Here is a 56,273-nt window from a genome sequence, read left to right as displayed (position 1 = left end):
CCATGTTGGTGCGGGCCGTGGCGGTGGCGAGATTGCCGGTTTCCAGGCGTGCGGCCTCGAGATTGCGGTCGCGCTCGGCGAGTGCTGCCGCGATGCGCTGCTGGTAGATCTCCGGAAACAGCGTCGATAACGAATCCGGCGCGTCGAAGCGTGCGGCAATGTCGGCCGCTTCCTGTCCGGCAGCAACGGCCTTGGCCAGAAAACCAGCGCGCCGCATCTCGTGCAGCGCCTTTAGCTGCTCCTGAACCTCGACCAGTTTCTTCAGGCGATCCTTGCGGGTCGACATCGCCTCACCTTGCCAGCGTGGTTTCGACGAAGCCGTCGCCGAACAGCGACAGAAGCGTGGGAATGGCGAAGTAGAACAGGATCAGGCCGCCGGCGATGACGAAGGGCAGCGAGATGAAATAGATCGGGATCTGCGGGGTGAGCTTGTTGACGAAGCCGATCGCCAGATTGACCAGGATCGCATAGGCGACGAACGGACTGCCCAACCTCAACACCAGCAGGAAAGCTTCCGAAATCGTATCGGTGACATCGACGAGCGAGGCCTGCGCACTGAAGAAGACGTTCACCGGCGCCACATTGTAGGACGAGATCAGAGCGCGGATCACTTCGTGATGGAAGTTGAGCGCAAACAGCAGCAGAAGTGCCGAAAAGGAAATCAAGGCGGCAAGTGCAGCCTGCGGTTCGGGCTCCTCGATTGCCGGTCCGCCTGCGCCGCCATAGCCGATCAGCATGGCGATACCGGCGCCCATGAAACGAAGCGCTTCCATGTAGAGGCGGGTCATGGCGCCGATCAGCCCACCGACCAGAAGTTCGGACACGATCATTGGCACGAAGATGCTGGGACGAGTGTCCACAAAAGGATAGATCTTGTCCCACAGGAAAGCGAGCAAGCCGACGGTGACGGCTACGGCGGTGAACAGGCGGATCTGCAACGGCAGCCGGATCGAAGACAGACCCGGCATCAGCATGAAGCAGGCGCCGACACGGCAGAAGGCGAGAAATGCCGCCAGCACGAAACTCTGCGTGACCGCCGTAAGCCCCATGGTCACGAGATCGTCCCGAGTACCCTGATCTCGACGCCTTTGGCGATCTCGACATGGCTGAGTACTGGAAGCGTCGCGAACAGCCGCTCGATGATCATGCGCACATAGGGACGGGCATCGGGTGCGGTGACCAGCACGAAACGCTCGCCAGCCTCCATGTGCAGGCGGATCGCCTTCGAGGCCTCCAGGCCGAATTCCTCCAGCTGACGAGGGTCGATGTCGAACTCGCGGATCTCGCCCTTGGCGTCGCGCTTGAGGCTCTGGTGAAAAGCAAGGTCCCATCGATTGCCGAGTCTCAGCACCTTGAGCACGCCGCCCTCAGACAGGTCGCCGCAAATCTGCTGTGCCATACGAATGCGCACGTGCTCGACGATCTGTTCGGTGCGGCGTACATGCGGTGCGATCTCGGCTATCGCCTCGATGATGAGATGAAGGTTGCGGATCGATACACGCTCGGCGAGCAGCAATTTGAGCACCGCCTGCAGGCCCGGATAGGAGATGTGCGAGGAACAGACCTCATCGGCCAGCTTGCGGTATTCCGGGTCCTGGCTGTCCAGCAGCGTCTTCATGTCCTTGTAGGACAGCAGTTGCGGCAGGTTGTTGCGGATCACCTCGGAGAGGTGGGTGAGCAACACCGACATGTTGTCGGCGAAAGTATATTGCTCGCGCTTCAGATCCTCGGCGAAGGCTTCCATCACGGAATAGGCACGCATCCCGAAAGCGGGCTCGCGCACCTCTTCGCCTGGGATGTCCGGCAGATCGCGATTGCCGAGCAACACCATCAGTTCACCGACCCGCATCTGGTGTTCGGCCACCACCGTGCCGTGGATCTTGATCTGATAGCTCTTGGGCGGAATGCCGAAATCATCGGTCAGTTTCACCTCGGGCACCACGAAGCCATATTGTGTGGCGAACTTCTTGCGCATCTTGCCCATGCGGAAGGCCAGTTCCTGGTGCGAAGTGAGCAGCTTGGTCGACAGCTGCTTGCCTATCAGGAGTTCGATCTCGGCGGTGGCGAGCGAGGCCTTTACCGAGTTCTTTTCTTCCTCGACCTTGGCGGCGGCCTCGCGGCTGCGCACCTCTTCCTGCTCCGCCATGCGGCGATTGTGGCGTAGCGGGATGATGTAGCCCATACCAGCCATGGCCGCTCCCAGGGTCACGAACGGGAACATCGGCAGGCCAGGCATCAATGCCAGCAATCCGAGCAGAGCGGCAGCGACGTAGAGCGCGCGCGGATGAGCGCCGAGCTGGCCGAACACGGCCTGGTCGGCCGAGCCGCGCGTGCCGCCCTTGGAGACGAGCAGGCCGGCAGCAAGCGACACGATGAGGGCCGGGATCTGGGTGACAAGACCGTCGCCGACCGAGAGCTTGATGAAGACATCGGCGGCTTCACCCAGTCCCATGCCGTGGCGCAGATAGCCGATGGCGATGCCGCCGATGATGTTGATGGCGGTGATGATGAGGCCGGCGATGGCGTCGCCGCGCACGAATTTCGAGGCACCGTCCATCGAGCCGAAAAAGGAAGATTCCTCTTCCAGCTCGCGACGGCGCAGTTGCGCGGTCTTTTCGTCGATCATGCCTGCCGAGAGATCGGCGTCGATCGACATCTGCTTGCCGGGAATGGCGTCCAGGGTGAAACGGGCGCCGACTTCGGCGATACGGGTCGCACCTTTGGTGATGACGATGAAATTCACCACGATCAGGATCAGGAAGACGATCAGGCCGATGACGAAGTCGCTCGACATGACAAGCTTCGAGAAGCCGGAAATCACGTAACCGGCGGCGTGGGTGCCTTCATTGCCGTGCGACAGGATCATACGCGTCGTCGCGATGTTCAGCGACAGGCGCAGCATGGTGGCAATCAGCAGCACGGTCGGAAAGGATGAGAAGTCGAGCGGGCGTTGGATCCACAACGCCACCATCAGGATCAGCACCGAAAGCGCGATCGAGAAGGCGAGGCCGACGTCGATCAGGAAAGCGGGGATCGGCAGGAAGAGAACCGCCAGGATGACGACGATGCCCAGTGCGAAGAAGATATCGCGGCTGTTGCGCGGCATCGCGCCTGCCGAAATGCTCTCGCTGATGGCCATGTCTACCTCGCATGCACTGACAGCCGGACGGCGGTCCGGGCAGTGCACCCTAGTCGGTCAAGCTTGCGCGAGGGTGGGAGACATCGCGACTGGAACTGTGTTCCAGGCAACGGCACGGGGCAAGCGCACCGCGGTTGCCATGCCATAATGTCGAGCGTATCAGGCAAAGGGGCGTTGCCCTACTCAGACATCCGCGAGCTTACCGTTGTCTTCGAGCCATTCCCTGCCTGTCCACGCCCGTCGTCTGCGTGCCTTGCTGGTCCGCTCCGTACCCATGCTCGAAGCACGTGGCATCATCATCGTCCTGCTTGCGGCCGTGGTGGGAGCGTTTTCGGGTGCCGCGGTGACCGCGATGAGCGCTTTCGTCCAGGGCATGCACTGGCTGTTGTTCGACGTGCCGACGGGCGGACGGTTGTCGTCGATGTTCTCGCTCAGCCACCCTTTGCAGGCGGCGATGCCGGCAGTCGGCGGTTTGCTGCTCGGGCTCTCCATCATCTGGTTGCGCAAACGCAAGTTCCGCACGCCGATCGACCCGATCGAAGCGAACGCGCTCTATGGCGGTCGGATGTCCTTGACCGACACGTTCATCATTGCCGGGCAGACGATGCTGTCCTCGGGCTTCGGCGCATCGGTCGGGCTTGAAGCAGGCTATACCCAGGTCGGTGGCGGCTTCGGTTCGCGCCTGGCGCGTTTCTTCCGCATGAAACGCAATGATGTGCGCATCCTTGTCGGGGCGGGGGCGGCAGGCGCCATCGCCGCCGCCTTCGATGCGCCTTTGACAGGAGCCTTCTATGGCTTCGAATTGATCATTGGCATCTACTCCATTGCCAATGTCGCGCCGGTGATGACGGCGGCGATCTGCGCGACATTGGTGACCGGATGGTTGGGCGGCGCGCCGTTTCCGCTGGAGCTCGGCGCTGTACCGGAACTGACAGCCAGCCAGTACCTGCCGTTCCTTGCACTCGGTTTGATCGCAGGCGGCATCTCCATTGCCATCATGTACCTGGTCGCCGCCGTCGAACGCGGCCTGACCAGACTGTCGATCGACTCCTCGCTCAGGCCATTCCTGGGCGGCTGCGCCGTCGGCCTGCTCGGGCTCGTCACGCCGCAGGTTCTGTCCAGCGGGCATGGCGCGCTGCATCGTGAATTTGCGATGAACTATGGCCTTACGGTGATCGCCTCGGTGTTCCTGCTCAAGATCGCGGCATCGGTCATCTCGCTCGGTTCCGGGTTCCGCGGCGGCCTGTTCTTCGCCTCTCTGCTGCTCGGCGCGTTGCTGGGCAAGATCTTCGCGGCAGTCATATTGGCCATCGCGCCAGGTTCCGGCATCGATCCTGCAGTAGCGGCCGTGGTCGGCATGAGTTCGATGGCGGTCGGCATCATCGGCGGGCCGCTGACCATGGCTTTTCTGGCGCTGGAATCGACGGGTGACCTGACGCTGACGGGAGTGGTTCTCGCTGCCGCGATCATGACCTCGATCCTGGTGCGCGAGACCTTCGGTTATTCCTTCTCGACTTGGCGCTTCCATCTGCGGGGCGAAACCATCCGCTCGGCGCAGGACGTCGGCTGGATGCGCAGCCTGACCGTCGGCCTGATGATGCGCAAGGATGTCCGCACCATCACGGCCACGACAACCGTCGCAGAGTTCCGCCAGCAGGTGCCGCTCGGTTCGTCGCAGCGCGTTATCGCCGTGGATGGCGAGGGGCGTTATATCGGCATGATCATCGTTTCCGATGCCTATGGCGACCAGCCCGATTCCGCCAGCACCGTTTTGACCCTCGCACGCTTCGGCGATTCCGTTCTGGTGCCGTCGATGAATGTTCAGTCGGCGGCCGAAACGTTCCATCGTGCCGGTGCGGAGGAACTGGCGGTCGTCGATGACTTCGAGAACCGCAAGGTCGTCGGCCTGCTTACCGAGGGACATCTGTTGCGCCGCTATGCCGAGGAATTGGACAAGGCGCGGCGCGATCTTTCCGGCGAAGGGTGATCTCCGGATCCGATCAGTGCTCCTCGTGCGGCTTCGGCGTGCCGTAGTACCCGATCGGATTGGTCGGACGCTCGATCATGCGCCTCACCCTCGGCCGTTCGATGCCGGAATGCAGCGCACGGATGCGTTCGGTGATTTCGGCGTCGGCATGGGTGGCCCGCTTGTTGTGGCGGATGTAATCCAGCCATGTCGGCGTGTGGTAGCTCTCCATCCAGATTTCGGGATGTTCGAGGTCTCGTGCCAGAACCCAATTGCGTGCGCCGTCACGGCGGCGGATGCGCGCGCGCTCGGTCATCACTTTCAGGAACTCCGGCACGTCCTCTTCCTTGATGACGTATTCGATCGTGATCTCGATCGGTCCCGACCGCGGCTTCAGGTCGAGCGCCAGCATGGGCTCCCGCCAGCGGTCGAGCGGATCGAGATTGGGGGCAATGTGCTGCGGCAACGGCAGGAGAAAACCGATGGCGGCACCGGCTAGCATCGTAACCGCGGCGGCCAGGAGGGCAAAGCTGGCGCCGTGATTGTCGGCGGTCACGCCCCAGATCCAGCTGCCCAGGGCGATGCCGCCGAAGGTAGCCATCTGGTAGATGGAAAGCACGCGTCCTACGACCCAGCGCGGCGTCGACATCTGCACGGTGATGTTGAAGTGTGAAAGCGCTGTGACCCAGCAGGCGCCGCCGACCAGCAGGCCGAGCGCCACCTGCCAGGCTTCGGGGCTGAGGGCCGCAACGGTTGCGCAGAGCGCAAAGCCCAGGAACGCCGAGCGCACCATGGTCTCACTGGGGAGAACTTGTCTCAATCTCGCGCTGGTCAGTGCGCCGATGACGGCACCGATGCCGAAGGCACCCAACATGACACCGTAGGTGAGGGCGCCACCCTTGACGAGGTCGCGCGTCACCAATGGCAACAGGGCGAGCACGGCGCCCGCGCTGAAACCGAAGGTGAAGCCACGCACCAGAACCTTGCCGATATTCGGCGACATCGCGACATAGCGCAGGCCCGCGCCCATCGCTGCCCCCAGCGACTCGCGCGGCAGGTTGGAGATCGGCAGATCCGGCTTCCATCGTGCCATGACGATGATCAGGCCGACGTAGCTGAAAGCGTTGGCGGCGAAGGCCGCGGCGGCCCCCAGCGTCGCCACGATGATGCCGCCCAGCGCTGGCCCCACGCTGCGGGTCAGGTTGAAGCCCATCGAATTCAACGCCACGGCTGCCGGCACCTTGTTGCGCGGAACCATGTCGCCGACGGATGCCTGCCAGGACGGGCTGTTCAGTGCGGTGCCGCAGTCGATCAGGAAGGTGAAGGCCAGCAGCAGCCACGGCGTCAGAAGGTCGAGTTGCGTGAAAACCATCAGGAGCAGTGACACGACAAGCATGAAGCATTGCGCGATCAGCATCACCTTGCGCCGATTGTAGCTGTCGGCGATGGCGCCGGCGACGAGCGCGAACAGCATGATCGGTAAGGTGGTGGATGCCTGCACCAGTGCCACCTGGTAGGGAGAGGTGGCGATCTGCGTCATCATCCAGGCGGCGCCGACGCCCTGGATGAGGCCACCCAGGTTGGAGACCAGGCTGGCACTCCACACCGCGCGGAAGATACCGTGCTGGAAAGGCGCCAACGCAGAAACACGTTGGCTGTTCGGCTCGTCCTCGATAGCCGGACCGCTGTCTTGGGGCATGTCTCGTCTCGTGAATCGCTGCTCTCTCGGCGGCGTTTGCCGACAAAACTAGACGAGACTGCGAAAAAGGCGAACGAGTTTTCCTGATCCGACTGGTCCAGTGTCGAGATAGGACAATTCCAGGAAAAGCGTGCAACTCCGGGAAGAACCGGAAACGATCCAGACTCCGCTACCGGTTGAATTCGTGGACCAAGGTCGACGGTATCAGAATCCGTTCTGTATGCGCTCGAAGACGACGTTGGTGAAGGCTGAGATCTGACCGCCGACGAAAGGTCCCGTCAATGCCACCACGAGCATGATGGCGACGATCTTCGGTACGAAGGTCAGCGTGATTTCCTGGATCTGGGTAAGCGCCTGGACAAGGGCGATGCCAATGCCCACCACCATGGCGACCAAAACCACCGGAGCCGATGCCGTCAGCACCGTCCAGACGGCGAACTGGACAATATCGAGCGCATCCGCTTCATTCATCGTTCGGGCCTCAGGCGGCTGCCGGAGCCTGCTTGACGACGACGCCCGGCAACACCGGCACTTCCTTGCCGTCGTTCAGCACTGCGATCAGACCGTCGCTGGCCAGCCGCACTTCCTTGACCACACCCGTGATGCTGCCGTCCGCGGACGTCAGTTGACGTCCAATGAGGGAGTCCGCCTGGGACAGTGCCGAAGACTGCAGGATGTATTCCAGCTTGGTGTTCATCTGCACCGACTGTTCGACTTGCGAGAACTGGGCAAGCTGCGCCACGTACTCGGTGGAGTCCATCGGCTTGGTCGGATCCTGGTTCTTCATCTGGGCCATCAGAAGCTTCAGGAAGGACTGGTAGTCGACGGATGTCTTGGATTTCTGCTGCGTCTGCGGCGTGTTGCCGACATTGTTGTTGACGTTCATATCGACGGCCATGATCAGTGTGCTCCCACTGCCATTGGACGCTGAGCGTCCCGGTGTTCACTCTCGTCAGTTTCGAATGCCCGCTTCTCCAATGGATAAAGCGAGCGGATCGCCTTCAGTGCTTCATAGACATGGCCTTCCGAGACCATGCGGTCGACTTCCTTCAGTGTCGAGCGAATGCGCTCGTTCTGGAAGGAGGCAAGCAGGAGCGGCAGCGAATGGCGGAACATCTCGCGCGCCTCTTCGGCACCCTGCGGATTGATCAGCATGATCTGCGCCACGAAATAGAGCTGCCGAAGTGGCGTCGAGGCATCCTCGGCCTGCAAGACGTGGCCCTCTAACAGGAACTGCACGTCGTTCAACAATTCCAGCGTGACCTTGCGGTCGACGCGGATGACGGCTCCGTTCAGATAGATGCGCTCGCCGGGTTTCAGCGAGAGCTTCAAGGTACTCTTGGCCGATGTCATTGGATGCCGTCCCGTATGATCTGCGAGACTTCGATCAGCCCGTCGAAATTGTTCGAGCGGCCCTGACGGATTTCTTCGGTTTCACGCAGCAGCCACATGCCGATCGAGATCAGGTTGGCTCGCAATTCCTTCGGCAGGGCGTTTTCATTCGAGGAAAGGTCCTCGAGCAGGGCCGTCCACACGCGGTTCGTGAAGTGCAGCGCTTCCACCGCCTGCATGGACTCGCTGCCGGCATTGGCGGCATTGATCAAAAGATCGATCGAACGCGTCAGCAGGTGCCGCTCGCGTTCCCTGGCATCCGCCACGGAGTCCGTCTGGATATCGGCGTAGGAGAATTGATACATCGCGTGTCGATCGCCGTTATTTCAGGAAGTTGATCAGGCTGAGCTGCTGGATGCGGGCGGTGAGAGCGAACGAAGTCTGGATGTGCGACATCAGATCGTTGACACGGTTGGCGGCCTCGTACTCGTCGATGCCTTCCAAGTCGATCACATGCTTCTCGAACAGGTTGATCTGCGCCTTCATACGGTCGCTCGCATCGCTCACCCGCTGCTCGATGATACCAGCTTGCGACTGTGTTTGCGCGATGCTGCCGAGCGCTTCGCCAGTCAGCGTCAACGCCTTTTGCGCAACCGCCTTCTTGGCGTCGTTGCTGAGATTGCCGGAGAACAACGCCGTAACGACGGCTGCGGCCATGGCGAGCTTCTTGACGCCATCCGTATTGGCGCTGACAGACGACTCCGTCGTTTCGTTGAGCGAAATCCGGCTGACGATCTGCTGGTCGGTGGCGTTCGACCAGTTGCCTTTCCAGCCTGGCCCGAAGAACTGAGGCGTCACATCGGTGTTGATGAAATTCTCGATCTGGGTCGCCGTCAGGCCGGCGGCCGCGGGATCGGTCGAGGCAAAGCCGAAGCGCGCCACGAAGGCCGCCTCGAAGGCGGCGCTGGCCGGCGATCCTGCAGCGGTGAAGTCGTTGATCGGCTTCACATCCGTGTTGGTGCCCGAAAACAAATATTCGCCATTGATGCTGGAATTCAGGATCGAGGTCATCGACTGCAGAGCAGCGCGGCCGGCATCGCGTGTGACGTTGGACCCGGGATCTGTGCTGACGGCGGCGGTCACGGCGGTCAGGAGTTTCTGTGCGGCGTCGCCGAGCTTGCTGAGTGCATCCTGCGTGGTAGAGAGCCGCGAAGAGATCAGCTTGTTGGAATCGACAATGGTGTTCAGTCGCTCCAGGTCGCGCGCGAAAGTGACCGACTGCGACGTGCGGGCACCGAGCGCCAGGCCAAGGTCGGCCACGCGCAGCGTATCCAGTTCCTTCTGGCGCTTCACGAGTTCGACCTGCATGCGCGATTGCGAATAACGCATCGCGTTGGACATGGCGGAGGACGAAACGGAGGTGGTCTTCATGACTTATCTCACCGCTGCGAGGAGGGCATCAAGCATCTGGTTCACGGTGGTCAAGATGCGGGCGGACGCCTGGTAGGTGTGTTCGAGATCCAGCATCAGCGACATCTCGTTGTCGACATTGACGCCGGTGGCGTTGGAGAGAGCTTCGCCGGTACGCTGAGCGAGAGCTTCCTTGGTATCGGCGAGGTTCGAGGCTTGCTGACGAACGCCTTCGAACCAGCCGATGGAGTTGGCTGCATAAGAGACGACACTGGAATTTGCGGTTATGCCGGCATCGGGGTCGAACGCCATGGGCTGGGTGAGTTTTTCGCCATAGGCGATCAGCCTGTCGGCATAGGAAGCACCGCTGCCGACCGGATTGGGATTGGTACGGTAGGCCGCGCCGTTGATGCCGCCGTCACGCAGCAGCACCGGGTTGCCTCCGGCTGCCGGGTCGACCGCCGCGTTGATCTTGATCGTCCCGGCAAGTCCGTCGATCAGCGTGCCGGCAGCAGGGATGCCCGGGGCGCCGGGCCAGGTGAAGAGACCGACTGCGTCGGGTTGGCCGGGTGCCGTCTCGGCAAAGGCGGTGATCAGGCCGCGCGCAACCTCGTCGAGCTGTCGCTGCATGGTGACGGTGACATTGTCGCGCAACTGCAGCATACCTGCCAGCATGCCGGTCGCTTCAGTCGAGCCTGAAACCTTGATCGGTACTTTGTCGATATAGATCTGGCCACCGACCGCGCCCGGCGTGTAGCCAGACGAAGGCGTGAACGTCACCGACCGCGGAATGGTCTCGAACAGCGTGGTGCCATCACCGCTGGTGATGACCATGTCATTGTCGCCGCGGGTGTAGGTGGAGATCGGAACAAATTCCGAGAGCCGCTTCAGCACTGCATCGCGGTGGTCAAGCGCATCGGAGACGTCCTCACCGGAGCGTGTGCCATTGATGACGGCCTGGTTGGCGATCTCGAACTGTTTGAGGAGATCGTTGATGTCGTTGACGGCCGTCGTGATCTCGCCATCGGTCTTGGTGCGGAAGTCCTGGATGGCCTTGGTGCCGTCGTTCAGGGAACGGATCACCTGGCGCGCCGACTCGATCAGGCTGGTGCCAAGGTTCTGGTTCGACGGCGTGGTGGCATAGAGCTGGAGCGCCTTCTGGAGGCTGCCGATGGCGGTTGAAACCGACGAGGCGTTGTCGACGCCGTTCACTTGGAGCTCGAGCCGGTCCATGCCCTGGGCAAGTGTTGCCTGTCCGCTCCAGGCGGACAGGGCGCTCAGGTTTTGCCGAAACAGCAGGTCGTTGGCCGCGCGGTGGATTTTGACCGCACTGACGCCGGGATCTGTGTAGGAGAGCACCGCGGTGCGGCGCGAGTAGTCCGGATTGGAGGCATCCGCGACGTTGCGCGAGACGATGCTTGTCTGCCGCGACGTTGCCTTGAGCGATGACTGGGCGATGCTGAGTGCGGATGACAACGACATGCGGGTCTTTCAGGCGGTGATGCGGCCAAGGCCCGGTCGACCATCGACCGGGCCTCTCAGCCGCGCCTCATCTCTTCAGGTTGACGAGGATGTCCATCAGTTCGGAGCCTGTCTGGAACACCTTCGAATTGGCTGTGTAGCTGCGCTGCGAGGAGATCATGTTGGTGAGCTCTTCAGCGATATCGACATTCGAGTTTTCAAGAGCGCCGGAGATGATCTCGCCGCGCTTTCCTTCGCCGGCAAACCCGATCTGCACGTCGCCCGAATCTGGGCTTTGGGTAAAGACGTTGCCGGATTGCTGGATCAACCGGTCGGGGCTCGGCACGTCCGCCAGCGGGATCTTGTAGAGCGGCTTGGTCGATCCGTCCTGATACTGGGCGTAGATCGTGCCGTCCTTGCCGATGGTTACCTTCTCGATGTTGCTCGGTCCGTTGCCGTTGACCTGGCCGGTAGCGGTGTAGCCGGTACCGATCTGGCTCAGACCCTTGAGGTCCAGTTTCAAGGGTGCGCCGCCGGGGACCGTAAAGGTGACACTGTCGGTCGCGCCGGTCAGCTTGCCAGTACCGTCGAAATTGAGTGTGACATTGCCCAGCAGGCCGCCGGCTCCGTAAGGGAAAGGTCCGCCGGCTGCGGCCTTGGATTGATCGAAGACCGCCACATCCCAAGTGCCGGCGGCAGTCTTGGTGAAGTAGATGTCGACCATCACCTTGTTGCCGAGATTGTCGTAGACGACCATCGACGACTTGTTGGTGTATTGAGCGGTTGCTGCGTTGCCGGAGGGCGCGGTTGCCGGTGCGACGATGGCGTTGGCGCCAGAGGGCAGGTTGCCGCTGAAGGTGCCTGAGGTCGACGGCGCCGCCGTCATCTTGCCGTCGGAAATCTGGACCGGCACGAGACCCTGGAAGCCGTTGACGGTCGCTGCTGGTACGCCGTTTTCGTAGCTGTAGGCCATCAGCTGGTAGCCGGCGGCATTGACCAGGCGGCCCTGCGCGTCAGGTACGAAAGAACCGGCACGGGTCATGTAAGGCGTGCCGGACGAATCCTGCACCACGAAGAAGCCGTCGCCGCGGATGGCGAGGTCGGAGACCGATGTCGTGCCCTTGAGGTCGCCGCGATCGGTGATGGCGGTGCGGATCGTCGAGTTGACACCGCCGGAGTTGTAGGCGCCGCCAGTCGTTGGCATCACCAGGCTGGAGAACTCGATCGACGAGCGCTTGTAACCGGTCGTGTCGGAATTGGCGATGTTGTCGGCAACGGTGGACAGGCGGTTGGCTTGGGCGTTCATGCCGGAAACGCCGGTCCGCATCATTCCATAAAGGCTCATCGCAACGTCTCCGTTATGCGCATGGTGTCGCCGGCCAAGCTAAACGTGCTGTCTTGCGCGAGGCTGGCGCAGGCCGGGCACATCAGGCGACCAGCCGGTAGCCGAGGAAGCGCTTGGAATCGATCGGATCCTGGCCCAGCCGTTCGCGCAGTTTCTTGCGCAGTTTCGAGATGTGGCTTTCCACCACGTTCTCTTCGACCTCTTCGTCGAAGATGCCGTAGATGGCGTTGAAGACCTGGGTCTTGGTGACGCGGCGGCCGCGATTGCTGGCCAGATATTCGAGAATGCGACGTTCGCGGCGCGGCAAGGGCATCGGTTCGCCGTCGATTTCGGGGTCACGTCCATCCATGAAGATGCGCATCTTGCCGATCTCGGTGAAAGAAGCATCCTCATTGGCGCGGCGACGGATCGCGCTGATGCGCGCCAGGATTTCGCGAATATGAACCGGTTTGCGGACGACGTCGTCGACACCGGCCTCAAACAGTCGCAGAGTGTTTTCGAGGGAGTTCTGTTCGCTGAGCGCGATGACAGGAGCGCCTGTGCGGTCCCGGATCTGTCGGGGCGACACCGCGCCTTCACGACAATCGCCGATCAGGAAGGCTCGGACCGATTTCAGGTCATCCTCGGCTGCGCTCGAGACCCATGCGTCGAAATCGCGTGGCGCGAAACCCGCGCTTGCCACACCTTCCCGATCGAACAACGAGTTGTAACCCTCCGTCACAAGTTCGCGTTCGTCTACAATCACGATCATCGCCAGCCCCCGAATCAGCTCATCTGCCCCGTGCGGAGAGGCGTATGCCCCGTCACGGAATCTGACCAACCGTTATTTCTTGTGAGTGGTTTCTTGGGAGTCGGGAATCGCGCTGGTTGTACCGCGTACAATTTACCCGCGACGTGGAGCGATTCCGGGGGCGAAAATGAGCTTCAGTCGCGGCTGACTTCACGCGATTTGCGCGCCAGGAAAATACAACCTATTGGGTGCAGAAGCTGCGGGCATTCGCGGTCCATTTGCCGAAGCCGACGGCGACCATATTGGTGATGACCCGGCAGACATAGCGCTTTTGCGCCGGGTCGTTGTCGGGGCCGGCATGATAGCGTGCAACCGCCATCGACCAGGTCTCGTGGCGGGCATGCAACTGTGCCAGGAAGCGTGCTGCGTATTCGACATTGCGACGAGGATCGAGCATATCCTCGACATTGCGAAACTGATCACCGTGATAACGGTGGTTGATCTGCATGCAACCGAGGTCGATCAGGGTCTTGCCTTCCCGCCGCGCATTCTCAAAGGTCAAAAGTGCTTCCGGACGTGAGCGGGGAAAGACGGCTTTTCCTTCTATATTCAATGCGTTGGGTTGAAGGCTGCCCTTATTCCCGGTTTCCGTCAGCCCTACGGCATAAAGTATGCCGGCGGGAATTTGATAGCGGTCGGCAGCGCGCAGAATTTCTGCTTCGCAAGGGTTCGATGCGGCGGCAGCCGGCTGTGAAAGCGAAGGGTTAGATAAACAGGCCGCTGCCAGGATGCTCGCGAGAAGGCTGGCCTGGGCGCTGGTCCTGATGCCTCTCATCGCCTCGATTCCTTCCCGATTGCTGGCCGCTCATGCCATCGCCATTACCTCCGGAATTTCCTTGCTGGAACGACGATTGATCTCGGCCGGTGGCAATCCCTGGCTGTGCCGCGTCCGCGCGCGCGGCTGGTGTCGTTGCTATCGAAGGTTGTAGAATGGTCACCTTGTCCACATCGAAGCCGAGAGCCTTCAGCGACTTCACGATCGCCTCGCTGTCGGAGGTCAGGCGACGATGCGCTTCATAGGTTTCAGGCTTGAGCTCAATCGACAGTTGCTCGCCACTTAAGCGCATGCTGGCTGTAACGGCGCCAAGCTCGGCCGGATGCAATTCGATCTTCAATATGTGTGCCGGAACTGCAACAGGAGCGCCGGCTTTGGGACCGTTTGCCGCCGTCGCAGCAGCGTGCGCGGGGCTTTCAGAGCTTGCAATCGCGTCAATCACGCTGCGTGCCGTTTCGCTCATGGCCTGGCTGACGGGTGCCGGAAAGTTCTGCTCGGCAACGATCGAGGCGCGCGACGCGCCGGGGGATTTTTGGACATCGCCGGACATGCGTCTATCGTCCGTTTCAATCGCAACCATTTCGACTTGCGTCGACAGACCGGAGCCCTCCTCGGCGGCCACTGGATTGGATGCTGCAGCATTCCCATCGACTGTATCGGGGGTAAGCTTCGACGCGTTGGACGGCGCTGCCGGCTGGGCAGCGTTCCCGCTGCGTAGAGCCGACCGATCGCCCTGGATCCTCAGGTCTTTCGGGTCGTCGTCCACGCCGACTTCGGCGCCTTGTTGCCCGCGGATAGCAACGAGCCGAACCGTCTTGCCGACAGGCAGTGGATCGCTTTCACCGGATGTCGCGCCGGATTCGCTCGGACCTTCCTTGCCGGACGAAGCCCGCCCGAAAACCTGAAAGTTCACGGCCTCAGGAAATTGAGCCCGCAGCTCCATGGTCTCCGCGGATTTCTTGTCGGCAGGCTTCTCGTCGCCGCTCTCTTCTTCGACCTTGGCTGCGTCTTTCTCGAATTGCGCTGTCTTCTCCGCATGCTCGCGGCCGCCGAATACGAAGCCCGCGCGAATCCGCTCCCAATGCGAACCATGGAGCTCATGAGAAGCGGCTTTTTCTTTGCCAGCGGCAGGCTGGCGGTCGAGAAGATCATCGAAGGCGGCGCCGTCTTCGCTTGTCTTTGCGCCGGACTGTTGGGTGCCGGACCGCTGCAGAACAATGGCTGATAGATTCTGGCCAACGGTAGCGGTCATTGCGGAGAGGCTCCAAGAAGAAGATCGATCTTGTCGAGTTTGCGCTTGGTGTCGGCGATCGCCGTATCGGTCGCATCCGGCGCCCCGGTTGCCTTGGCGGAGGCTGGCAATACGGTTGCCGGCGGTTCGATTTCTGCATCTTGCTTGGCCGGCGCGCTTTCTTCAGACGATCGTGCAGCGGCGGCCGGCCGCTCCGAAACGGCACCCTCCACAGGCAGAAGATCCGCACCGTCGCTGGCGTCCGCGCCGGGCGGCGTTTCGGCGACCTGGCTGGGCTTCGCCTTGTCTTGCGCCGTCATTTCAGCAGGCGGGCTCGCTTTGGCGGATTTTTCCGCAGGCGGCGGTTGATCGAACACTGCCGGTATCGGCGGCGCGACGACTTCCTGTGTGATCTGCTGAGCAGCGTCGAGCAGTGAACGATCACTCGGCGACAGGCGGCTGCGGTCGATGGTCCGTAGTTTGGCGCGGATGTCGTCCACCGTTGCCGATGTGATGTTGGAGAGGCTGGCATAAAGCTCAGCGCGGGGATCGTCAGCACCCGGCGTGCTGCCATTGGCAGGAATGGCCTTTGCGGAGGCAAAGGCCGACAGGTCGTTCAGTCCGTCAATGGCCGCGCGACGGGCGATGCGCAGATAGATGACGCGCTCGCGTTCCTTGTCCATCATGGAGGTGATGTCGGCCAGCTTGTCCTGGCTCAGCGCCATATGCAGCGTGACGACCCCGGCAACGAAACTATCGGCGAACTGGCTGGCATAGGGCGAAAGCAGATATCGCTCGACATATTGAGTGGAGGCGAGCGCGAAACGCGCTGCATCGGCATTGGTCGTTGCGATCGCGACGGAACGGCGCAACGCGGCCTCTTCCACCAGAGTGCCGGGGCTCAGCAGGCGTGCCTGGTCCAGCAAGGCAAGGGCCTGGACCGGGTCTTCCGTTGCCAGCAGCGATCCCTTGATGAGGGCGACGAAAGCGCCAACGTCGGAAGGCAACGTCATCGGGTCGATCGGCTGCAACGCTTCAATGGCAGGACCGGGTTTACCGCCGACATAATCGAGAACGCCGGTGATGATCGCCTGGTTCGTCTGATCGAGCTCGATGCGGGCGGCCGCGGTCTTGACCGTTGCGGGGTTGCCGCCGCTCATGCCATAAACGAGCAAGGCGCGGAGATTTTTGGGGTCCTCGAAAACGTCCGTCTTGGCAGTGCGGAAACGCTCATCGACCATTTCGAGCAGCTTGTTCTGCATGGGCAACGCTGCATGGTCACCCAGGGCCAGCCTGTCCTGTACGAGCTGCAGCGAGCGGACCATCTGGTAGGGTTGCAGCGGGTCCTGAGCCAGCGCGGACGTGGCCGTTGCCCAGGCGAACAGGGCAAGACTTGCGGCACGCATGCGCACGACGCGGATCATCCTCCGGTCTCCAGAAGGATTTCTATACGGCGATTGACCGCGGCGAGCGGGTCGGCCTTGTTCTTCGGTTCGCGGTCGGCGAAACCGGCGACTTCCTTGACACGGCTTTCGTCCAGGCCGCCGCGCACCAGCATGTAGTAGGCCGAGTGCGCACGCGCAGTCGACAGCCGCCAGTTGTCATAGCCCCCCTTGAAGGGGCGGGCATCGGTATGGCCCTGGATCGAGACCCTGCCTTTCTGCTCCGTGACGATACGGCCGATCTTTTCCATCGCCAGCACCAGTTCACGCCGCGGTACGGCCGAGCCGATCTCGAACATGCCGAAATTGAAGCTGTCGGTGACCGAAATCACAACGCCCTTGTCGGTGGCCTGGACGCTGACGCCATCAGCCACGGCTTCACCCGGCTTGAAGGCCTCGGCAATCTTCTTCCTCACCTCTTCGGCAGCCTTTTCGGTGCTTTCGCTCGGTGCCTTGTCCTGCTTGCTTGCCTCGTCTTTGTTGGACACCGGCTTGGCCATGGCTGGATCCTTGGCTGCCGCTTGATCGGTGTCGGCTTTCTGTTCCTTGCCTTCAGGCTTGGCGGCGTGCTGATTCCCGGCTTTCGTCTCCGCCTGTTTTTGCAGTTGCTCGTCCGCCTTCGCAGTTTCGGCACTGGCCTCGGGCAACGGAGTGGAAATCTGTTGCGACCAGAAATCCGGCGCAAAGGGGTCGCGATAAGATTCGCCACCGGAGGCGCCGGTCGCCGGGCCTGCCGTTTGTGCCCCGCCTTCGCCCTTGGTGCTCACATTCTGTCTTGTGCCGGTCTCTGCCGCGATTTCGGCAAGCACCGCGTAGGGGTCCGCGAACAGCTTCTCGTCGGCGTTCTTGGCTTCCTCGGCCTTTTCCTCTTTCTCGTCCTTACCGCTCTCTTCGTCCTGTGTGGTGCCGGGATTGCCCTTACCGTTGTGGCCTTGCCTGGATGTCCCCTCCACGGGATCGTTGGACGTGTAGCCGGGCTCATCCGGGCCATCGCCGATGTCCTGCAGTCCCTTGCGGCTGGCGCTGCGGTCGATCAGCGGGACCGGATTGAAATAGGAAGCGACGGCTGCGCGCGTCTGTTCGTTCGCAGCGTTGATCAGCCACATGACCAGGAAAAAACACATCATAGCCGTCATGAAATCGGCAAACGCGATCTTCCAGACGCCGCCATGGTGACCATCGTCATCGCCATCGTGGTTTCGGCGGACGATTATGATTTCCTGCCTGTGATCGGCGCCTTCTGCGGTACTCATGACAGGACCTCCGACAGGGCTGCCGACCACTCGGATATTCGGGTTTCGACGACCGTGTCGTTAACGACGAGGGTGAGGTCGAGCGCCGAGGATTCCGTGAAATCCAGGCATGCCGCCTGCTTGCCGAGCGCGGCTTTCAACGGTTCATACAGGGACAGCGGACCGTGCACGCCGATGCGGATGGTTTCGGGGTCCGCCAGTGTATTGCGAATGATTTTCTCCAACGCGACGAGCGAACGTTTCTGCAATTCCTCGCTCAACACGCCGCCGACGATGCGGGCGACTGCATCGCTCATCAGCTCATGCAGTTGGCGTTCCAACTGGTCTGTCCGTTGGGCAATCGCTTGGCCGATATCCTCGCCCAGACCCTCAACCAATGCTCTGGCTTGTTCCGCTGCCGTACGGCGTTCGGCTTCCAGCTGTTCGTTGAAGGCCGCCGTCAGTCTGGCCTCGAGCGCATCTTCCGCCTTGGCGACGGCCATGGCGATCAGCCTGTCGACGTCGACCTGCGAAGAGGTGTCGGCAAAGTCATGCGGCTCGACGAGCGCCGGGGCCGACGCGCCGGCATGCAGGGACGGCGCACCGAAATCGGGCAGCAGATCGGATAGGGTGGCCTGCCGCATCAGCCTACGGCTTCCTGGGCCGTCCATTTGCGCAGAATGTTGGCCGTGCGCTCTTCGTTGATATCAACCATGCGCGCCAACCTGTCCTGCGGGGCAGGCCTGAGCTTCTTGCGCAAATCGTCAAGCGGGGCCGGACGGTTGTCGGCGAGCACCGGAGGAACTGCCTCCGCTTCGGCTGTGGCGGCCGGCGTGGGTAGCGAACGCTGGACATCCTCGAAGCTCGGTCCGGCAAGGGCTGCCGGCTTGTTGCTGAGCGCGGCCGCCATCGGTCGCAAGCCGAAGAAGGCAACCAGGAACACCACGATGATGAACGCTGCGGCGTTGATCAGGCTGCCGGTGTAGCTCGAGACGGCGTCCAGAATGCCGGGAGAGGCGAGCTCCTGGCCGTCGAGCCCGTCGATGAATTCGACTGCCGAGACGTCGATGATGTCGCCCCGCTTTTCGTCGAGGCCGGTGGCGGAAGTGACCATCTTCTTGATGTCTGCGACACGCTGCGCAACCTGCTCCGGCGTTGCGTCCTTGCCGAGCACGGCAAGCAACCGCTGCTGGTTGACGACCACGGCGATCGACATCTTGGTCACCGAATAGCCGTTCGAGACAGTGGCGATCTTCTTGGAGTTGATCTCGTAGTTGGTGATCTCTTCCTTGCGGTCGTTCTGCGAACTCGACTGCGGCCCTTCTGAGGATGCCGTCTGTGTTTCAGGCAGGTTCTGTTCCACGGTGGTTGGCGTGGCAGCCTGGCGTTGATTGCTGTTTTCGTTCGACTTCACGGTCTGGATCGAACGCTCGACGCGCGATTCCGGATCGAAAATCGTCTCTTCCGTCTGACGCGTGTCGGTGTTTACGTCGGCCTTGACGCTGGCGCGGAAATTGTCGGGGCCAAGATAGGGGGTGAGGGCGCGGCGGATATTGTCCTCGATCTGGCTTTCCACGGTGCGTTCGACGCCGAGCGAGCGAGCCGCGCTGGTGTTGGAAGGATCGTCGCCGGCGGCAAGCAGATTGCCGGCGGAATCGAGCACGGTGACTTTCTCGGCCGACAGGCCGGGCACGGCTGCGGCAACGAGGTGGCGGATCGACATCGCCGCCTTGCCGCCATCGATGCCGGCATAACGGATCACGACGGAAGCCGAAGGCTGCTGCTCTTCGCGGCGAAAATTGGCGCGCTCGGACATGACGATGTGTACGCGAGCCGCCTTCACGCCTGCCAGCGACTGGATGGTGCGGGCGATCTCGCCTTCCAGCGCACGCACGCGAGTGACCTGCTGCATGAAGGAGGTGAGTCCAAGCGAGCCTACCTTGTCGAACAGCTCGTACCCGGCATTCGCGCTGGTCGGCAGGCCTTTCTCAGCCAGCAGCATGCGCGCCTTCGCTGTCGTGCCGACCGGCACCAGGACGCTGGTACCGTCAGAGCCGACGTCGAAATTCATGCCGGCCTCGGAAAGCACCATGCCGATCTGGTTCACGTCCGAGCGTTCGAGGCCGACGTAAAGCGTTTCATAGGCTGGGCGATTGAGGTAGACCGCTCCGATGCCGATGACGGCCAGCGTCAGCAGCGCGATTCCGGCCATGATGGCCAGCCGCCTGGTGCCGAAATCCTGAAGATTGATGACGATGCTTCTTAATTGTTCCGGCACGGGTCGAGGGTCCCTGCATGATTGCCCGCTGGAACACTAGACGTTGAAGCTTGTGCGAAAATGGTATCGGGCCGCGCTTGTGGCACGGCCCGAACGAAGAAGACGAAAATCCGAAGCTGGTTAGCTCTTGAACAGCGCCAAGATGCTCTGGGCGTTGGAATTGGCGATCGACAGGGCCTGGATGCCGAGCTGCTGCTGAACCTGGAGCGCCTGAAGCTTGGTTGATTCCCGATCCATGTCGGCATCGACGAGCTGGCCGACGCCGCGGTCTATCGAGTCGGTCAGGTTGGACAGGAAGCTTTTCTGGGTGTCGATGCGTGACTTGGCGGCACCGAGCGTGGCCGCTCCATCGGCAAGTTTGACGAGGGCCGTTTCAACCGCGCCCAGCGCTGTCGTGATGGCCGCATCGGTGAGCGCGGCGGCGCTGGGATCGAAGAAACCCGTTGCGAGCAATCCGCCGACAAAACCGCCGGTGCCGGCAACGTCGAGGACCTGTGTATCGATCGCTGCGATGTTGATCGTGTCGATGTTGACGGTGGTTCCCGTGCGGTTGTAGGCAGCGATGATCTTCAGGTCCGAGGCGGCTGTGCCGTCGGTCTGCAGCATGTTCGTGCCGGCATAGGTGGCATTGGCCACTGACGATCTGATGCCGGCTTGGATCGCCCTGATTTCAGTTGCGATCTGTTTCTGGATGTCCTGACCCTTGCCCATGGCCGCAAGCAGCTTGGTCTTGATCTTGTCGACTTCGGTTTTGACATCGACGATCGCGGCATAGGCTGTGTCGACCTTGCCTGCGCCAAGCCCAAGTGCATCCTGCACGGCCGAGTTGGCCTTGTTGTCCGAACGCATGGTCGTGGCGATCGACCAGTAGGCGGCGTTGTCGCTAGCGGTCGAAACGCGGAGGCCGGTGGAGATACGGGACTGCGTCTGCTCGAGCGCCTTGTTGGTAGCGCTGAGGCTCTGCAACGCGGTCAGCGCAGCGGCGTTTGTCATGATGCTGGCCAAGATAAGTCCCCTTCTCCAATGGCTGCATGCGCACTTGGCATGCCGATCGCTCGCCCGGACGCTGCTTTCCTCCGTGGGGAGGGCGTGTCCAGTGGTTAACCTTGTCTAACCAGACATGGTTAACGGGCCATTAAAGACGAAGCTAATATGGACGGGGAACAAGCAGAAAGGGCCGCGCTCGCGCACGGCCCTGTCATCAAATCGTTGTTGCCTGAGAAGGTTCGGATTAGCCGCGGAAGAGCGACAGGATCTGCTGCGTCGAACCGTTGGCGATCGACAGAGCCTGCACGCCGAGCTGCTGCTGAACCTGCAGAGCCGAAAGGCGAGCCGATTCCTTATTCATGTCGGCGTCGACCAGCTGGCCGATACCGCGATCGATCGAGTCGATCAGCTTGCTGGTGAACGACTTCTGCGAGTCAACGCGGGTCTTCGCGGCACCGATGGTGGCAGCCGCACTCTGCATCGCCTTGAGGGCGGTGTCGACAGCGGTGGCATCCGTGGCGGCCGTGAGGGCTGCTTCGAGGTCGTAAGCGGCGACGGACATGGTCGTCGGAGCCGCACCCGGCTGGTAGCCGGTGACGATGGCGGCTGCCGTACCACCGGTCTTCAGCATGTTGACGCCCTGGAAATCGGCGTTCTGGGCGATCGAAACGACCTGAGCCTTCAGCTGGGTGATTTCAGCGTCGATGGCAGCGGTGTCGGTACCCGGAGTTGCGCGAGCAACGTACTTGTTGACGATATCCTTGGTCTTGCTGATGGCTTCTTCCAAAGCGGAGGAAGCAGTGTCGAGGATAGCAGCGCCGAGGCCGAGGGCGTCCTGCACGGCACCGAGAGCACCAGTCTGCGTGCGCATGCTGGTAGCGATCGACCAGTAGGCAGCGTTGTCCGAAGCGGTGGAGACGCGCTGACCGGTAGCGATGCGGTTCTGGGTGGTTTCGAGGTTCTTGCTGGTCGCCTGAAGGGTCTGCAGAGCCGTCATAGCGGCGGCATTGGTCAGAAGGCTAGCCATGAGCCTTGTTCCTTATACTCGTACTTTTTACAGGAACATGCCGGATTGAGCCGGCTGGAGCGGAGCGGCATCATGCCTATGGCCATCTGTTTCGGCCAATTCGCTCTATGCCGTCTTCTATGCGGGGGGAGTTCCTATGGAAGCGCTAAGGAACGTGGTTAACCAATGCTAAATGACTGATTTTTTTGAAGTTTGCGTGCATTTGCTAGAACGCCTGCAACCCCAGCGCGCCATGGCGGCGAGCGGGTGCAGGACGCTATTTCGGATGAAGATTAGCTGGCTAAGGCCGCTGCTAGCTGAATGATCTTACAAGGCTGCCGACAAGCAGGTTCCAGCCGTCGATCAGCACGAAGAACATGATCTTGAAGGGCAGCGACACGACGGTGGGAGGGAGCATCATCATGCCCATCGCCATGGTGATGGTTGCGACAATCAGGTCGATGACCAGGAAGGGCAACACGATCAGGAAGCCGATCTCGAAGCCGCGGCGGATTTCGGAGATCATGAAAGCCGGCACCAGGATGCGAAGGTCCACCGTGCCTCTCTCGACCGTCTGGCCGCGCTCGCGAGCGAGATCGGCGAAAAGGTCGAAATCCTTGTCGCGTACGTTGTTCAGCATGAAGGTCCGAAACGGATCGGAGATACGTTCGAGCGCTTCCGTCTGGCTGATCTGATTGTCCATCAGCGGCTTCACGCCGTTGGCCCAGGCACGGTCGAAGGTCGGCGCCATGACGTAGAAGGTCATGAACAGGGACAGTGATATCAGGATCAGGTTGGCGGGGGTCGATTGCAGGCCGATGCCGGCGCGCAGGATCGAGAAAGCGATGATGAATCGGGTGAAGCTGGTCACCATGATGAGCAGGCCGGGCGCCACCGACAAAACGGTGAGCAGCCCAAACATCTGGATAATATAGCCCACGGTGGTGCCGTTGGCTTGGCCAATGCCGCCGAGATCGATCTGCTGGGCGCTGGCTGCAGTTGCAGTGGCCGTGAAGATGGTCAGGAGGACGAGAAATTTTTTCATTCGAACAACAGCGTCCTGACCAGTACTTCCTTGATCTTGCCGCCGCTGCGGATGGCGGCGCGTTCCTGCAGGTCGGCGCGCAGATGCTGATAGCCGCTGGCCCCTTCCACCTGATGCATCTTCACGGTGCGCAGGAAGGCGAGCAGGTCTTGATGCACGTCCTCGGCCATGCCGGGTGGCGGCGCTCCATCGAAGACCAGCGATAGCTGCAAACGAGCCCAAACCTCGGAAGGTGCAGCCAGATTGGTTGTCATCGGCGCCAGATCGACCAGGGTCGGGCCGGTTTCGCCCTCCTTCTTGGTCTCGTGGGCAGGCTTCTTGTCGTGGCTTTCTTTGGCCGGTGGCGTCGGCTTCTCGGAATTCTTGAGGTAAGTCCCTGCGAACCAGCCGACGCCCAGTGCTGCCCCGGTCATGACCAGCAGCATCGCCAGCTGGACGACGATGGATGGCCCCTTCGGCGGCGCTATCTGTTCGGCGTTGGCCAAGGTCTTTCACCCGAAGCTAGAATGGTAATACCTGATCGATGATTTGCTGGCCGTAACCCGGTTGCTGAACCTCGGAGACGCGACCGCGACCGCCATAGGAAATGCGCGCCTCGGCGATACGATCATAGGCGATGGTGTTTTCCGGGCCGATGTCGGCCGGGCGGACGATGCCGGCGATGGTCAAAACGCGCATCTCATAGTTGACGCGCACTTCCTGCGAGCCGGTGATCATCAGATTGCCGTTCGGCAGCACATTGGTGACGACCGCTGCAACGTTGAGATCGATGGTTTCCGAGCGTTCGATGGCGCCGTCGGCGTTGGTCTTGGTCTTGGACTCCATGCTACCGTCCAACTTGCCGCCGGTGCTGGCACTGTCCCATTCCGCATCGGCCGTAAGGCCGAGCGAGCGGCTGGCGGTGCGGCTGCGATCGTTCTGGTTCTTGAACTTTGCCCGGTCGTTGATCTTGATCATGACGGTCAGGATGTCGCCGGCGCGCAATGCCCGAGGGTCGGTGAACAGGCGGCTCTGGCGGTCGTCCCACAGGGAAAAACGCCGACGCTGCGCCGCCGGCGGTTCGGGATACTGATAGACGGGTGCGGCCTGGCTGCGAATGCCCGAGCCGACCGGCGACATGGCGGGTTCCTTGTTGACCTCGCGCAAATCTGCAGCGCAGCCAGCGAGGCCGGCAACAGCGATGAGAAACAGTGCGTTGCGGATCATGTCGGGTCTACCCTGCGTGCGGCACTGCCCATGATGCCGGTGAGCGCGGCGGCCGCCTTGGTGTCCATTTCATTCAGGATGACGCTTGCCTTGCGCGCCTCGAGTTTCATCAGGATCGCGGCGGCGAGTTCGGCATTGATGCCGGCCAACTGTTCGGCGGCGGCGTCGGGCTTCATACCGGAATAAATCTTGACGAGGCTGTCTTCGGCGCGTGCGAGAAAGACCTCGCGCCGCTTCAGCCATTCCTCGTATTCGGCGCGTTTCTGTTCCAGCGCGGCAATGCGTTTGTCGACTTCGGTCTGCAGCTCTTTGAGTTCAGCGGCCTGCAGCGAGTAGCGGCGGTCGCGCGCGGCGTCGGCGATGTTGGAGCAGAAGCGCTGAACCTCACTCTCGTCGCTTTGCGGCGTTATCGTCCCTGTGGTGGCGGGTACGCCGCTCTCCGGATTCGGCAGTGGCAGCGCTGGTTCTTCTGCTTCCGGGCGTGGTGCCTCGCGAGTGAGGTTTTGCGCAGCGACAGCAGTCGGCCCTCCGGGCAGAACTTGACGCACTGCGTCTTCGGATCTTGCCGGTCCGGGCATTGCCAAAATCGCGGCGAGGACACCGGCAATGTGCGTTAGAGTGCGATGGCGGGACGGGCGGGTCGCTTCGGTCATCGGACGGCCTATTGAAGCACGAGGTCGGCCTGCAGCGCGCCGGCCGATTTGATGCCCTGCAGAATTGCGATGATCCCGTCCGGCTTGACGCCGAGGCGGTTGAGGCCGGACACCAGCGTCTGCAGGTCGGGGCCATCGAGAACGGCAACCCGAGCGTTCGGCTGGCTGATGTCGATCGCCGTGTTGGGCTCGACCGCCGTCACACCACGGGAGAAAGGTTCAGGCTGGACGATGGTCGGCGCCTCGGTGATGCGCACCGTGAGCGTGCCGTGGCTGATCGCCACGCGCGAGATCTTGACCTTGTTGCCGATGACGATGGTGCCGGTGCGTTCGTCGATGACGACGCGGGCAGGAGTGTCGGTTTCGATGACGAGGTTTTCGATCTCGGCGTAGAAGCGAGCCGCGGCGATGCCTTTCGGCTTCTTGATCGAGACGGTACGGCTGTCGCGCTCGGCAGCGACGCGCACGCCGAAACGCTGGCGGGTATAATCGTTGACCGCATCGGCGATCCGCACGGCGGTGGAGAAATCGGCGTTGTAGAGTTGCAGCGTCAGCATCGACTGATCGCCGAACTCCGCCTGAACCGCCCGCTCGACGATGGCGCCGTTCGGGACGCGACCGGCGGTCGGCACGCCTTGGGTCACCTGCTGCGCCTGTCCTTGTGCCGTGAAACCGGAAACCACGACCGAGCCTTGCCCGACGGCATAGATTTCGCCGTCCGCTGCCTTCAGTGGCGTCATGATGAGGGTGCCGCCCTGCAAGGAGGTGGCATCGCCCATCGACGATACGCTGATATCGATACGCGCGCCGGACTGCACGAAAGGCGGCATGTTGGCGGTGACGATCACTGCCGCGACATTTTTGGCGCGTGCATTTGTGCCCTGCGAAGCGATGCCGAGATTTTCGAGCATGGCGCGGATCGACTGCTCGGTGAAGGGCGAATTGCGCAGTGAGTCGCCGGTGCCCTGCAATCCGATGACCAGACCGTAGCCAACCAACTGGTTGTCGCGTGCGCTCTGCAGGCGCGCGACATCCTTGATGCGGGAGGCGACCTGGCCAGGCGGAAGCGAACTCGGCCCCGACGAAACCTGGAACATGCGGCTGGCGGTGTTGCCGTCGTAGCTCGGATCGTCGAACTGTCCCCCCTCGCGCGCAGCTTTGGCGGCAAGCTCGCGCTTGGCCTTGGCGCTCAAGCCGTCGGCCAGAGCGGGCTGTGCGCAAAGCAGCGCCGCCAGGGCAATGGAGAGACTGCGCTTCATGTGGCGGAAACCTGGATGGAGCCATCGGCCATGACGGTTCCGGAAAGCACCTTGCCGCTGTCTACGTTGCGCACTTTGATGAGGTCGCCGGCGGAGCCCGGCTGCAAGGTCACCGCGGAAGCCGAGATAGTCAGCACGCCGGCCGTGAAGAAGACCTGCACGGTTGCGCCTTGTTCGACCAGCCAGGCTTCGCGCACCGAACTGGCCGTGATGTAACGGCCCGGCAGCAAGGTGCGCTTGGCTACCTTGCCGTCGAGTTCGGTGGCGACGGTGATCACGCCATCGGGCTTGCGCTTGCCGGGAGCGAGGGTGACTTCCTTCAGTGCGGCAAGACCGATCGTCTCGCCGGGATAGATGACGCGGTTGGGGATCAGCACGACCTCGTCGGCGAGCGCCGGCAGTGCGCCCATGGCAAAGGCCAAGGCGAGTGCCAGACGACGGGACGTGAAGCCGAGAGCGTGCCGGGTCATCGCTGTCACCGGATGTTCTTCGAAACGACGGCGGCCATTTCGTCGGCTGCCTGGATGACCTTGGAGTTCATCTCATAGGCGCGCTGGGCCGAAATCAGGTCGGTGATCTCCTTGACCGGATCAACGTTGGAGTTCTCGACATAGTTCTGCCGGATGGTGGCGAAGCCCGGATCGCCGGGCACGCCGACATTGGCGGGGCCCGATGCCTCGGTTTCCTGGAAGAGATTGTCGCCGAGCGGCGCGAGACCTGCCTCGTTGGCAAAGGTGGCGATGGTGAGCTGGCCGAGATTCTGGAGTTCCAGCTGCCCGTCGACGCGGGCGAAGACCTGGCCCGATTTGTTGACGATGAGTTCCTTTGTATCCAGCGGTACGGTGATGGCCGGAACGATCGGCGCACCGTCGACGGTCACCATCTGGCCGGTCGCGTTCGTGTTGAATGTACCGGCGCGCGTGTAGAACGTCTGGCCGTCGGCCCCTTCGATCTGGAACCAGCCCTTGCCGTCAAGGGCGAGGTCATAGGCGTTGCCGGTGTTGGTGAAGCTGCCCTGGATGTGGACGTTGCGCACTGCGCTCGTCTTGACGCCAAGGCCGATCGACACGCCTTCCGGCACGATCGCGGTGTTGCCGCGGTCCGGGACGCCCTGGGTGCGGTCGACCTGGTAGAGAAGGTCGGAGAACTCGGCGCGGGCGCGCTTGTAGCCGGTGGTGTTGATGTTGGCGATGTTGTTGGCGATGACTTCCAGATTGGTCTGCTGGGCGTTCATGCCGGTGGCGGCGATGGCAAGGGCTTTCACGACAGTATCCTCAGATGCTCATGCGGCTGATTTCGAGGTATGCCGTGACGATCTTGTCGCGGATGGCGATGGTCGTCTGAAGCGCTTGCTGTGCCCCCATCACGGCGTCCACCACCTGACGGGTGTCGACATCGCCTTTCAGGGCCTGGATGGAGACCTGTTCGGCGTTCTGCAGCGTGTTCACCGTTTTGGTCGCTGCCTGGCTCAATGCCTCAGCGAAGGTGGAGGCCACCTGCGTGCCTGTAGGGGCTGCGCTCGTTGCGCCAAAAAAGTCGGTCGAGGTTTCCGAGCCGCCGGTGGCGGATTTCAACTGGACTGCGCCGATACCGCCAATCATGACTGGTTCCTCATCAGGTCAATGGTCATCGAAATGAGATCGCGGGCCTGTTTCACGACCTGCAGGTTCGCTTCATAGGAGCGGTTCGCCTCGGTCATATCGGCCATCTCGACCAGCACGTTGACGTTGGGCATCTTGACGTAACCCTTTTCGTCAGCGGCTTGATTGCCGGGCTGGAACTCGACTGGAAAATCGGCCGGATCCTGCGCGATCGAATTGATCTCCACCATGGAGCCGCCGGAAGCCCTGTCGAGTTCGGAGATGAAAGAGATTGTCTTGCGCCGATAGGGATCCGCTCCCGGCGTCGAGCCGGTGGACTGTGCGTTGGCGAGGTTTTCGGAAACGACGCGCATTCGCTCGGATTGTGCACCGAGGCCGGACGCTGCGACTTTGAGGGCGGCTGTCAGGGCATCCATCGCATCAACCCTTCAACGTCGTCATCATCATGGTGTGGAATGCCTTCACGATGGCCGTGTTCAGCTCGAAGGAGCGACGCACTTCGCCGGCCTTCATCAATTCGTTTTCCATTACGACGGTGTTCTTGGATGGCATTGCAGGGCCGGTCGGCTCCTGCGGCTTGACGGAGAAGGCCGCCTCGGTGACGCCGCCCAGATGACCGCTCTGTGTGGCGCTCAGGCGTACGGCCGTACGGTCCAGCACCTTGTCGAAGGGCTCGACATCGGTGGCGGTGTAACCCGGCGTGTTGGCGTTGGCGATGTTGCCGGCGACGGAAGACTGGCGCACCGACAGCCATTGGGACTGGCGGGTCGCGAGGTCGAAAAGGTTGACGGGCTCCATTGGAATCTCCGGATCGTTAACCGGAAATTAGGATGCCAGTCTTGCGCGGGCCTTGCGCGTGATCGCAAGGACGAGTGAGAGCTAGTTGGAGATTTCGAGTACGCGGTCGGTGTTGGTGACCAGAACCCATTTGCCAGCGCGCTGCTCGATCGATTTCACGCGCGACGAATCCGGTAGCGTCGAACCTTGCTGCACCACCCAAAGACCCGCATTGTCCTCGATCATGGCGCGACCGTTGGCGACATGCACCAGGCGGAAGGCCACTGCTTCGAGTGGGAAGGGCTGTTCTTCAATCCCGGGCGCATGTTCGGGCGCGAGAGGGCGACTTTGCAGCGTAGCGGTGAAGGACATGTCGAGATTTGGCTCGAGTGCCTCGGCCTGGCCGGGCATCGGGTCGGTGCCTCTGCCATCGGGCGCCACCACCAGGCGACCGGCATTTTCACCGCGGCCGCCGAACTTGATGCCCTGCACGCCGAACTGTTCCGGATTGAAGAAGATGTACCAGGGAAACAGCGCGCAGATGAGGCCCAGCATGACGCCCGAGACCGCCATGACGAAGTCGCTACGCCTCGTATCCTTCCTCATTCTCGTATATGGCTCGCTCGATTGCAGAGGCCGATCGCGAAGGAAATCGGGCCCAACTGTCTTAATGGGCGGGCGGCTTAGATTTGGTAAACGTGTCCTGGGCTCCGGCGTGATGTCAGGCGGTGCGAACAATTCGGCAAGCGCATCGCTGGACCCCACCTGTTCAGAGGGCGCTGCACGCTTCCGCCCGAGTCGCGGAAACGGGCTGGACAGTTTGGACATCAGGCGACGATTGGGCTTCGCGCGTTTCTCAGCCTCGGCCGCTTCCGCCAGCATCTCGCGCAGCAATGCCTCGGTCTGCTGCAGGTCAGTCTGTCGGATCGGCATTGTGCCTGCCTCTCAGATGGTGCGCGAGATCCGAGAAGGGATCGGGTGAGGGGCCGTCCTTCGGCGATTGCGTCAGCGCTTCATAGATCAACGGCACCTGGCGCACCGCCATGTCGAGTTCGGGATCGGCACCGCCCTGGTAGGCACCGAGCAGGCGGATATCGCGCGTGTCCTCGAAGCGAGAAATCATCGATTTCAACCTCGTCACCAGCGTCTGCTGCTCCGGTGTCCAGGCCTTCGAGGCGAGGCGCGAGATAGAGGCCAGCGGATTGACTGGCGGATAACGTCCCTGTTCGGCAATGGAACGATCGAGCACGACATGTCCGTCGAGGATGCCGCGCACGGAGTCAGCGACAGGGTCGTTGTGGTCGTCGCCGTCGACCAGGACCGAGATGATTGCAGTGATCGAGCCGCTGCCTTCCAGGCCGGGGCCCGCACGTTCAAGCAGCTTGGGTAGATCGGTGAAGACGGAGGCCGGATAGCCGCGTGCCACCGGCGGCTCGCCTGTGCCGGTGGCCACTTCGCGCAAGGCGTGCGCGAAACGGGTGATGGAATCGAGCACCAGAAGCACGCGATGGCCTTGATCACGGAAATATTCCGCGACACGCATGGCTGTATCGGGTGCGCGACGGCGCATCATCGCGCTCTCGTCGCTGGTTGCGACCACCGCAACGGTCTTGGCCATCGCCGCCGCCCCGATCGTGTCTTCCAGGAACTCGCGCACCTCGCGACCGCGTTCGCCGACCAGGGCCACGACGACCGTATCGAAGGCACCGGCAGCGGCCAGCATCGCCAGAAGCGTCGACTTGCCGACGCCGGAACCGGCGAACACACCCATGCGCTGACCGAAGCAGAGCGGGGTGAAGATATCGATGACGCGCACACCGGTGATGAAAGGCGTGCCGACGCGCTGACGGGCAAGGGCTCCTGGTGTCGCGTCGTGCGGCAGATCAATCTCGGCGGTGCGCAGCAAAGGCGGGCCGCCGTCGATGACGCGCGCGAGCGCGTCGATGCTGCGCCCGCGCCAGGAGGTGTGCGGTGACACCGCCAGGGGGCCTCGCCGGAAAACTGTGTCGCCGATGCCGGCATCCGGGCTGCGTTCGAAGGGGGCGACGACGACATCGTCGCGGCCGATATGAACGACCTCGCCGCGCCGGTTGCCGCTGCGGCTGCGATGTTCGACGATATCGCCGAGCCTGGCGGTATCGGAAAGGCCGCGCACTTTGTAATGCGTGGCTGAGACTTCCGCGACGAGGCCGCCGCGCTTCAGGATGGCCTCGTCATCGCCGAAGCGGCGCCAGACATGCTCCAATACGGCCAGTCGGCTAGCCGGTCTGGCATCGCGTTCGTTGATGCGGATCAGGGAGCGATCGGTTGACATCTAGAAGTTACTTGGAGCCCAGCGTCTTGATGGCTTCATCGGTCGACTCACCAGCCTGCCGGACCATCGCTGCGACATTCTCGAAGGCGCGCTGCACCTGGATCAGCCGCATCATCTCCATGACCGGATTGACGTTGGACTCTTCAAGGAAGCCCTGCGCCACGCCGACATCGGAACGGTCGGTGATCGGCTCAGGCGGCTGTGGCGGCACGATGCCGGAATTGCCGTAGCGGGTGAAATTAATACCCGGATTGAAGGTGAAGAGGCCGATGGCACCGACCTGCCGGTCACCTTGGCGCAATGCGCCGTCTGCGCCGACCTTTGGGGCGCCGCCACGCGGATCGAGCTGGATGGGAGCCCCGCCGGCATCGAGCACCGGATGACCTTCAATCGACAGAAGCTCGCCGTTTTCGTTCATCGAAAAGCGGCCATCCCGCGTCATGATCGTGCCCGATGGCGTCTGGATGCCGAACCAGGCGTCGCCCTGCACCGCGAAGTCGAACGGATTGCCGGTTTCCTGCATGGCGCCGTGTGCGCCGGAAAGAAAGGTATCGCCGGTCGAGGCAAAAGCGATGGAACGCTGCCCGGCGCCGGAAACGACGTCCTCGAACTTCACGCCTGTCGCCCGGAAGCCGATCGTCGAAGCGTTGGCGACGTTGTCGGCAATGGTGTTGAGGCGCTTTTCCAGCGCGAGTTGCGACGAGAGCGAAACATAAAGGCTATCTTGCATGATGGTCAGAACTTCAGCCGCTGCATGGCAAAGAGGAGATCTGTCGAAACGCCGGCGGTGGTCGGTTTGGCAAACAGAACGCTGACTGCGGACAATTGCGGCGACGACGGATTGTTGAGTTCATACATTGTGGTGAAGCGGGTGAGAAATTTGCCGAGTTTCACCGGGTCGGCGAAATCCGTGATTTTGATTTTCTGCTCAAACGCCCGCGCCTGCATGTCGATGTCGGCTTTGGCCATCGCTTCAGGCAGGCCGAGCGCGGTGCGCACGACGGCCGCCAAGGCCTTGTCGCCGAGCACTTCGTACCAATTCTTGATCGTGGGCGCTTTACGCTGGAAATAGAGCGCCAGCCGGACACCGTCGTTTGTCTTTCCTGCGTCTTGTTCCAGCGTCTGGCGCACATACTGGTCGCTCGCAGGTTGCTGAGCCAACGAGCGTGTCGTTGCCTTTTCGCCATATTGCGCGAAGTTGAAAGCAGTGACGAAGGCCACATATGGCTTGCTGCCAGACTTGTTGGCCGGGCTGCCGGGGTCGGTGATGCCGCTCTCCAGCATCTGACGTATACGAGCCGGAGTCTCCTTGGCCGGATCGAGGCCATAAGATGTCAGCGCGTAATTCAGCAGGCGCTTGTCCGCCATCAAGTCGTCGATGGAACGCAGCTTGACGACATTGGCGCTGTAGTAAGCCGTTTCGGCCGCGATATAATCGGTACCGGGTCTGATCAGGCCCAGCTGGCTCTTGATGGTGTAGAGCTTCAGAGTGTCTTTCTGAACGGCGTCGCGAGCCGTCGTGCCTGCGCCATATTCGACGAAGTTGAAGGCGCTGACGAACGCGGCATAACTCTTGTCGGCCAATTTGTTGGCGGGGCTGTCGGGATTGGTGACGCCGCCTTCCAGCATCTCGCGGATGCGCTTTGGCGTTTCCGCATCCAGGTCGAGGCCGTAGGCTGCCATCGCAGCACGAAGCAGGCGCTTGTCAGCCAGCAGATCGTCGATCGACTTCACCTTGCCGATATTGGCTTGATAATATTCGCTCTCCGCCTTTGTGTATTCGGCGCGCGGTATGATCGTGGTGAGGCCGCTGTTGGCAATGAACTGCTTGGGCACGATGGTCTGGACCGCGTCCTGCGCAGTGGTGTCAGCACCATATTTGGCGAAATCGAAGGCCGCGACGAGATTGGCGTAGCGCTTGTCGCCGAGAAGGGCGAGCTTGTTGGCCGGACTGTTCGGGTCGCTAATGCCGCCCTCCAGCATCTCACGGATGCGCGCCGGCGTTTCGGTTTTTGCATCCAGCCCAAAGGCTCCCAACGCAACATTGAGCAGTCTGGAGTCGGCCATCAGATCGTCGATGGACTTCACGGTCGAGATCTTGCCGACATAGTAGCTGACTTCGCTCTTGGCGAAGGCGAAGCCCGGTTGTGTGTAAGCGGTGCCGACTTGCACGGCGAAGTTTCTGGTCACATCGTGCTGGGCGCTGTTGTAGGTCGTGGCCAGCTCACCATAGCGCTCGAAATTGAACGCCTTGACGAATTCGGCATAGCGCTTGTCCGTGAGCTTGTTTGCAAAAGCGTCCGGGCTGTCCACGCCTTCGGTCAGCGCCTTCTTCATGAAGGCCTTGGCATAGGCCATGTCCTCCAGCCCAAAAGCCTTCATCGCATATCTGAAAAGACGGTCATCCTTCAGGAACTGGTCGATCGACTTCACCTTGCCGATGTTGTCGAGATAATACTTCGTTTCGCGCGAGACGACCGGCTGCTTGCTGGTCCGATCGAGCGATCGGGCAAGGTCCCTGGTGATCAGCTGATAATCCAGATACGTATTCACGCACGCCCCCCACTGAAGCAGTCCGTGCTAAAATAGGGCAACTTCCTTGCGCGAGGCTGAATCGTATCCGTCAAAAACGACGTGAGTGAAGTTCACGATTCAAGCCTCACACAAGGCACGGCGTCTATTTCGTGATGCAGTTGAATTGCGGAAGGACCGGCAGTGGGCATTCTGATCGGCTTGGTGGTGACGCTCGGTTGCGTCCTCGGCGGCTTCATGGCCATGGGCGGGCACGTGCAGGTGCTGATCCAGCCATGGGAAGCAGTGATCATCTGCGGCGCGGCGCTGGGATGTTTCCTTGTCGCCAATCCGATGAAGACGGTGAAGGATACCGGCAAGGGTATCATGGAAGCCTTCAAGCAGTCGGTGCCGAAGGAACAGGACTATCTCGAAACACTCGGTGTCCTGCACTCGCTGATGCGCGAGCTGCGTTCCAAATCTCGCTCCGAGGTTGAGGCTCACATCGACAATCCGGAGGAGTCGCCGATCTTCCAGGCGTTCCCGACGGTGCTCAAGAACCACGATCTCACGCATTTCATTTGCGACTATTGCCGTATCATCATCATCGGCAATGCTCGCCCATTCGAGATCGAGGCGCTGATGGATGAAGAAATCCAGACCATCAAGGCCGACAAGCTGAAGCCTTACCATGCCATGGTAGCCGTTGGTGACGGCCTGCCGGCGCTTGGCATCGTCGCAGCCGTGCTGGGCGTGGTGAAAGCGATGGGGGCGCTAGACCAGTCGCCCGAAATCCTGGGTGGCCTGATCGGTGCGGCGCTGGTCGGCACCTTCCTCGGAATCTTCCTTTCCTATGCCGTGGTCGGCCCCATCGCCACCAAGATCAAGATGGTGCGGGAGAAGAAGAACCGCCTCTACATCATCGTGAAGCAGACGCTGCTCGCTTACATGAACGGCTCGCTGCCGCAGGTTGCCATCGAATTCGGCCGCAAGACAATCTCGTCCTATGATCGTCCCTCGATAGACGCCGTCGAACAGAGCACGCTGAGCGCCGGCGTCGCGGACAAGAAGGCGGCTTGAGAATGGCGTGTGAAAGAAGCGGCGTGACAGCGTCATGAGCGGTCTTGCCACCATGGATGACAGCCGTGCGCTGGTGATCGAGCGCCTGGTCGGAGATAGCGGCGAAGCATCGCATGTGATCGGCGCAGGTCGGTCGATGGGCGAGCGCATCGTCTCTCCGTTGCAAAAGCGGCTTTCGAACGAGATCGGCGCGCAAGTGTCGATCGAACTGCGTACGGTCGAAGTTTCGCGCACGATCGACGCGCGTTCGCAAGCCGGCGGTAACTTCGCTATGACCGTCGTGCCATCGTCGACATCGTCGGATGCGCTGACCATGGTCATGGACGCGCAAGCCGTCGCGGTCATGATCTGCGGTCTTTTCGGTGGCGATCCCGATGCCGCGATCACGCCGATCGAGCGCGATCTGTCTCCTCTCGAGGCTGATATCGCCACGCTGGTTTTCGAGGAGATCGCACAGGCGCTGAATGGTTCAGGCAAGCGCTCGCTCGATCTGCGTTTTCCTGTGCCGCGCGCCATGTCCGGGCAGGAAGCCAGGCGTCGCGTGCTGCGCGACGGCGCGGCGGTACGCCTGGTTTTCGGCCTGTCGACACCGACGGAAAGCGGCGCGGTCACCGTCATGATCCCGCAGCGTGTGCTGCTCACGCAGCGCAGCGGTGCTGCAGAAGATGAAGAGGCTGTCGCGAAGACAGAGTGGCAAGAGCGCTTCTCGGAAGAGGTGATGCGCTCGGCCGTCACCTTGGAAGCGACGATGCCACTGGCGAGGATGACGTTGGGCGATCTCGCTCGCCTTCATACGGGGCAGGTTCTGGAGATCGAAGAAAACGCCCAGGCGCGTGCGCAGCTGTCGGCGCGCAACAAGACGCTGTTCGTGTGCGAGTTCGGAAAGCTCGGCCAGAATTATACGGTTCGCATCAAGCAGCCCTTTGATGCCGGCCAGGACTTCATCGACGGGTTGATGCCCGGCTGATGCCGGTGCGGTATTTGGAGACGACGCATGAGCAAGACCAACCCGGAAGCCGATCTCGAAGCCTCGGACGATCAACTCAATCGTGCAATTGAGGAGCTTCGCGGCGTGCTGCAGGAAGAAGAGCAGCGGACAGGTGCTCCGGAACGCGATGCGACCACGACAAATCCCGGGGTCATCCTCAACATTCCTGTCGACGTGCAGATCGTACTGGGCAGCGCCGAAATGCAGGTGTCTGAGCTGATGGCGCTACAGAAAGGCTCGACCGTGGCGCTCAACCGTCGGATCGGCGAACCCGTCGATGTCGTCGTCAATGGCCGGCGCATTGCGCGCGGCGAGATCACCGTCCTGGAAAGTGATCCATCGCGTTTCGGCATCAGGCTGACCGAGATCGTCACGGCGCAGAAGAAGGGCTAACCCGGATATGCAAGCCGTCCGACAAGCAGCGAGGATGATGGGGAGATGAGCACGCCGCTGACGCTGACCCGCGCACAGAAAGCCGCGGCCATCCTGGTCGCGATGGGCAAGCCCTCGGCGAGCCGGCTTTTGAAGTTCTTCAAACAGGAAGAGCTCAAGGCGCTGATCGAAGCGGCGCGTCTTCTGCGCACGATCCCGCAGGCTGATCTGGAACGTATCGTTGCCGAGTTCGAAGCTGAGTTCACCGAAGGCGCCGGCCTGCTCGATTCCGCCGACAAGATGGACACGATCCTCAACGAGTCCCTGTCGCCTGAGGAAGTCGACGCCATCATGAGCGGCAAAAAGGCTGTCGAAGAGCCTTCCGGCCCGCCATCGATCTGGCCGCAACTGGAGAAGCTGGAGCCGCAGCGGTTAGGAAGCTTCCTGGCCGGTGAACATCCGCAGACCGCGGCGATGATCCTGTCGATGTTGGCTCCGCAACCTGCCTCGGCGGTTCTGCTCACCCTGGAGAAAGCCCAGCGCAGCGAAATCCTGCGTCGCATGGTGACGATGACAGTGATCCCGGAAGCGGCGACCAAGATCGTGGAAAGCCAGCTGCGTGCGCGCGTGCTCGCCGAAACTGCTTCAAAGGATACGACCGCAGGTCAGATCCGCGTTGCGAGCCTGCTCAACGAAATGGACAAGACGCAACTCGACGAAACGATGCAGGACCTCGAGGCCGCCGGCACGCCGGATCTCGATGGCGTGCGCGCCCGTATCTTCAACTTCGAAGACCTGCCGCTGCTTACCCAGAAGGCGCGGGTGCTGGTATTCGACGGTCTGTCCAGCGAGGTCGTCACGCTTGCCCTGCGTGGCGCGACGCCTGCGCTCACCGAGGCCGTTCTGTCGTCGATCGGTCAACGTTCGCGCCGCATGATCGAGGCGGAACTCGGTCAAGGCTCCGAAGGTGTTCCGCTGGCCGACATCTTGGCGGCACGCAAGAGCGTTGCAGCGGCGACGGTGCGGTTGGCCCGAGAAGGCGCTTTCGAGCTGCCGGCGGCACAGAGCGCCGCCAATGCAGCCTGACCTCAACTAGTCCGGCGGGCGCGGCATGGCGGAAGCCGAGGACAAGGATTCCAAAACAGAGGAACCCACCGAGAAGAAGATCCGCGATACGATGGAGAAGGGCAAGTTGCCCCACTCCCGAGAGGCAGCGCTGCTCACCTCCTTCGTGGCCATTCTGGTTTTCACCGTTTTCTACGCGCGGGAAGCAACCGTAAACCTCAGCGTTTTCCTGGCTTCGTTTCTCGAGCGACCGGAATCCTGGTCGATCGATACCGAGACCGACGTCATCCAACTCTACAGCATGGTGATGGCCGAGATCGGTCGGGCAGTAGTTGCCCTGCTGGTACTGCTGGTGATTGCGGGGATCGGCGCTTCGGTATTTCAGAATGTGCCGCAGTTGATCGGTGAGCGGATCCGGCCGCAATGGTCGCGCATTTCGCTCACTCAAGGCTGGAAAAGACTGTTCGGCCTGCAAGGTTTCGTCGAGTTCCTGAAGTCGCTGGCCAAGCTCGGCGTCGTCATCGCCGTGCTGATCTTCACCCTGTCACAGGATCATCGCCGCCTTCTCAACGGCATGATCACGGGGCCCGCAGAGTTCGGCCTGGTCATCCGCTCGATCGCGATCCAGATCCTCGTGGCGATCGTTTTCGTGATGGCGGTCATCGCAGCTGCCGACTTCGTCTGGTCGCGTTTTCATTGGCGGCGCGATCTGAGAATGAGCAAGCAGGAAGTGAAGGACGAGCTCAAGCAGTCCGAAGGCGATCCGATCGTCAAGTCCAGGCTGCGCTCGCTGGCGCGTGACAGGGCTCGGCGGCGTATGATGACGGCTGTACCGACCGCCACGTTGGTCATCGCCAATCCGACCCATTTCTCGATCGCGCTGCGCTACGTTCGCGATCAGGATTCGGCGCCGGTCGTGCTGGCCAAGGGGCAGGATCTCGTGGCGCTGCGCATCCGCGAAATCGCACGCGAGCACAATATTCCGATCTTCGAGGATGTTGCGCTCGCTCGCTCCATGTACAAGCAAGTTTCGGTTGATAGCGTCATTCCATCACAATTTTACCAAGCAGTCGCCGAGCTGGTACGCATCGTCTACTCTAAAAAGGCAGAGCGCCGACGGACCTCATGATTCGACAGCCGCACACACTCTCGCGCGAAGTCATCGTAGCCAGCGCCATCGAACAGGTGGTTGCAGAGCTCAGATTGATCGACGTTGCCGACTACATTGCTTTCATCCGGCTCGAGCATTTCGCCTGCCTGTCGGATCTGGTGGATTCTGCTTCGGAGCTGTTCTTCGCGCCAGGCACATTACGGCTTGGCAATGGCGGCGAGGCACATGTCGACTGGAGCGGCTCGCCCCGCATCGTGCTGGATCTGGAGCTCAGACCGCATGGCGTGACTGTCTATTTCCAGCTTACGCTGACCGAAAACGATGCTTCGGTGGTTCTGAATTATATCTCTTTCGAGAAGCCCGACGAGGATCCGTCGCGCAACACCGAATTGTTGCAGGCGACGCTGGAAGATGCCCGTATCCGCAAGCCCGTGCCGATCGCGTAAGTTCCGGTGGGAGCGTTTCCATTTTACGGAACGGTCCAGCTTCTTTGTTTGCGCAAAATTCCGGACGGACAACCGCGACACATTTTTCCTGGATTTGATTTAGTCGATGAGGCCGAGGCGCAAGGCTTTTGCGACCGCCTGCGTGCGGTTCACCGCATCGAGTTTCTGCGCCGACTGGGTAAGGTACTGGTTGGCGGTGTGGACCGACAATTTCAGGAGCCGCGCAATCTCCTCGCTGGTATAGCCGTTGGCGGTAAGCTTCAGGCATTCCAATTCGCGCTTCGACATGGCGCGCGCGCGGCCAGCATCGCCGGGACGGATACGCGACACGGCATCGAACAGCGAGAAGCAGCGAGCGTGGATGTCATAGACAGCTTCGCCTGCGAGGGCGGCGAGGTTCGGGCCGATGAAAACCACCAGCCCTCCCTGACTCCGCTCGGCGTGAACGGGAAAGGCGATGCCTGCTGTGCCCGAAACGAGAGCGGCCATGCGCTCGATCCAGGGCAACGCGGCGACACCCGGATTGCTTTCCTGGAGATCGGACCACCAGCGCGGGCTGGTGGAGCGGCGCGCGTGCAGCACGATCTCCTCGCTCGCGGTGGCCGAGATGGTGCGCGTGGTTTCGCCGAGGCGCGGATAATCGGAATCAAAACAAGGCACCAGCCGCGCTCGTTCAGCAGAGGGAGCGATCAAATAAAGCCCGAAAGCGCTGGCGTTGATATCCATGGCAATCCAGCGGCAGCGGCGCACGGCATCGGGAATGGTGACGGTGTAAAGGTCGGAATTTCCCGTCACCGTGCCGAAGGGATTGCTATGCGTAAAGAATGGATCGTTGGAGATCTCTTGTGCCCGAGCGTGTGTCAAATGATGCCGCTCCTGATTGCCGTTGCAATCGCCATTACCCGATTGGAGGCCGAGAATTTCTGAATCGCATGGGTGATGTAGCTGTTGACCGTGTTGGCGGAGACGCCAAGGATGAGCGCGACCTCTTCCGTGGTCTTGCCTTCCGATACCCAGAAGAGGCATTCGCGCTCGCGGTCGGAAAGCGGGTCTTGCAGAGTTGTGACGGTGAGAAGCTGCGGCACCTGCGATAGCGCGTAGCAGCACTTCAACTGCGCCTGATTGAGCGCTGCGGGCTCTATCGAGCCGGCAGTCGCGGCCGAAAACAAAACGAACAACCGTTGTCTGCCGACATCCAGGCGAAGCGAATAGAGTTCTGCATGTCCCAGCACGTCGAGCAGCCGTGCCTGTTCCCCGTTCAGCAGTCCCGCTGCCGTTTCGGCATAAGCGGCAATCAGGGCGCGCGGGCGAGAGCCCGGCGGGGTGGTAAGAGGGCCATTCGCCAAGGTGGCAAGCAGGGGTTTGCCGACAAGTTCGATGGCGTCGTAAAGCCAGTTGGATGCGACGATGCGGGCGTCATTGCGCTCGTCGCCATGGATGATTGCCACCAGCATGTAGCTGTCGGCGCCGATCTCGTCGGAGAGTTGGGTCAGAAACCCGGTCAGGTCCGCGCGAGTGGCCAGACGTGTTCCGATCGTGTCGGATGTTATAGGCGCTGCAAAGGCCATCATAGTCTTCGAGCCAGAATCGATTCTTATGCCCGGTGCTGATTCAACAGCGCCGGACGCGGGTACGCGTCACATTCACTTAAAACGCACTCTCGGCGCAGACGGCGCCTATCGGCCGAATCCGGCAGGGAACGCGAAACCTATCGCGTCTTGTGCCGGAAAACTCCGGTACAACAGGACTTTAGAAGGTTCGCCGTGCCCCCGCGGAACGGCTGATTCGGGTTTAATTTAGCTGTTGATGAATCTGACTTCAAACGGGAATTGACAGATTATGAATCAACGGACTCACAAGCGCGACTCAGGCCTTGCTTTTGCTGGATTCCGAGCTGCAAAAAATGTCTCGCCGGCCTTGGAGCGTTTCCGTTTTTCACGGAAATGCGGAAACACTCCAGCCGTCGTTCCTACGCAATTCCGGACGGAAAACCGCTACTCACTTTTCCTGGAATTGCTCCGGCCGGCGAGACATGAGTCGTCTCAGCGGTCTTCGAAACCGGTCAGGACGCCGACCGCGTTCACGCCGATTTCGTCGACGGCATAGCCGCCTTCCATCACAAAGAGGGTAGGCAGGTTCAGCTTGGCGATGCGAGCGCCGATCATGGGGTAGTCGCTGCTCTTCAGCTTGAACTGGCTGATCGGATCCTTCTCGAATGTGTCTACGCCGAGCGAGACCACGACGACGTCAGGACCGTAGGCCGTGAGTTTCGCGCAGGCATCCTCCAGCGCGGCGTTCCAGCTTTCCCATGTGGTGCCGAAGGGCAGCGGATAGTTGACGTTGAAACCTTCACCCGCACCGCTGCCATGTTCGTCGGCATGGCCGAGGAAGTATGGGTATTCGACCATAGGATCGCCATGCAGGTTCAACACCTGCACGTCGGCGCGGGAGTAAAAGATCTCCTGCGTGCCGTTGCCATGGTGATAGTCGATATCGAGGATCGCGACACGTTTGGCGCCCTGGTCAAGGAACCACTGGGCAGCGACAGCGGCGTTGTTGATATAACAATAGCCGCCCATGAAGCCGGCACCGGCGTGATGCCCAGGCGGGCGGCAAAGCGCAAAGGCGGCCGGCTCGCCGTTCTTGACCAGCTTGGCACCTGTCAGAACAACGTCATAGGAAGACCTGATCGCTTCCCATGTGCCTTTGACGAAAGGCGCGCCGGCGTCGAAGGAATAATAACCCAGCTTGGCGTCGATGGTGTCCGGCACGACATCGCCACGCAGTCCGCGCGTCGGCCAGGTATAGGGAATGGCCGAGCCGGAGCGGCCAAGAGCCTCCCAGGCAGGATAGACCGTCGGCAGGAAGTCGATGTAGTCGGCCTTGTGGATGCGCTTGGCGGCGGTGAGGTCGTGAGCCTCCGGCGCCAGGATAGGTCCAAGCTTCTCGCTCTCGACGCGTGCCTTGATAATCTCGGCGCGGGACGGCTTTTCGAAGCCGGGTACGATCACCCCCGACATCAGTTCCATCGTGCCGGCGTGACCGGCATGAAGCGGCGAATAGATAGTCTTCATGAAGTTCCTTCCCTGGATGATTGTCAGTTGAGGTCGAGATAGGGGGTGACGAGGGCGATCCACATGGTCTCGACATCGTCCTCGAGGAGGTCGAAGGTCTTGCGGTCCTTCTTCAGCCCGACAAGACGGCAGACGTGCCCGACCTCCATCATCACGATACCTAGCCGGTTGGCGATATCCTCCTGCAAAGCAGGATTCACGTGCCTCAGCCAGGCTGCATAGAGGGCAATGATCTGCTCGTCATATTCATTCTGGATGGGCCTCAGGTCCGGATTGCCGGTGATGGCCTCGATAACCGGCATCAGATTGGCGTTCTCAAGGTAGAGCCTGGATGTATCGATGAAGAGCTCGCGAACTTCCTGCCGGAACGCATCGCGAGTCGTTGGGCGCGGGACCCTGATACGCTTCTCGATCACTTTGGGAAATGCCCCCAGCCAACGCCGGGCAAGGTCAAGAAGGATGGCTTCCTTGTTGGGATAGTATTGATAGACGGAGCCCACCGACAAGCCGGCGCGTTGCGCAATGGCAAGCGTTGTCGGCGTTCCCGTTCCTTGCTCCCTCGTGAGGATCAAGGCGGCATCCAGAATCCGATCGACGACCTTGCTTGAGCGTTCCTGCCGCGGTTGCTTGCGCGGTTCGAGCGCTATCTTGGTCTTGCGTTTGAGATCGCGCTTCACTGCTTGAATCCCTCGTTCCCCATCCGCTCTCAGCATACGTGCAGGGTGCTGTCCACAAGGCATCGTCGATTCCGCATATTGACAAACGCGAATAATTAGTCGCATTTTTTCTCCACGCTGTCTTTAGGGAAACTAAGGGGAATTCCAAAGGCGGCGAACCGGCATCAATTCTGTCTCATCCGGGCCGCTCCAGCCGGGGCGGCGAGGCATGAGGCGCAGCATTAGCCGGCCTCGGTCAGTCAAAAGCGCGGAGTCGCGATGTCTGTCACTGGTACGGTTCATCATGCCGATATGATCGTCATCAACGGTCGTGTGCTGACCATGGATGACGACAATCCCATCGCTGAAGCCGTGGCCATCAAGGACGGATCCATCGTCGCGGTCGGGCATCGTAATGCCGTTGAAGCGCTGAAGGGGCCTGCCACCAAAGTCGTCGACGCTAAGGGTAGCTCGGTACTGCCCGGCTTTATCGAAGCTCATATGCACCTCTTTTCCGGAGCGGCCGAACTGGGGCATCTGCAACTGGCAGGCGTGCACGGGTTCGATGCTCTGAAGCAGGCGGTCCTCGCCTATGCCGCCTCCAAGCCCGATGTGCCCATGCTTGTCGCGCAAAGTGCCGACTACACCATCCTCGGCGAGGAGCGCGTAACGCGGCATCATCTCGATGCGATCCTGCCGGATCGGCCATTTTGCATGGCTGCGCCCGACCACCACACGATGTGGGCCAATACCAAGGCGCTCGAAGCCGCCGGCGTGCTGCACGGCCGTACGCTTGGCCCCGGCAACGAAATCGTCATGGGTGAGGACGGGCTGGCGGAAGGCGAGTTGCGGGAAGGCGAGGCGTTTGGGCCCGTGCTGGCTCTGGCCGGCGAGGAACGCGTGCGGCTAGGCCTGTCGACCGGAGGCGAACCCGATCCGGCACCAACAGCGCAACAGCGGGCTACCGATCGCGACATCATGCGGCGCGGCCTGGCTTGGTGTGCTCAACACGGCATCACCTCGATCCAGAACATGGACGGGAACCTGTACCAGCTCGAACTGCTGTCCGAGATCGAGGCCGAGGAAGGGCTTTCCTGCCGCGTACAGGTACCTTTCCATTTCAAGAATTTCATGAAGCTGGACATCCTGGAGAAGGCTTCGGCCATGGCCGAGCGCTTCAACAGCGAATGGCTGTCGTCCGGTATCGTCAAGGTTTTCTACGACGGGGTGCTGGATTCCTGGACGGCGGTGATGATCGAACCTTATGCCGACCGTCCAGATTGGGTTGGCGAACCGCTGTTCACGCCGGACGAATTCAAGGAGTTGGCCGTTGCAGTCGACGCGCGCGGCTTGCAGATCGCCGTGCACGCCATCGGCGATGGCGCGGTGCAAGCAGTCCTCAACGGTTACGAAGCGGCGGCGAAAGCCAACGGCAAACGCGACAGCCGTCACCGCATTGAACATATCGAGGTGGTCGCTGCTTCCGATATTCCACGGTTCGCCGAACTCGGCGTGATCGCCTCGATGCAGCCCCCGCATCCGCCCGGCGCGATGGATTTTCCCTTGGAGCCGACCATATCGCGTATCGGCAAGGAGCGCTGGCCGCTTAGTTATGCGTGGCGGACGTTGAAGAACGCTGGCGCGCATGTCGTCTTCGCGTCCGATTGGCCGGTCTCGCCGATTGATCCGATCCGTGGCGTTCAGGCGGCGGTGCTGCGCAAGCCTTGGGCGGACAGCGATCCGGACCAGAGCTTCTCGCTGACGGAGTCGCTTGCTGCCTACACGGTGGAGGGTGCGTATGCCGAGTTCAAGGAGCATCGCAAGGGCATGCTGAAGCCGGGCTTCCTGGCCGATCTCGTCGTGCTTTCGCATGACATCGAAACGGTGGAAGCGCAGCGGCTACACGAGGTGCGGCCGGTCACGACCATTTGCGGCGGCAGAGTTACCTATCAGTCCTGAGGGTGAACATTCGTTTCACTCGACGAACGGATATTCGATCCGATTGTTGCCAAGCAGAGCGGCTTGTGGTGACAATCTAAACCAGAAGAAAAGGCCTGCGTTCGGGGGCAGGCCAAGAAAAAAGAGGGGCTTGAGTGCCGGAACAACCGGGTAAGAACGCGATCGAAGTCCGCGGCGTGCGGAAAGTCTTCGGTGCTGGAGAGGCGGCGGTTGCCGCATTGGACACTGTCTCGGTTTCAATCCGAGAAAATGAATTCTTCACGCTGCTGGGTCCTTCCGGCTGCGGAAAAACGACGCTGCTGCGGCTGATTGCTGGTTTCGACTATCCGAGTGCCGGCGAAATCCTGCTCCATGGCGATGATATCGCGCTGTTGCCGCCGTTCAAGCGCCCCGTCAACACCGTCTTCCAGAGCTACGCACTGTTCCCGCACATGACCGTGGCCGAGAATATCGGTTTCGGTCTGGAGATGCTGCGCAAGCCCAAGGCCGAGATCAAGGCCCGGGTTGCCGAGATGCTCAAGCTGGTACGCATGGAGCATCTGGCTTCGCGGCGCACCAGCCAGATTTCCGGTGGCCAGCAGCAGCGCGTGGCGCTAGCCAGAGCGCTAGCGCCGCAGCCGAAAGTGCTGCTGCTCGACGAGCCGCTGTCGGCACTGGACTACAAGCTGCGCAAGGAGATGCAGATCGAGCTGAAGCGGCTGCAGAACCAGACCGGCATCACCTTCATCTTCGTCACGCACGACCAGGAAGAAGCGCTGACGATGTCCGATCGCATCGCGGTGATGTCGGCGGGCAAGATCCTGCAGGTCGGCAGCCCCTGGGACATCTATGACAAGCCGGCAGACCGCTTCGTCGCCGACTTCATCGGTGAGACCAATTTCCTAACCGCCTCGATTGCCGGCATCGAAAACGGCAAGGCACGTGCCACGCTGAAATCGGGTGCTACCATCGCGGCCAGCGTTGCCGACGGGTTCCAGCCGAAGAGCGAAGCCACCGTGGTGGTCCGGCCCGAACATGCCAAGCTGGTCAAGGGCAAGGCTGAGCTTTCGGGTACGGTCGAAAACATCGTCTATTTCGGCACGGACACGCATATCCATGTGCGGCTCGACGGCAGCAATGACCTGTTCATCGTGCGCCAGCAGAATGCTCGCAATGCAGACTGCGGCTTTGAAACGGGCGACAAGGCCGGCATCGCCATCGGCGATGACGCCGCACAGGTGTTGAGGGACTGATGGCCACCGCCGAGGAAATCGCCAAGGCGGCCGACCGGCGCGACGTCCGCAACCGCTGGTATCTTTCCGCGCCCGCATTGCTCACCATCTTCTTTGCCGCCGTCGGTCCGCTGGCGATCGTGCTCGTCTATTCCTTCCTGACGCCAGGTTCCTATGGCGACGTGAAGTGGCAGTTCTCGCCCGAGGCATGGGTGTCGGTGCTGTTCGAACGTGACATCTTCGACGACACGCTATCCTTGGCGGGCGCACATATCAGCATTTTCTGGCGCTCGGTGAAGCTCGCGATCATCACGACGCTCATCACCTTGGCACTTGGTTTCCCGACCGCCTATTTCATGGCGACGCGCAGTGAAAAGACCCGCGACCTGTGGCTGTTCTTGATCACCATTCCGTTCTGGACGAACCTGCTTATCCGCACCTTCGCGGTGCTGCAGATCATCCGCAACGAGGGCATCGTCAACACCGTGCTGATGAAACTCGGCATCATCTCGGCGCCGATCCAAATCCTCTATACCGACGTCGCGATCCTGATCGGCATGGCCTATGTCTACCTGCCGTTGATGGTGCTGCCCGTCTATGCGTCGATGGAGAAGCTCGACTTCCGACTGGTCGAGGCAGGCTACGATCTTTACGCGTCGCGCTGGCAGGTGCTGCGCCGCATCATCTTCCCGCTGGTCAAGCCCGGTGTCATCGCCGGCTCGATCCTGGTCTTCATCCCGGCCATCGGTGCCTATGTGACACCGAGCGTTCTGGGTGGGGGCAAGAACATGATGCTCTCCAATCTGATCGAGCTGCAGTTCGGCCAGGGCCGCAACTGGCCCCTCGGTTCAGCACTTTCGATCACGGTCATGCTCATCGTGATGGTGGCGCTGCTCGTCTATGTGCGCAACGCCGGTTCGAAGGAGATGCGGCATGGCTAAGAGCTTCTCCATTCGCCATCAGCCGGGCTTCACGACGATCGCCGCCGTATGTTTTGTCGCGCTCTACATGCCGATCATCGTGCTCGTGGTCTACGCCTTCAACGAAGCGCCATCGACCTCGGAATGGGGCGGCTTCTCGTTGAAGTGGTTCCAGTCCGCTTCCCAGAACGCACAAGTCATCGACGCCACGTTGCGGTCGTTCCAGATCGCGGCGATCGCCGCGACGCTTGCCACGATCGCGGCGACCATGGCGGCACTTGCGACAACGCGCACACCTCCTTATCCGGGTTTGACCTTCAAATATGCGATGATCAACCAGCCGCTGATGGTGCCGGAAATCGTCACCGGTGTGGCGCTGCTGATCTTCTTCTCACGCATCAAGATCTTCACCGGCTATTCGGGCTTGGGTTATCTGATCGCGGCGCACACGGCCTTCTGTATCCCCTTCGCCTATCTGCCAATCCGCGCGCGACTGGAGAACATGGATCTGTCGCTGGAGCGCGCGGCGGCGGATCTCTACGCCACGCCCTGGCAGGCCTTCCGGCGGGTGACGCTGCCACTTCTGTGGCCTGGCATCCTGGCTGGACTGATGCTCGCCTTCGTGATCTCGCTTGACGACGTCGTCATCACCGAATTCGTCAAGTCGGGCGGCCAGGACACGCTGCCAACCTACATGCTCGGCCAGATCCGCCGCGGCATCACACCTGAGATCAACGCGATATCGACGGCCTTCCTGCTGCTGTCGGTGGTCATCGTCACGTTGTTTTTCTTTGTCAGCAGGAAACGCGACTGAAGCCAAGGCCGAGGTCAAAACCAAAGCAAAAAGCGATAATGGGAGACTGGAATGAACTGGAAGACCACCGCGACAGCCGTCGGGCTGGCGCTGCTCGCCTCGTCGAGTATGGCCCGCGCCGAGGGTGCGCTCAACATCTACAACTGGGGCAATTACATCAGCCCCGACATGATCAAGAAATTTGAGAAACAATACAACGTCAAGGTCACTGTCACCGACTACGATTCCAACGATACTGCACTGGCCAAGGTGCGGCAGGGCGGTACCGGTTTCGACATTGCCATCCCGTCGCAGACCTTCGTGCCGGTCTGGATCAAGGAGGGTCTCGTCCAGGAGACCAATCCCGGCAAGATGGAGAATTTCAAGAACGTCGCGCCGGAGTGGGCCAATCCCGACTTCGACCCGGGTCGTAAGTACACTGTGCCGTGGGCCTGGGGCACGATCGGCGTGGTCGTCAACACGGACGTCTACAAGGGACCGGCCAACAGCTGGGGTATCATCTTCGACACGCCGGATGAATTGAAGGGCAAGGTCAACGTCGTTCCAGAGATGAACGACGTGATCTTCGCCGCCATCAAATATGTCGGCGGCCAGCAGTGTACCGACGACAAGGCTGTGCTGAAGAAAGTGCGCGACATGCTCGTCGCCGCCAAGCCGAACTGGATCGCGATGGAATACAACACCATCGAGAAGATGGGCGCCGGCGACTTCAAGGCCACCAGCGACTGGAATGGCTCGGCCTTGCGCCAGCGACTGGCCAATCCGGCCATTCACTACAACTATCCGAAGGAGGGCTATGGTCTCTGGAGCGATAACGTCGTGGTGCTCAAGGAAGCCAAGAACGTCGAGAACGCCAAGCTGTTCCAGAACTTCATGATGGATCCGGAAAACGCGGCGCTGAACTCGGCCTTCCACCGCTATGCCAACGGCATTGCCGGCTCCGAGAAGTTCATGCCCGCAGACATGAAGGATGCTCCGGAAGTGAACATTCCGGAAGACGTGAAGTCGCTCGGCGAATTGCAGCGTCTGTGCTCGCCGGAGATCCAGGAGATCTACAGCAAGATCTGGACCGAGTTGCAGAAATAAGCAGCCGGAGAATCCGTCAGGACGAAAGCCGGGACCGAGAAGTCGGCCCCGGCAGTCACGAGCTTTGCCTGAAGCAGGCAGGAACACCGCAGATTGAAGAAGGAGCCCTTGTCATGAACTCGAGATTGTTTGCCGCAACGACGGCGCTGGCGCTGCTTGCGGCGACGGGCCTGGCTCGCGCAGAAGGCGAGCTCAACATCTACAACTGGGGCAACTACACCAACCCGGATGTGATCAAGAAGTTCGAGGAAAAGTACAAGGTCAAGGTCACCATCACTGACTACGATTCCAACGAGACGGCTTTGGCGAAGGTTCGCCAGGGCGGCTCCGGCTTCGACATTGCGGTCCCGTCGCAGACGCATCTGCCGATCTGGATCCAGGAAGGTCTGCTGCTCGAGACCAACCCGGGCGGCATGGAGAATTTCAAGAACATCGCGCCGGAATGGGCCAATCCCGACTTCGACCCCGGCCGCAAATATTCGGTGCCATGGGCCTGGGGCACGGTCGGCGTCGTCGTCAACACCAATGACTACAAGGGTGATATCAACACGTGGGATATCATCTTCAAGACGCCGGACGAATTGAAGGGCAAGGTCAACGTCGTTCCCGAGATGAAAGACGTAATGACTGCTGCCATCCGTTATCTCGGCGGCGAGCAGTGCACGACTGACAAAGAACTGCTGAAAAAGGTTCGCGACCTGCTGGTGGCCGCCAAACCGAACTGGATCGCCATGGAGTATGGCGCTGTCGACAAGATGGGCGCAGGCGACTTCAAGGCGTCCTCCACCTGGAACGGCGCCGGCCTGCGCATCCGCCTCGCGCATCCTGAGGTCCGCTATGGCTATCCGAAGGAAGGCTTCACCTACTGGTCCGACAATGTCGTGGTCCTGAAGGACGCCAAGAACGCGGAGAACGCCAAGCTGTTCCAGAATTTCATCATGGATCCAGAAGTGGCCGCCGGGCTGTCCGCTTTCCACCGCTATGCCAACGGCGTCGCGGGCTCGGAGAAGTTCATGCCGGCCGAAATGCGCGATGCGCCGGAGATCATCGTTCCGGAAGAAGCCAAACCGCACGGCACGATGGCGTTGATGTGCTCGGAAGAGGCGGACACGCTCTACAAGAAGATCTGGACCGAGCTGCGCAAGTAACGGTCCCGTCGTCCGGCAGTGATTGCTGCCGGACTACCTGCCTGGCGCTGGACGAACCGCGCTCAGCTCCAGCCATCGCTTCAAAACTCCGAGAATGTCGCAGGAGGTGCTTCCATGCAGCCCTACCGCAACAGTGATCCGTGCCCGCCGATCATGCAAGGTTCGCCGCCGGCCCTGGTGCCGCCCCGGCTCGACTGGGACAGGGCGCCATGGAACCGCTGGGCCTTCCAGAACATGCGCCAGATCGTGCCGACGGTGGAAGTCTGGCGTGGCGCTGGTGCGGTGCGCGACTTGCCGCGCGCCGAGACCGACCTCGATGCTCTGCCGGTGACTGACAGCCTTGGCCGGCCCTCGACGCTCGTCGGCTTGCTCGACGAAACCTATACCGACGGCTTCCTGGTGTTGAAGGATGGGGCCATTGCCTATGAGCATTATTTCAATGGAATGACGCCGCGCTCCCTGCATCTGTCGCAGTCGATGGCGAAGTCGGTAACGGCCGCGGTTTGCGGCATCCTCGTCGGGCGGAGTTTGATCGATCCCGCAAAGCCGGTGACGACCTATCTCCCGGAACTGGCGGAGACCGGCTGGGCAGGTGCGACTGTCCAGCAGGTGCTCGACATGACGACCGGTGTGAAGTTCTCGGAAGCGTACACCGATCGCTATTCCGACATCGGCCAAGTTGACGTTGCGTCCGGCTGGAAACCGGTGCCGCCAGGCAGCGATCCTTCCTTTCAATGGCCTCGGCATGTGTGGGAACTCATCCTGCGGCTGAAGGAAACCACGCGGCCGCACGGCGCCGCCTTCGAGTATCGCTCTATCGAAACGGATGTGCTTGCCTTTGTGATGGAGCGTGTGACTGGACGGAGGTTGGCCGACCTCGTTTCGGAAGAGCTGTGGCAGAAGCTGGGTGTTGAAGAAAGTGCGTGCTTCACCGTGGACAGCGCCGGCTACGCGCTGGCCGACGGTGGGTTCAACGCCACGCTTCGGGACTATGCGCGTTTCAGCCAGATGATCCTCGACAATGGCGCCGGCATCGTTCCCGCCGACTGGATCGAGGCGACCAGGAACGGCATTCATGGCAGCAATTTCTCTGAAAGTCTGCCGGAAGGAAGCTATCGCAACCAGTTCTGGATCGAGAACCCACGCTCGCGCGCACTCATGTGCCGGGGCGTCTTCGGCCAGCTCATCCATGTGGACTGGAACAGCCGGATGGTGACGGTGAAGCTGTCATCGTTCCCGGATTTTTCGAACACGCCCTATGCCGTGGCGACGCTGAAGGCGATCGCGGCAATCGCGGCGGAACTGGGCTCCGCCAACTAGATCAACCGATGCAGAAAGGTGGCTCCGGCGATCGTGGATCGCCTGTGCTGTACGCACGATCCAGGAAGGAAAAGACGTGATCAACCCGACAAAATTCGAAGAAGCCTACGGTTTCCGTCGCAGCGATGTGGCGCTCGCGAATTGGCGCACGGCGCCATTTAATCGCTGGTCTTTCCAGAATGTCGGCGAACTGGTGCCGAGCGCGCGCATCGAAGCTTCGTCGGGCGCAACTGAAACCGAGGCAGTCGACTTCAGCGGCCTGCTTAACGAAACGGTTTCGCTTTCGAAGGGAGCAGAAACGATCGCCACATTCCTCGATCGCTCCAGCGCGGATGCGCTGACGGTGATGAAAGGTGGCAGGTTCGTTGGCGACTGGTTCGCGCCGCATACGCGACCCGGCAATCGGCACATCGTCTTTTCGATCAGCAAGTCTCTGACGGCGATCCTTGCCGGCATCCTGGAAGGTGAGGGGGGTTTCGATCCGGAAGCGCCGGTGACGGCCTATATTCCGGAGGCGACTGGCTCAGCCTATGGCGACGCCACCGTGCGGCATGTGCTCGACATGACGGTGAGTCTCGATTTCGAGGAAGCCTATCTCGACCCCGAAAGCGCCTTTGCACGTTATCGACGGGCGACATTGTGGAATCCTGGTGGCGGCGACGAAGGACTGGAAGAGTTCCTGCTGTCGATCAAGCGCAGGCCCGAACCGCATGGCGAAGTGTTCCGCTACCGTTCGCCGAATTCCGACCTGCTCGGCGTCCTGGTCGAGCGCGCTTCCGGCAGACGTGTGCCGGAGCTGTTCCGCGAAAAACTATGGGGACCACTCGGCGCCTGCGGTGAAGGCGCCATCACCGTCGATCGTGTCGGCACGGCGCGCACTGCAGGCGGCATCTCAATGACGCCACGCGATCTTGCACGGGTCGGCGAGATGATACGCCGGGGCGGTGTCGCCGGTGGCAAGCGCGTCGTGCCGGAAGCCTGGGTCCACGACACGACGACGGCCGGCAGCCTCGACGCCTGGAAGCGAGGCGATTTCGCACATCTGTTTGCCGAAGGGCGCTACCGCAACAAATGGTACCAGAGCGGCAAGGGTTCTTGTTGCGGCATTGGCATCCATGGCCAGTGGCTGTTCGTCGATCCGGCAAGCGAGGTGGTCATCGTCAAGATGTCGTCGCAGCCAACCCCGGTCGACGATCCGCTCGATCACGACAATGTCGATTTCTTCGAAGCGCTGGTGGGCATGGTTTGACCTACCGCCCGTCCGCGATTGTCAGGTGGAAGGCGTCTCGTCCTGTGGCAGTTTGGTGAGCAGCCAGTTGCGAAAGCTGGCCACCGGTGGATAGAGACGCTTTTCGTTGGGCACCACCAGATAATAGGCGCTGCGGCTCTGCATTGCGCGGCCGGGCGCCGGCACCAGCTGACCGCGCTGCAATTCCCCGGTGATCAGGAACAGCGGCAACAGCGCGATGCCGAGGCCGGCGATGCAGGCCTGGGCAGCGGTCGAGAACTGCTCGAACTGCATGCCTGGGCCGGTCGGCGTGGCAAGTCCCTGGTGCTCGAACCATTCCGCCCAACCACCCGGCCGTGAAGCCATGTGCAACAGCGGCAGCCGGCCAAGGTCGCGCGGTTCAGCCACCGCATTCGCCGTCAGGAACTCAGGAGCAGCCACCGGTGCCACCTCCTCATGCATCAGAAGGGTCGACGTCGCTCCTGGCCAGTCCGGCTGCCCGACATGGATGGCGGCATCCAACCGCTCGCGGGCAAAATCGAAACGACCGATACGAGTGGCGAAGTTGATGGTGATATCCGGGTTCTGTTCGACGAATTCCGGGATCAGCGGCATCAGCCAGCGCGTGCCGAAGGTGGGCAGGATGGCAAGGTTAAGGACGCCACCATGTCGATTGCTCATCAATCCAAGCGCTGCCTCGCGGAGCTGGCCGAGTGCGGCGCGTACCGTTTCGGCATAGATTTCGCCTTCGGGCGAAAGATGGACGTTGCGGCTGTCTCGTTCGATCAACCGCTTGCCGAACTGGTCCTCCAACAATTTGATCTGCCTGCTGATGGCTCCCTGCGTCAGCGCCAGTTCCTGGGCCGCCGCAGTGAACGAACCCAGCCTGGCCACTGCCTCAAAGGCTGCGAGCGCTCCAGTGGTTGGCAAAAGGCGACGTTGGACACTCATGATCCATTACTAATCGTCATTGGTCTCCGAGGCAATTTCATTTGCTTTTTTCCAGGCAGGGGCCGATAAGCCCGGCATTCCGCGCATTTTGGGAGAAATTTGCATGGCATCCGACAAGAACGCCTTCGTCTGGGACGATCCGTTCCTCCTCGAGGACCAGCTTTCGGAAGACGAGCGCATGATCCGTGACGGTGCCGCGGCATTCGCCGCCGACAAGCTCGCGCCGCGCATTGAAGACGCCTACATGGAAGAAAAGACCGATCCGGCGATCTTCCGCGAGATGGGCGAAGCCGGCCTGCTCGGCATTACCGTGCCGGAAGAATATGGCGGGCTCGGTGCCAATTACGTCACATATGGCCTTGTTGCTCGCGAAGTCGAGCGCATAGACAGCGGCTATCGCTCGATGATGAGCGTGCAGTCGTCGCTGGTCATGTATCCGATCCATGCCTACGGTTCGGAAGAACAGCGCAAGAAGTACCTGCCGAAGCTCGCATCGGGCGAATGGATCGGCTGCTTCGGCCTGACCGAGCCGGATGCGGGATCTGATCCCGGTGGCATGAAGACCCGCGCTGAAAAGACGGCGAACGGCTATCGCCTCTCCGGTTCGAAGATGTGGATCTCCAACGCACCGATCGCCGATGTGTTCGTGGTTTGGGCGAAGTCCGCCGCGCACGACAACCAGATCCGCGGCTTCGTGCTGGAAAAGGGCATGAAGGGCCTGTCGGCGCCGAAGATCGGCGGCAAGCTCTCGCTGCGCGCTTCGATCACCGGCGAGATCGTAATGGAAGGCGTCGAGGTTGGCGAAGATGCGCTGCTGCCCAACGTTTCCGGTCTCAAAGGCCCGTTCGGCTGCCTCAACCGCGCGCGCTATGGCATTTCCTGGGGCGCCATGGGTGCCGCAGAAGACTGCTGGCATCGTGCCCGCCAATACGGTCTCGACCGCAAGCAGTTCGGCAAGCCGCTGGCCGGTATGCAGCTCTATCAGAAGAAACTCGCCGACATGCAGACCGAGATTTCGCTCGGCCTGCAGGGTTCATTGCGCGTCGGCCGGTTGATGGACGAGGGCAAGATGGCGCCGGAGATGATCTCCATCGTCAAGCGCAACAATTGCGGCAAGGCACTCGACATTGCCCGCATGGCGCGCGACATGCACGGCGGGAATGGCATCCAGATCGGCTACCATGTCATGCGCCACGCCCAGAACCTCGAGACGGTCAACACCTATGAGGGCGCGCATGATGTGCATGCGCTCATCCTTGGCCGTGCGCAGACTGGTCTGCAGGCATTCTTCTAAAGTGATGTCTTCGCCTTCTCCCGTCAGCAGGGAGAAGGTGCCTTCTGCCGCAGCGGCTTAGGCAATGGGGATCGGACGCTTGTCGGCGCTGCTCAGGAAAGCAGCGTCGATCAATTTTTGCATGTCGGCAGCACGCCGGAACGACGTGTCACCATTGACGCCGGACAACAGGGCGTCAATGAACCGGCGTGCGTTGCGCCTGATCTGAGGCAGCTCGATGTCGCGCCAGGTTACGGTGTCTATATCCTCGCCGAAGCAGCCTTTCAGCGACGAGGTCCTGCCGTTGGTTTCCACCCACAGTGCGCCCTTCGTGCCGTGTAGCTTCAATTCGAGATCGTTCAGATGGCCGGTCGCGTACCGTGTGGCGACGATGGTGGCCAGCGCACCGGATTGAAACCGTGCGGTCATGGCGACGCTGTCATTGGCATCCAATCGATACTTGCCAATCTGATCGCCTGGAGCTTTGGGAAAGGTGACTAGCTCGGCATTGAGGCTGGCGATGTCGTCGGCGGCGCCATAGGTCGCGAAGTCGAGAATATGGATGCCGACATCGCCGAGCACGCCAGTCGAGCCGTGTTCCGTCGATAGCCTCCAAAGCCATTGATCGGCCGTGCGCCAGTCACCCCAGGCTTTGCCGACCAACCAGCTCTGCCGGTAGCTGGCCTCCACATGGCGCAACTCACCGAGTTCGCCGGCCTCCACCATATGCCGGGCGTGCTGCAGGGCTGGGGAGTTGCGATAGGTCAGATTGACCATGTTGATCAGGCCGGCCCGTTCTGCCGCCTCGGTCATTTCCAGAGCGTCAGCATGGTTGGGCGCCAGCGGCTTTTCGCAGAACACGTGCTTGCCGGCGGCAAGCAGCGCCAGCGTCGTTTCCCGGTGCACGCCATCCGGCGTGGCGTTGATGGCCGCATCGAATCCATTCCAGGCGAGCGCCTCCTCCAGGCCGTCGAAGGCGTGGGCGATCCCGCTCTTTTCCGCATAGGCGGCAGCACGGCCCGGTAAAGCATCGGCGCAGGCGACGATCCTGCATTCCGGCACTTTGCCGAACTCTTCCATATGCTGGCCGGCAATGCCGCCTGTGCCGAGCAAGAGCAGCCGCTGCATCAGCGTAGGCCCTCGTCGCCATCCTTGTGCAGCTTGGGTCCCTTTTCGACCAGCGGCTCCTTGGCAGCCGAAATCGGCACGTTCGGCGCATTCGCGATCGTCGCCCAGGCGGGTGCGGGGTTGTATGCCCAATGCACTGCGTTGCGCAGCACAGTGTGCACGTCGGGATGGTGATAGGTCGGGTAGGTCTCGTGGCCGGGACGGAAGTAGAAAATGCGTCCAGCGCCACGCTGATAGGTAAGGCCTGACCGGAAAACCTCGCCGCCTTCGAACCAGGAGACGAAGACAGTCTCCATCGGCTCCGGCACGGTGAAGGGCTCGCCATACATTTCTTCGTTCGGCAGTTCGATGCATTCGCCAAGTCCCTTGGCGATGGGATGGTTGCGGTTGACAACCCAGATCCGCTCGCGTTCGCCGGCCTCGCGCCATTTCAGGGAGCAGGGCGTGCCCATGAGCCGCTTGAAGATCTTGGAGAAATGGCCCGAGTGCAGGACGATCAGCCCCATGCCTTCCCATACGCGCTGCTGCACGCGTTCGACGATCGCGTCCTCGACCTTGCCGTGCGCGGCATGGCCCCACCAAACCAGCACGTCGGTCTTCGCCAGCCGCTCTTCGGTCAGGCCGTGCTCGGGATCCTGCAGAACCGCCGTTTCCGTCGCGATGTCCTTGTCCTGGCCGAGGGCCGCGGCGATGGTGCCGTGCATGCCGAGGGGGTAGATGCCGGCAACGACAGCATTTTCCCGCTCGTGCACGTTCTCGCCCCACACCAGTGCTCTGATCGGCATGCTGCATCTCCCTCGATCGGTTTGATTGGATCGGTTCAATTACAGCATGAGCGACAGGGACCGCAAGAGACAATCGTGCAGGAGAGCGGGGGGGGGGCGGGGGGGGGGGGGGGGGGCCCGGGGGGGGGGGCGGCGGGGGGTGGGGGGGGGGGGGCGCGCGGGGGGGGGGGGGGGGGGGGGGGGGGGGGGGAAGTGGGGG

The 56,273-nt window shown here is 61.4% G+C and carries 58 protein-coding genes (1 of these 58 running past the window's edge); 17 read left to right on the top strand and 41 right to left on the bottom strand.

The genetic code is table 11. The annotated features are described in order from the left end of the window. The 3 genes in view from L4923_RS06635 to flhA are tightly spaced (at most 4 nt apart) and all read right to left on the bottom strand, a layout consistent with a single transcriptional unit that may run on beyond the window. Positions 1–286 carry the 5' portion of a hypothetical protein gene (locus L4923_RS06635; RefSeq protein ID WP_239362961.1) on the bottom strand. Its footprint begins 101 nt before the window's first position, so the window shows 286 of its 387 coding nt (coding positions 1–286); the start codon lies at positions 284–286; its stop codon lies off the left edge, out of view. A 4-nt stretch (positions 287–290) separates the two neighbouring features. Continuing rightward, the gene (gene fliR / locus L4923_RS06630) at positions 291–1,049 is read right to left on the bottom strand and encodes a flagellar biosynthetic protein FliR (RefSeq protein WP_239363203.1); all 759 of its coding nucleotides are present in this window, start codon (positions 1,047–1,049) and stop codon (positions 291–293) included. A gap of 2 nt (positions 1,050–1,051) precedes the next feature. After that, positions 1,052–3,139: a flagellar biosynthesis protein FlhA gene (gene flhA / locus L4923_RS06625; protein ID WP_239362960.1), complete on the bottom strand. Its 2,088-nt coding sequence runs from the start codon at positions 3,137–3,139 to the stop codon at positions 1,052–1,054. Positions 3,140–3,413: 274 nt separating this feature from the next. Between flhA and L4923_RS06620 the strand changes: the two genes are divergently transcribed. Beyond that, positions 3,414–5,126 carry a chloride channel protein gene (locus L4923_RS06620; RefSeq protein ID WP_239363202.1) on the top strand — a complete coding sequence of 571 codons (1,713 nt, stop codon included), beginning with the start codon at positions 3,414–3,416 and terminating at the stop codon, positions 5,124–5,126. A 13-nt stretch (positions 5,127–5,139) separates the two neighbouring features. Here the strand turns inward: L4923_RS06620 and L4923_RS06615 are convergent, their stop codons facing one another. The 11 genes from L4923_RS06615 to fliK form a co-directional block, all read right to left on the bottom strand. Then, on the bottom strand, positions 5,140–6,804 hold the full coding sequence (locus L4923_RS06615; protein ID WP_239362959.1) for an MFS transporter: 1,665 nt from the start codon (positions 6,802–6,804) through the stop codon (positions 5,140–5,142). A 204-nt stretch (positions 6,805–7,008) separates the two neighbouring features. Then, positions 7,009–7,275: a flagellar biosynthesis protein FliQ gene (gene fliQ / locus L4923_RS06610; protein ID WP_239362958.1), complete on the bottom strand. Its 267-nt coding sequence runs from the start codon at positions 7,273–7,275 to the stop codon at positions 7,009–7,011. A 10-nt stretch (positions 7,276–7,285) separates the two neighbouring features. Beyond that, positions 7,286–7,702, bottom strand: coding sequence for a flagellar hook assembly protein FlgD (gene flgD, locus L4923_RS06605; protein WP_425530909.1), 417 nt, complete (start codon positions 7,700–7,702; stop codon positions 7,286–7,288). Between the two features lie 2 nt (positions 7,703–7,704). Further along, positions 7,705–8,157: a flagellar biosynthesis repressor FlbT gene (gene flbT, locus L4923_RS06600; protein WP_239362957.1), complete on the bottom strand. Its 453-nt coding sequence runs from the start codon at positions 8,155–8,157 to the stop codon at positions 7,705–7,707. Next, positions 8,154–8,501 (bottom strand): flagellar biosynthesis regulator FlaF, encoded by a 348-nt coding sequence (flaF, locus tag L4923_RS06595; protein WP_239362956.1) that lies wholly within the window; start codon positions 8,499–8,501, stop codon positions 8,154–8,156. The genes flbT and flaF overlap by 4 nt, the downstream gene beginning before the upstream one ends. Before the next feature lie 16 nt (positions 8,502–8,517). Then, positions 8,518–9,567, bottom strand: coding sequence for a flagellar hook-associated family protein (locus L4923_RS06590; RefSeq protein WP_239362955.1), 1,050 nt, complete (start codon positions 9,565–9,567; stop codon positions 8,518–8,520). Positions 9,568–9,570: 3 nt separating this feature from the next. Then, positions 9,571–11,028, bottom strand: coding sequence for a flagellar hook-associated protein FlgK (gene flgK / locus L4923_RS06585; RefSeq protein ID WP_239362954.1), 1,458 nt, complete (start codon positions 11,026–11,028; stop codon positions 9,571–9,573). Between the two features lie 67 nt (positions 11,029–11,095). Continuing rightward, the gene (locus tag L4923_RS06580) at positions 11,096–12,352 is read right to left on the bottom strand and encodes a flagellar hook protein FlgE (protein WP_239362952.1); all 1,257 of its coding nucleotides are present in this window, start codon (positions 12,350–12,352) and stop codon (positions 11,096–11,098) included. A gap of 82 nt (positions 12,353–12,434) precedes the next feature. Next, entirely contained in the window at positions 12,435–13,103 is a 669-nt protein-coding gene (locus L4923_RS06575) for a response regulator transcription factor (protein WP_239362949.1), read from the bottom strand. 220 nt (positions 13,104–13,323) lie between these two features. Beyond that, entirely contained in the window at positions 13,324–13,917 is a 594-nt protein-coding gene (locus L4923_RS06570) for a transglycosylase SLT domain-containing protein (protein WP_239362947.1), read from the bottom strand. Further along, a complete protein-coding gene (gene fliK / locus L4923_RS31060) occupies positions 13,847–14,683 on the bottom strand; it encodes a flagellar hook-length control protein FliK (RefSeq protein ID WP_239362945.1) in 837 nt (278 codons plus the stop codon). Before fliK ends, L4923_RS06570 begins: the two co-directional genes overlap by 71 nt. Before the next feature lie 333 nt (positions 14,684–15,016). On the opposite strand from fliK, the gene L4923_RS30885 reads away from it, so the two are divergent. Beyond that, complete coding sequence (locus L4923_RS30885) at positions 15,017–15,142, top strand: hypothetical protein (protein ID WP_275448289.1); 126 nt, start codon at positions 15,017–15,019, stop codon at positions 15,140–15,142. A 23-nt stretch (positions 15,143–15,165) separates the two neighbouring features. On the opposite strand, the gene L4923_RS06560 is transcribed toward L4923_RS30885, so the two are convergent. From L4923_RS06560 to L4923_RS06465, 20 genes are all read right to left on the bottom strand, one after another. Then, positions 15,166–16,572 (bottom strand): chemotaxis protein MotC, encoded by a 1,407-nt coding sequence (locus tag L4923_RS06560; RefSeq protein WP_239362943.1) that lies wholly within the window; start codon positions 16,570–16,572, stop codon positions 15,166–15,168. Continuing rightward, entirely contained in the window at positions 16,569–17,843 is a 1,275-nt protein-coding gene (locus tag L4923_RS06555; protein WP_239362941.1) for a MotB family protein, read from the bottom strand. Before L4923_RS06555 ends, L4923_RS06560 begins: the two co-directional genes overlap by 4 nt. Continuing rightward, positions 17,840–18,466: a hypothetical protein gene (locus L4923_RS06550; RefSeq protein WP_239362940.1), complete on the bottom strand. Its 627-nt coding sequence runs from the start codon at positions 18,464–18,466 to the stop codon at positions 17,840–17,842. Before L4923_RS06550 ends, L4923_RS06555 begins: the two co-directional genes overlap by 4 nt. After that, the gene (gene fliF / locus L4923_RS06545; RefSeq protein ID WP_239362939.1) at positions 18,466–20,100 is read right to left on the bottom strand and encodes a flagellar basal-body MS-ring/collar protein FliF; all 1,635 of its coding nucleotides are present in this window, start codon (positions 20,098–20,100) and stop codon (positions 18,466–18,468) included. Before fliF ends, L4923_RS06550 begins: the two co-directional genes overlap by 1 nt. Positions 20,101–20,220: 120 nt before the next feature. Next, positions 20,221–21,105 carry a flagellin N-terminal helical domain-containing protein gene (locus L4923_RS06540; protein WP_239362938.1) on the bottom strand — a complete coding sequence of 295 codons (885 nt, stop codon included), beginning with the start codon at positions 21,103–21,105 and terminating at the stop codon, positions 20,221–20,223. 226 nt (positions 21,106–21,331) lie between these two features. Further along, the gene (locus L4923_RS06535; RefSeq protein ID WP_239362937.1) at positions 21,332–22,114 is read right to left on the bottom strand and encodes a flagellin N-terminal helical domain-containing protein; all 783 of its coding nucleotides are present in this window, start codon (positions 22,112–22,114) and stop codon (positions 21,332–21,334) included. Positions 22,115–22,406: 292 nt separating this feature from the next. Beyond that, positions 22,407–23,138 (bottom strand): flagellar type III secretion system pore protein FliP, encoded by a 732-nt coding sequence (gene fliP / locus L4923_RS06530; protein WP_239362936.1) that lies wholly within the window; start codon positions 23,136–23,138, stop codon positions 22,407–22,409. Next, the gene (locus L4923_RS06525) at positions 23,135–23,623 is read right to left on the bottom strand and encodes a flagellar basal body-associated FliL family protein (protein ID WP_239362935.1); all 489 of its coding nucleotides are present in this window, start codon (positions 23,621–23,623) and stop codon (positions 23,135–23,137) included. Before L4923_RS06525 ends, fliP begins: the two co-directional genes overlap by 4 nt. 16 nt (positions 23,624–23,639) lie before the next feature. After that, positions 23,640–24,344, bottom strand: a complete 705-nt coding sequence (flgH, locus tag L4923_RS06520) for a flagellar basal body L-ring protein FlgH (RefSeq protein WP_239362934.1) — start codon at positions 24,342–24,344, stop codon at positions 23,640–23,642. Further along, positions 24,341–24,997, bottom strand: coding sequence for a MotE family protein (locus L4923_RS06515; RefSeq protein ID WP_425530908.1), 657 nt, complete (start codon positions 24,995–24,997; stop codon positions 24,341–24,343). Before L4923_RS06515 ends, flgH begins: the two co-directional genes overlap by 4 nt. Positions 24,998–25,005: 8 nt before the next feature. Next, positions 25,006–26,256, bottom strand: coding sequence for a flagellar basal body P-ring protein FlgI (locus tag L4923_RS06510; RefSeq protein WP_239362933.1), 1,251 nt, complete (start codon positions 26,254–26,256; stop codon positions 25,006–25,008). After that, positions 26,253–26,726 (bottom strand): flagellar basal body P-ring formation chaperone FlgA, encoded by a 474-nt coding sequence (gene flgA / locus L4923_RS06505; protein ID WP_239362932.1) that lies wholly within the window; start codon positions 26,724–26,726, stop codon positions 26,253–26,255. Before flgA ends, L4923_RS06510 begins: the two co-directional genes overlap by 4 nt. 5 nt (positions 26,727–26,731) lie before the next feature. Beyond that, entirely contained in the window at positions 26,732–27,520 is a 789-nt protein-coding gene (flgG, locus tag L4923_RS06500) for a flagellar basal-body rod protein FlgG (RefSeq protein ID WP_239362931.1), read from the bottom strand. Positions 27,521–27,530: 10 nt separating this feature from the next. Next, positions 27,531–27,857: a flagellar hook-basal body complex protein FliE gene (fliE, locus tag L4923_RS06495; protein WP_239362929.1), complete on the bottom strand. Its 327-nt coding sequence runs from the start codon at positions 27,855–27,857 to the stop codon at positions 27,531–27,533. Next, on the bottom strand, positions 27,854–28,273 hold the full coding sequence (flgC, locus tag L4923_RS06490; RefSeq protein WP_239362927.1) for a flagellar basal body rod protein FlgC: 420 nt from the start codon (positions 28,271–28,273) through the stop codon (positions 27,854–27,856). Before flgC ends, fliE begins: the two co-directional genes overlap by 4 nt. A 4-nt stretch (positions 28,274–28,277) precedes the next feature. After that, the gene (gene flgB / locus L4923_RS06485) at positions 28,278–28,655 is read right to left on the bottom strand and encodes a flagellar basal body rod protein FlgB (protein ID WP_239362925.1); all 378 of its coding nucleotides are present in this window, start codon (positions 28,653–28,655) and stop codon (positions 28,278–28,280) included. Positions 28,656–28,736: 81 nt separating this feature from the next. Continuing rightward, positions 28,737–29,240 (bottom strand): hypothetical protein, encoded by a 504-nt coding sequence (locus L4923_RS06480; RefSeq protein ID WP_239362923.1) that lies wholly within the window; start codon positions 29,238–29,240, stop codon positions 28,737–28,739. A gap of 307 nt (positions 29,241–29,547) precedes the next feature. Then, positions 29,548–30,948 (bottom strand): flagellar protein export ATPase FliI, encoded by a 1,401-nt coding sequence (gene fliI, locus L4923_RS06475; RefSeq protein ID WP_239362922.1) that lies wholly within the window; start codon positions 30,946–30,948, stop codon positions 29,548–29,550. A 7-nt stretch (positions 30,949–30,955) separates the two neighbouring features. After that, positions 30,956–31,678 (bottom strand): flagellar basal-body rod protein FlgF, encoded by a 723-nt coding sequence (flgF, locus tag L4923_RS06470; RefSeq protein WP_239362921.1) that lies wholly within the window; start codon positions 31,676–31,678, stop codon positions 30,956–30,958. Positions 31,679–31,683: 5 nt separating this feature from the next. Continuing rightward, positions 31,684–33,501 carry a DUF1217 domain-containing protein gene (locus tag L4923_RS06465; RefSeq protein ID WP_239362920.1) on the bottom strand — a complete coding sequence of 606 codons (1,818 nt, stop codon included), beginning with the start codon at positions 33,499–33,501 and terminating at the stop codon, positions 31,684–31,686. 162 nt (positions 33,502–33,663) lie between these two features. Between L4923_RS06465 and motA the strand changes: the two genes are divergently transcribed. From motA to L4923_RS06435, 6 genes are read left to right on the top strand one after another with little or no spacing between them, the layout of a single operon-like run. Further along, the gene (motA, locus tag L4923_RS06460; protein ID WP_239362918.1) at positions 33,664–34,539 is read left to right on the top strand and encodes a flagellar motor stator protein MotA; all 876 of its coding nucleotides are present in this window, start codon (positions 33,664–33,666) and stop codon (positions 34,537–34,539) included. A gap of 34 nt (positions 34,540–34,573) precedes the next feature. Next, the gene (locus L4923_RS06455; protein WP_239362917.1) at positions 34,574–35,506 is read left to right on the top strand and encodes a FliM/FliN family flagellar motor switch protein; all 933 of its coding nucleotides are present in this window, start codon (positions 34,574–34,576) and stop codon (positions 35,504–35,506) included. A gap of 27 nt (positions 35,507–35,533) precedes the next feature. Further along, positions 35,534–35,920: a flagellar motor switch protein FliN gene (fliN, locus tag L4923_RS06450; protein WP_239362916.1), complete on the top strand. Its 387-nt coding sequence runs from the start codon at positions 35,534–35,536 to the stop codon at positions 35,918–35,920. A gap of 45 nt (positions 35,921–35,965) precedes the next feature. Further along, positions 35,966–36,985, top strand: a complete 1,020-nt coding sequence (locus L4923_RS06445; RefSeq protein WP_239362915.1) for a flagellar motor switch protein FliG — start codon at positions 35,966–35,968, stop codon at positions 36,983–36,985. A gap of 25 nt (positions 36,986–37,010) precedes the next feature. After that, on the top strand, positions 37,011–38,093 hold the full coding sequence (flhB, locus tag L4923_RS06440) for a flagellar biosynthesis protein FlhB (protein WP_239362914.1): 1,083 nt from the start codon (positions 37,011–37,013) through the stop codon (positions 38,091–38,093). Next, entirely contained in the window at positions 38,090–38,521 is a 432-nt protein-coding gene (locus tag L4923_RS06435) for a hypothetical protein (RefSeq protein ID WP_239362913.1), read from the top strand. The genes flhB and L4923_RS06435 overlap by 4 nt, the downstream gene beginning before the upstream one ends. A 99-nt stretch (positions 38,522–38,620) precedes the next feature. Here L4923_RS06435 and L4923_RS06430 read toward each other — a convergent pair whose 3' ends face one another. From L4923_RS06430 to L4923_RS06415, 4 genes are all read right to left on the bottom strand, one after another. Then, complete coding sequence (locus L4923_RS06430) at positions 38,621–39,385, bottom strand: helix-turn-helix transcriptional regulator (RefSeq protein WP_239362912.1); 765 nt, start codon at positions 39,383–39,385, stop codon at positions 38,621–38,623. Further along, positions 39,382–40,089, bottom strand: a complete 708-nt coding sequence (locus L4923_RS06425; protein ID WP_486389241.1) for a helix-turn-helix transcriptional regulator — start codon at positions 40,087–40,089, stop codon at positions 39,382–39,384. The genes L4923_RS06430 and L4923_RS06425 overlap by 4 nt, the downstream gene beginning before the upstream one ends. A 474-nt stretch (positions 40,090–40,563) precedes the next feature. Further along, positions 40,564–41,595, bottom strand: a complete 1,032-nt coding sequence (locus L4923_RS06420) for a histone deacetylase family protein (RefSeq protein ID WP_239362910.1) — start codon at positions 41,593–41,595, stop codon at positions 40,564–40,566. A 23-nt stretch (positions 41,596–41,618) separates the two neighbouring features. Continuing rightward, complete coding sequence (locus tag L4923_RS06415) at positions 41,619–42,272, bottom strand: TetR/AcrR family transcriptional regulator (protein WP_239362909.1); 654 nt, start codon at positions 42,270–42,272, stop codon at positions 41,619–41,621. A gap of 258 nt (positions 42,273–42,530) precedes the next feature. Here L4923_RS06415 and L4923_RS06410 point away from each other — a divergent pair, with 258 nt between their 5' ends. From L4923_RS06410 to L4923_RS06375, 8 genes are all read left to right on the top strand, one after another. Further along, entirely contained in the window at positions 42,531–44,210 is a 1,680-nt protein-coding gene (locus L4923_RS06410; RefSeq protein WP_239362907.1) for an amidohydrolase, read from the top strand. Between the two features lie 134 nt (positions 44,211–44,344). Beyond that, positions 44,345–45,442 carry an ABC transporter ATP-binding protein gene (locus L4923_RS06405; RefSeq protein WP_239362906.1) on the top strand — a complete coding sequence of 366 codons (1,098 nt, stop codon included), beginning with the start codon at positions 44,345–44,347 and terminating at the stop codon, positions 45,440–45,442. Continuing rightward, a complete protein-coding gene (locus tag L4923_RS06400) occupies positions 45,442–46,362 on the top strand; it encodes an ABC transporter permease (protein ID WP_239362905.1) in 921 nt (306 codons plus the stop codon). Before L4923_RS06405 ends, L4923_RS06400 begins: the two co-directional genes overlap by 1 nt. Next, positions 46,355–47,155, top strand: a complete 801-nt coding sequence (locus L4923_RS06395) for an ABC transporter permease (protein ID WP_054308494.1) — start codon at positions 46,355–46,357, stop codon at positions 47,153–47,155. The genes L4923_RS06400 and L4923_RS06395 overlap by 8 nt, the downstream gene beginning before the upstream one ends. A 51-nt stretch (positions 47,156–47,206) precedes the next feature. Then, complete coding sequence (locus L4923_RS06390; protein ID WP_239362904.1) at positions 47,207–48,241, top strand: ABC transporter substrate-binding protein; 1,035 nt, start codon at positions 47,207–47,209, stop codon at positions 48,239–48,241. Positions 48,242–48,354: 113 nt separating this feature from the next. Next, positions 48,355–49,389, top strand: coding sequence for an extracellular solute-binding protein (locus tag L4923_RS06385; RefSeq protein ID WP_239362903.1), 1,035 nt, complete (start codon positions 48,355–48,357; stop codon positions 49,387–49,389). A 114-nt stretch (positions 49,390–49,503) separates the two neighbouring features. Next, on the top strand, positions 49,504–50,709 hold the full coding sequence (locus L4923_RS06380) for a serine hydrolase domain-containing protein (RefSeq protein ID WP_239362901.1): 1,206 nt from the start codon (positions 49,504–49,506) through the stop codon (positions 50,707–50,709). A gap of 76 nt (positions 50,710–50,785) precedes the next feature. Next, positions 50,786–51,958 carry a serine hydrolase domain-containing protein gene (locus L4923_RS06375; RefSeq protein ID WP_239362900.1) on the top strand — a complete coding sequence of 391 codons (1,173 nt, stop codon included), beginning with the start codon at positions 50,786–50,788 and terminating at the stop codon, positions 51,956–51,958. Between the two features lie 21 nt (positions 51,959–51,979). Here L4923_RS06375 and L4923_RS06370 read toward each other — a convergent pair whose 3' ends face one another. Then, entirely contained in the window at positions 51,980–52,888 is a 909-nt protein-coding gene (locus tag L4923_RS06370) for a LysR family transcriptional regulator (protein WP_239362899.1), read from the bottom strand. Positions 52,889–52,991: 103 nt separating this feature from the next. Here L4923_RS06370 and L4923_RS06365 point away from each other — a divergent pair, with 103 nt between their 5' ends. Then, positions 52,992–54,182, top strand: coding sequence for an acyl-CoA dehydrogenase (locus L4923_RS06365; protein WP_239362898.1), 1,191 nt, complete (start codon positions 52,992–52,994; stop codon positions 54,180–54,182). Between the two features lie 57 nt (positions 54,183–54,239). Here the strand turns inward: L4923_RS06365 and L4923_RS06360 are convergent, their stop codons facing one another. Together L4923_RS06360 and L4923_RS06355 are read right to left on the bottom strand one after the other, a co-directional pair. Then, positions 54,240–55,289 carry a Gfo/Idh/MocA family protein gene (locus L4923_RS06360; RefSeq protein WP_275448288.1) on the bottom strand — a complete coding sequence of 350 codons (1,050 nt, stop codon included), beginning with the start codon at positions 55,287–55,289 and terminating at the stop codon, positions 54,240–54,242. Beyond that, positions 55,289–56,074 (bottom strand): ThuA domain-containing protein, encoded by a 786-nt coding sequence (locus tag L4923_RS06355; RefSeq protein ID WP_239362897.1) that lies wholly within the window; start codon positions 56,072–56,074, stop codon positions 55,289–55,291. The genes L4923_RS06360 and L4923_RS06355 overlap by 1 nt, the downstream gene beginning before the upstream one ends. Positions 56,075–56,273 lie beyond the last annotated feature (199 nt).

The organism is Terribium retamae, from assembly GCF_022347545.1.
GTDB lineage: Bacteria > Pseudomonadota > Alphaproteobacteria > Rhizobiales > Rhizobiaceae > Mesorhizobium > Mesorhizobium retamae.
Note: the sequence above shows the minus strand (reverse complement) of the source record. Positions and strands in the feature narration are given on the sequence as shown.

Coding starts and splice junctions, on each gene's coding strand:
- fliI (WP_239362922.1), bottom strand. CDS start 30,948: ATGTCAACCGATCGCTCCCTGATCCGCATCAACGAACGCGATGCCAGA.
- L4923_RS06555 (WP_239362941.1), bottom strand. CDS start 17,843: ATGAGTACCGCAGAAGGCGCCGATCACAGGCAGGAAATCATAATCGTC.
- L4923_RS06360 (WP_275448288.1), bottom strand. CDS start 55,289: ATGCAGCGGCTGCTCTTGCTCGGCACAGGCGGCATTGCCGGCCAGCAT.
- flgB (WP_239362925.1), bottom strand. CDS start 28,655: ATGGAGCCCGTCAACCTTTTCGACCTCGCGACCCGCCAGTCCCAATGG.
- L4923_RS06620 (WP_239363202.1), top strand. CDS start 3,414: ATGCTCGAAGCACGTGGCATCATCATCGTCCTGCTTGCGGCCGTGGTG.
- flgD (WP_425530909.1), bottom strand. CDS start 7,702: ATGGCCGTCGATATGAACGTCAACAACAATGTCGGCAACACGCCGCAG.
- L4923_RS06455 (WP_239362917.1), top strand. CDS start 34,574: ATGAGCGGTCTTGCCACCATGGATGACAGCCGTGCGCTGGTGATCGAG.
- flgA (WP_239362932.1), bottom strand. CDS start 26,726: ATGACCCGGCACGCTCTCGGCTTCACGTCCCGTCGTCTGGCACTCGCC.
- flhA (WP_239362960.1), bottom strand. CDS start 3,139: ATGGCCATCAGCGAGAGCATTTCGGCAGGCGCGATGCCGCGCAACAGC.
- L4923_RS06390 (WP_239362904.1), top strand. CDS start 47,207: ATGAACTGGAAGACCACCGCGACAGCCGTCGGGCTGGCGCTGCTCGCC.
- L4923_RS06355 (WP_239362897.1), bottom strand. CDS start 56,074: ATGCCGATCAGAGCACTGGTGTGGGGCGAGAACGTGCACGAGCGGGAA.
- L4923_RS06480 (WP_239362923.1), bottom strand. CDS start 29,240: ATGAGGAAGGATACGAGGCGTAGCGACTTCGTCATGGCGGTCTCGGGC.
- L4923_RS06420 (WP_239362910.1), bottom strand. CDS start 41,595: ATGAAGACTATCTATTCGCCGCTTCATGCCGGTCACGCCGGCACGATG.
- L4923_RS06575 (WP_239362949.1), bottom strand. CDS start 13,103: ATGATCGTGATTGTAGACGAACGCGAACTTGTGACGGAGGGTTACAAC.
- L4923_RS06445 (WP_239362915.1), top strand. CDS start 35,966: ATGAGCACGCCGCTGACGCTGACCCGCGCACAGAAAGCCGCGGCCATC.
- L4923_RS06410 (WP_239362907.1), top strand. CDS start 42,531: ATGTCTGTCACTGGTACGGTTCATCATGCCGATATGATCGTCATCAAC.
- L4923_RS06510 (WP_239362933.1), bottom strand. CDS start 26,256: ATGAAGCGCAGTCTCTCCATTGCCCTGGCGGCGCTGCTTTGCGCACAG.
- L4923_RS06425 (WP_486389241.1), bottom strand. CDS start 40,089: ATGGCCTTTGCAGCGCCTATAACATCCGACACGATCGGAACACGTCTG.
- L4923_RS06400 (WP_239362905.1), top strand. CDS start 45,442: ATGGCCACCGCCGAGGAAATCGCCAAGGCGGCCGACCGGCGCGACGTC.
- flgF (WP_239362921.1), bottom strand. CDS start 31,678: ATGCAAGATAGCCTTTATGTTTCGCTCTCGTCGCAACTCGCGCTGGAA.
- flgC (WP_239362927.1), bottom strand. CDS start 28,273: ATGGATGCCCTGACAGCCGCCCTCAAAGTCGCAGCGTCCGGCCTCGGT.
- L4923_RS06395 (WP_054308494.1), top strand. CDS start 46,355: ATGGCTAAGAGCTTCTCCATTCGCCATCAGCCGGGCTTCACGACGATC.
- fliP (WP_239362936.1), bottom strand. CDS start 23,138: ATGAAAAAATTTCTCGTCCTCCTGACCATCTTCACGGCCACTGCAACT.
- L4923_RS06580 (WP_239362952.1), bottom strand. CDS start 12,352: ATGAGCCTTTATGGAATGATGCGGACCGGCGTTTCCGGCATGAACGCC.
- flbT (WP_239362957.1), bottom strand. CDS start 8,157: ATGACATCGGCCAAGAGTACCTTGAAGCTCTCGCTGAAACCCGGCGAG.
- fliR (WP_239363203.1), bottom strand. CDS start 1,049: ATGGGGCTTACGGCGGTCACGCAGAGTTTCGTGCTGGCGGCATTTCTC.
- flaF (WP_239362956.1), bottom strand. CDS start 8,501: ATGTATCAATTCTCCTACGCCGATATCCAGACGGACTCCGTGGCGGAT.
- L4923_RS30885 (WP_275448289.1), top strand. CDS start 15,017: ATGAGAAGCGGCTTTTTCTTTGCCAGCGGCAGGCTGGCGGTCGAGAAG.
- flgK (WP_239362954.1), bottom strand. CDS start 11,028: ATGTCGTTGTCATCCGCACTCAGCATCGCCCAGTCATCGCTCAAGGCA.
- L4923_RS06615 (WP_239362959.1), bottom strand. CDS start 6,804: ATGCCCCAAGACAGCGGTCCGGCTATCGAGGACGAGCCGAACAGCCAA.
- L4923_RS06380 (WP_239362901.1), top strand. CDS start 49,504: ATGCAGCCCTACCGCAACAGTGATCCGTGCCCGCCGATCATGCAAGGT.
- L4923_RS06385 (WP_239362903.1), top strand. CDS start 48,355: ATGAACTCGAGATTGTTTGCCGCAACGACGGCGCTGGCGCTGCTTGCG.
- fliQ (WP_239362958.1), bottom strand. CDS start 7,275: ATGAATGAAGCGGATGCGCTCGATATTGTCCAGTTCGCCGTCTGGACG.
- L4923_RS06590 (WP_239362955.1), bottom strand. CDS start 9,567: ATGAAGACCACCTCCGTTTCGTCCTCCGCCATGTCCAACGCGATGCGT.
- flgH (WP_239362934.1), bottom strand. CDS start 24,344: ATGATCCGCAACGCACTGTTTCTCATCGCTGTTGCCGGCCTCGCTGGC.
- L4923_RS06515 (WP_425530908.1), bottom strand. CDS start 24,997: ATGACCGAAGCGACCCGCCCGTCCCGCCATCGCACTCTAACGCACATT.
- L4923_RS06570 (WP_239362947.1), bottom strand. CDS start 13,917: ATGAGAGGCATCAGGACCAGCGCCCAGGCCAGCCTTCTCGCGAGCATC.
- L4923_RS06535 (WP_239362937.1), bottom strand. CDS start 22,114: ATGGCTAGCCTTCTGACCAATGCCGCCGCTATGACGGCTCTGCAGACC.
- fliE (WP_239362929.1), bottom strand. CDS start 27,857: ATGATTGGCGGTATCGGCGCAGTCCAGTTGAAATCCGCCACCGGCGGC.
- L4923_RS06550 (WP_239362940.1), bottom strand. CDS start 18,466: ATGCGGCAGGCCACCCTATCCGATCTGCTGCCCGATTTCGGTGCGCCG.
- L4923_RS06435 (WP_239362913.1), top strand. CDS start 38,090: ATGATTCGACAGCCGCACACACTCTCGCGCGAAGTCATCGTAGCCAGC.
- L4923_RS06560 (WP_239362943.1), bottom strand. CDS start 16,572: ATGATCCGCGTCGTGCGCATGCGTGCCGCAAGTCTTGCCCTGTTCGCC.
- fliN (WP_239362916.1), top strand. CDS start 35,534: ATGAGCAAGACCAACCCGGAAGCCGATCTCGAAGCCTCGGACGATCAA.
- L4923_RS06365 (WP_239362898.1), top strand. CDS start 52,992: ATGGCATCCGACAAGAACGCCTTCGTCTGGGACGATCCGTTCCTCCTC.
- flhB (WP_239362914.1), top strand. CDS start 37,011: ATGGCGGAAGCCGAGGACAAGGATTCCAAAACAGAGGAACCCACCGAG.
- L4923_RS06370 (WP_239362899.1), bottom strand. CDS start 52,888: ATGAGTGTCCAACGTCGCCTTTTGCCAACCACTGGAGCGCTCGCAGCC.